The organism is Streptomyces sp. NPDC047108 (assembly GCF_040643575.1).
Lineage (GTDB): Bacteria > Actinomycetota > Actinomycetes > Streptomycetales > Streptomycetaceae > Streptomyces.
Map to the genome: position 1 here is coordinate 1 of NZ_JBEYUP010000031.1, position 54115 is coordinate 54115.

At 71.6% G+C, this 54115-nt stretch carries 43 protein-coding genes, 1 other RNA gene and 2 pseudogenes; 31 read left to right on the plus strand and 15 right to left on the minus strand.

The window, feature by feature from the left end; genetic code table 11:
* Positions 1 to 173: 173 nt before the first annotated feature.
* Positions 174 to 779, minus strand: coding sequence for a response regulator transcription factor (locus ABZ822_RS31370; protein ID WP_360861644.1), 606 nt, complete (start codon positions 777 to 779; stop codon positions 174 to 176).
* A gap of 506 nt (positions 780 to 1285) precedes the next feature.
* Positions 1286 to 1891 (minus strand): TetR family transcriptional regulator, encoded by a 606-nt coding sequence (locus ABZ822_RS31375; protein WP_360861646.1) that lies wholly within the window; start codon positions 1889 to 1891, stop codon positions 1286 to 1288.
* 279 nt (positions 1892 to 2170) lie between these two features.
* Between ABZ822_RS31375 and ABZ822_RS31380 the strand changes: the two genes are divergently transcribed.
* Genes ABZ822_RS31380 through ABZ822_RS31390 form a run of 3 tightly spaced genes read left to right on the plus strand, consistent with a single transcriptional unit; the run spans position 2171 to position 5326 of the window.
* A complete protein-coding gene (locus tag ABZ822_RS31380) occupies positions 2171 to 3454 on the plus strand; it encodes a glycosyltransferase family 4 protein (protein ID WP_360861724.1) in 1284 nt (427 codons plus the stop codon).
* Positions 3360 to 4262: a methyltransferase domain-containing protein gene (locus tag ABZ822_RS31385; RefSeq protein WP_360861648.1), complete on the plus strand. Its 903-nt coding sequence runs from the start codon at positions 3360 to 3362 to the stop codon at positions 4260 to 4262. The genes ABZ822_RS31380 and ABZ822_RS31385 overlap by 95 nt, the downstream gene beginning before the upstream one ends.
* A complete protein-coding gene (locus ABZ822_RS31390) occupies positions 4259 to 5326 on the plus strand; it encodes a prenyltransferase (protein WP_360861650.1) in 1068 nt (355 codons plus the stop codon). The genes ABZ822_RS31385 and ABZ822_RS31390 overlap by 4 nt, the downstream gene beginning before the upstream one ends.
* A gap of 178 nt (positions 5327 to 5504) precedes the next feature.
* Here ABZ822_RS31390 and ABZ822_RS31395 read toward each other — a convergent pair whose 3' ends face one another.
* A complete protein-coding gene (locus ABZ822_RS31395) occupies positions 5505 to 5792 on the minus strand; it encodes a hypothetical protein (protein WP_360861652.1) in 288 nt (95 codons plus the stop codon).
* A gap of 72 nt (positions 5793 to 5864) precedes the next feature.
* Between ABZ822_RS31395 and ABZ822_RS31400 the strand changes: the two genes are divergently transcribed.
* A complete protein-coding gene (locus tag ABZ822_RS31400) occupies positions 5865 to 6656 on the plus strand; it encodes a maleylpyruvate isomerase family mycothiol-dependent enzyme (RefSeq protein WP_360861654.1) in 792 nt (263 codons plus the stop codon).
* 45 nt (positions 6657 to 6701) lie between these two features.
* On the opposite strand, the gene ABZ822_RS31405 is transcribed toward ABZ822_RS31400, so the two are convergent.
* On the minus strand, positions 6702 to 7262 hold the full coding sequence (locus tag ABZ822_RS31405; protein ID WP_360861656.1) for a TetR/AcrR family transcriptional regulator: 561 nt from the start codon (positions 7260 to 7262) through the stop codon (positions 6702 to 6704).
* Positions 7263 to 7358: 96 nt separating this feature from the next.
* Here ABZ822_RS31405 and ABZ822_RS31410 point away from each other — a divergent pair, with 96 nt between their 5' ends.
* Complete coding sequence (locus ABZ822_RS31410; protein ID WP_360861658.1) at positions 7359 to 7994, plus strand: DUF2867 domain-containing protein; 636 nt, start codon at positions 7359 to 7361, stop codon at positions 7992 to 7994.
* An 89-nt stretch (positions 7995 to 8083) separates the two neighbouring features.
* On the opposite strand, the gene ABZ822_RS31415 is transcribed toward ABZ822_RS31410, so the two are convergent.
* The 5 genes from ABZ822_RS31415 to ABZ822_RS31435 form a co-directional block, all read right to left on the minus strand.
* Entirely contained in the window at positions 8084 to 9094 is a 1011-nt protein-coding gene (locus ABZ822_RS31415; RefSeq protein ID WP_360861660.1) for an LLM class F420-dependent oxidoreductase, read from the minus strand.
* 148 nt (positions 9095 to 9242) lie between these two features.
* Positions 9243 to 10070, minus strand: a complete 828-nt coding sequence (locus ABZ822_RS31420; RefSeq protein WP_360861662.1) for a hypothetical protein — start codon at positions 10068 to 10070, stop codon at positions 9243 to 9245.
* Positions 10071 to 10253: 183 nt separating this feature from the next.
* Positions 10254 to 11138 carry an N-acetylmuramoyl-L-alanine amidase gene (locus ABZ822_RS31425; protein WP_360861726.1) on the minus strand — a complete coding sequence of 295 codons (885 nt, stop codon included), beginning with the start codon at positions 11136 to 11138 and terminating at the stop codon, positions 10254 to 10256.
* A 19-nt stretch (positions 11139 to 11157) separates the two neighbouring features.
* A complete protein-coding gene (locus tag ABZ822_RS31430; protein ID WP_360861664.1) occupies positions 11158 to 11802 on the minus strand; it encodes a class I SAM-dependent methyltransferase in 645 nt (214 codons plus the stop codon).
* A gap of 281 nt (positions 11803 to 12083) precedes the next feature.
* On the minus strand, positions 12084 to 12689 hold the full coding sequence (locus ABZ822_RS31435) for a response regulator transcription factor (protein ID WP_360861667.1): 606 nt from the start codon (positions 12687 to 12689) through the stop codon (positions 12084 to 12086).
* A 442-nt stretch (positions 12690 to 13131) separates the two neighbouring features.
* Between ABZ822_RS31435 and ABZ822_RS31440 the strand changes: the two genes are divergently transcribed.
* The 3 genes from ABZ822_RS31440 to ABZ822_RS31450 all read left to right on the plus strand — a co-directional run bounded on the left by ABZ822_RS31440 (position 13132) and on the right by ABZ822_RS31450 (position 16306).
* Positions 13132 to 14004: a MaoC/PaaZ C-terminal domain-containing protein gene (locus ABZ822_RS31440; RefSeq protein WP_360861669.1), complete on the plus strand. Its 873-nt coding sequence runs from the start codon at positions 13132 to 13134 to the stop codon at positions 14002 to 14004.
* A 183-nt stretch (positions 14005 to 14187) separates the two neighbouring features.
* Positions 14188 to 15264, plus strand: coding sequence for a Zn-dependent alcohol dehydrogenase (locus ABZ822_RS31445; protein WP_360861671.1), 1077 nt, complete (start codon positions 14188 to 14190; stop codon positions 15262 to 15264).
* Positions 15265 to 15301: 37 nt separating this feature from the next.
* Complete coding sequence (locus ABZ822_RS31450; protein WP_360861673.1) at positions 15302 to 16306, plus strand: 3-oxoacyl-ACP reductase; 1005 nt, start codon at positions 15302 to 15304, stop codon at positions 16304 to 16306.
* Positions 16307 to 16372: 66 nt separating this feature from the next.
* Here the strand turns inward: ABZ822_RS31450 and ABZ822_RS31455 are convergent, their stop codons facing one another.
* Positions 16373 to 16537, minus strand: coding sequence for a hypothetical protein (locus ABZ822_RS31455; protein WP_360861675.1), 165 nt, complete (start codon positions 16535 to 16537; stop codon positions 16373 to 16375).
* Between the two features lie 194 nt (positions 16538 to 16731).
* The gene (locus ABZ822_RS31460) at positions 16732 to 17895 is read right to left on the minus strand and encodes a hypothetical protein (protein ID WP_360861677.1); all 1164 of its coding nucleotides are present in this window, start codon (positions 17893 to 17895) and stop codon (positions 16732 to 16734) included.
* 213 nt (positions 17896 to 18108) lie between these two features.
* Here ABZ822_RS31460 and ABZ822_RS31465 point away from each other — a divergent pair, with 213 nt between their 5' ends.
* The 9 genes from ABZ822_RS31465 (at position 18109) to ABZ822_RS31505 (ending at position 25232) form a co-directional block, all read left to right on the plus strand.
* The gene (locus tag ABZ822_RS31465) at positions 18109 to 18963 is read left to right on the plus strand and encodes a Nif3-like dinuclear metal center hexameric protein (RefSeq protein WP_360861679.1); all 855 of its coding nucleotides are present in this window, start codon (positions 18109 to 18111) and stop codon (positions 18961 to 18963) included.
* Entirely contained in the window at positions 18960 to 19703 is a 744-nt protein-coding gene (locus ABZ822_RS31470; protein WP_360861728.1) for a C4-type zinc ribbon domain-containing protein, read from the plus strand. Before ABZ822_RS31465 ends, ABZ822_RS31470 begins: the two co-directional genes overlap by 4 nt.
* A 5-nt stretch (positions 19704 to 19708) precedes the next feature.
* Positions 19709 to 20938 (plus strand): bifunctional RNase H/acid phosphatase, encoded by a 1230-nt coding sequence (locus tag ABZ822_RS31475; RefSeq protein WP_360861681.1) that lies wholly within the window; start codon positions 19709 to 19711, stop codon positions 20936 to 20938.
* Positions 20939 to 21460: 522 nt separating this feature from the next.
* The gene (locus ABZ822_RS31480; protein WP_360861683.1) at positions 21461 to 21769 is read left to right on the plus strand and encodes a LuxR C-terminal-related transcriptional regulator; all 309 of its coding nucleotides are present in this window, start codon (positions 21461 to 21463) and stop codon (positions 21767 to 21769) included.
* A gap of 62 nt (positions 21770 to 21831) precedes the next feature.
* Complete coding sequence (locus ABZ822_RS31485) at positions 21832 to 22164, plus strand: hypothetical protein (protein ID WP_360861685.1); 333 nt, start codon at positions 21832 to 21834, stop codon at positions 22162 to 22164.
* Positions 22165 to 22267: 103 nt separating this feature from the next.
* The gene (locus ABZ822_RS31490) at positions 22268 to 22984 is read left to right on the plus strand and encodes an ABC transporter ATP-binding protein (RefSeq protein WP_360861687.1); all 717 of its coding nucleotides are present in this window, start codon (positions 22268 to 22270) and stop codon (positions 22982 to 22984) included.
* A 113-nt stretch (positions 22985 to 23097) separates the two neighbouring features.
* The gene (locus tag ABZ822_RS31495) at positions 23098 to 24513 is read left to right on the plus strand and encodes a hypothetical protein (RefSeq protein ID WP_360861689.1); all 1416 of its coding nucleotides are present in this window, start codon (positions 23098 to 23100) and stop codon (positions 24511 to 24513) included.
* A complete protein-coding gene (locus ABZ822_RS31500) occupies positions 24494 to 24727 on the plus strand; it encodes a hypothetical protein (RefSeq protein ID WP_360861691.1) in 234 nt (77 codons plus the stop codon). The genes ABZ822_RS31495 and ABZ822_RS31500 overlap by 20 nt, the downstream gene beginning before the upstream one ends.
* Positions 24696 to 25232: a hypothetical protein gene (locus ABZ822_RS31505; protein ID WP_360861693.1), complete on the plus strand. Its 537-nt coding sequence runs from the start codon at positions 24696 to 24698 to the stop codon at positions 25230 to 25232. Before ABZ822_RS31500 ends, ABZ822_RS31505 begins: the two co-directional genes overlap by 32 nt.
* A gap of 88 nt (positions 25233 to 25320) precedes the next feature.
* On the opposite strand, the gene eda is transcribed toward ABZ822_RS31505, so the two are convergent.
* Both eda and ABZ822_RS31515 read right to left on the minus strand, forming a co-directional pair.
* Positions 25321 to 25980 carry a bifunctional 4-hydroxy-2-oxoglutarate aldolase/2-dehydro-3-deoxy-phosphogluconate aldolase gene (gene eda, locus ABZ822_RS31510; RefSeq protein ID WP_360861730.1) on the minus strand — a complete coding sequence of 220 codons (660 nt, stop codon included), beginning with the start codon at positions 25978 to 25980 and terminating at the stop codon, positions 25321 to 25323.
* A 94-nt stretch (positions 25981 to 26074) separates the two neighbouring features.
* Positions 26075 to 27112 carry a helix-turn-helix domain-containing protein gene (locus ABZ822_RS31515; RefSeq protein WP_360861695.1) on the minus strand — a complete coding sequence of 346 codons (1038 nt, stop codon included), beginning with the start codon at positions 27110 to 27112 and terminating at the stop codon, positions 26075 to 26077.
* Positions 27113 to 27182: 70 nt separating this feature from the next.
* Between ABZ822_RS31515 and ABZ822_RS31520 the strand changes: the two genes are divergently transcribed.
* Positions 27183 to 28514 (plus strand): hypothetical protein, encoded by a 1332-nt coding sequence (locus ABZ822_RS31520; protein ID WP_360861697.1) that lies wholly within the window; start codon positions 27183 to 27185, stop codon positions 28512 to 28514.
* A gap of 315 nt (positions 28515 to 28829) precedes the next feature.
* Here the strand turns inward: ABZ822_RS31520 and yaaA are convergent, their stop codons facing one another.
* Positions 28830 to 29630: a peroxide stress protein YaaA gene (gene yaaA, locus ABZ822_RS31525; protein ID WP_360861699.1), complete on the minus strand. Its 801-nt coding sequence runs from the start codon at positions 29628 to 29630 to the stop codon at positions 28830 to 28832.
* Between the two features lie 263 nt (positions 29631 to 29893).
* Here yaaA and rnpB point away from each other — a divergent pair.
* The 4 genes from rnpB (at position 29894) to ABZ822_RS31545 (ending at position 36202) form a co-directional block, all read left to right on the plus strand.
* Positions 29894 to 30294: RNase P RNA component class A (gene rnpB, locus ABZ822_RS31530), an RNA gene on the plus strand.
* Positions 30295 to 31292: 998 nt separating this feature from the next.
* Entirely contained in the window at positions 31293 to 31568 is a 276-nt protein-coding gene (locus tag ABZ822_RS31535) for a hypothetical protein (RefSeq protein WP_360861701.1), read from the plus strand.
* 78 nt (positions 31569 to 31646) lie between these two features.
* Positions 31647 to 34961, plus strand: coding sequence for a right-handed parallel beta-helix repeat-containing protein (locus ABZ822_RS31540; RefSeq protein ID WP_360861703.1), 3315 nt, complete (start codon positions 31647 to 31649; stop codon positions 34959 to 34961).
* Positions 34958 to 36202, plus strand: a complete 1245-nt coding sequence (locus tag ABZ822_RS31545) for a S8 family serine peptidase (RefSeq protein ID WP_360861705.1) — start codon at positions 34958 to 34960, stop codon at positions 36200 to 36202. The genes ABZ822_RS31540 and ABZ822_RS31545 overlap by 4 nt, the downstream gene beginning before the upstream one ends.
* A gap of 277 nt (positions 36203 to 36479) precedes the next feature.
* Here ABZ822_RS31545 and eccCa read toward each other — a convergent pair whose 3' ends face one another.
* A complete protein-coding gene (gene eccCa, locus ABZ822_RS31550) occupies positions 36480 to 40496 on the minus strand; it encodes a type VII secretion protein EccCa (RefSeq protein WP_360861707.1) in 4017 nt (1338 codons plus the stop codon).
* A 442-nt stretch (positions 40497 to 40938) separates the two neighbouring features.
* Between eccCa and eccD the strand changes: the two genes are divergently transcribed.
* The 9 genes and pseudogenes from eccD to ABZ822_RS31595 all read left to right on the plus strand — a co-directional run.
* Positions 40939 to 42339 carry a type VII secretion integral membrane protein EccD gene (gene eccD, locus ABZ822_RS31555; RefSeq protein ID WP_360861709.1) on the plus strand — a complete coding sequence of 467 codons (1401 nt, stop codon included), beginning with the start codon at positions 40939 to 40941 and terminating at the stop codon, positions 42337 to 42339.
* Positions 42340 to 42384: 45 nt separating this feature from the next.
* Positions 42385 to 43974, plus strand: a complete 1590-nt coding sequence (eccB, locus tag ABZ822_RS31560) for a type VII secretion protein EccB (protein WP_360861711.1) — start codon at positions 42385 to 42387, stop codon at positions 43972 to 43974.
* Positions 43975 to 44504: 530 nt separating this feature from the next.
* The gene (locus tag ABZ822_RS31565) at positions 44505 to 44840 is read left to right on the plus strand and encodes a hypothetical protein (protein ID WP_360861713.1); all 336 of its coding nucleotides are present in this window, start codon (positions 44505 to 44507) and stop codon (positions 44838 to 44840) included.
* 88 nt (positions 44841 to 44928) lie between these two features.
* Positions 44929 to 45237: a WXG100 family type VII secretion target gene (locus tag ABZ822_RS31570; protein ID WP_360861715.1), complete on the plus strand. Its 309-nt coding sequence runs from the start codon at positions 44929 to 44931 to the stop codon at positions 45235 to 45237.
* Between the two features lie 131 nt (positions 45238 to 45368).
* Positions 45369 to 45818: pseudogene (locus tag ABZ822_RS31575) on the plus strand (type VII secretion system-associated protein); the annotation flags it as partial.
* Positions 45819 to 46046: 228 nt separating this feature from the next.
* A complete protein-coding gene (locus ABZ822_RS31580; protein WP_360861717.1) occupies positions 46047 to 49361 on the plus strand; it encodes an AAWKG family protein in 3315 nt (1104 codons plus the stop codon).
* Between the two features lie 154 nt (positions 49362 to 49515).
* Complete coding sequence (locus tag ABZ822_RS31585; RefSeq protein ID WP_360861720.1) at positions 49516 to 49971, plus strand: YbaB/EbfC family nucleoid-associated protein; 456 nt, start codon at positions 49516 to 49518, stop codon at positions 49969 to 49971.
* Between the two features lie 2 nt (positions 49972 to 49973).
* Entirely contained in the window at positions 49974 to 50351 is a 378-nt protein-coding gene (locus ABZ822_RS31590) for a hypothetical protein (protein WP_360861722.1), read from the plus strand.
* 81 nt (positions 50352 to 50432) lie between these two features.
* Positions 50433 to 54115 (plus strand): annotated as a pseudogene (locus ABZ822_RS31595) (hypothetical protein); the annotation flags it as partial.

The following is a 54115-nucleotide window of genomic DNA, read 5'->3' on the forward strand; positions in this document are numbered from 1 at the left end:
GATCAACGTGCTGTTCGCAATGCTCCGCGACGGCACCTTCTACGAACCCAGAACCCCACGCCTCGCTTGACGAAAGACATAGAGGCACCCCCCCGTGCTCGCCCCCCCCGAGTCCCCTCGTGCTCGCCCCCCTGTTACCCCCGTGCTCGCCCCCCCGGGGGAGTCCCTGGTCCCTAGAGCCAGCCCGCGGAGCGCGAGATCCGGATCGCGTCCACGCGGTTGCGGGCGCCGGTCTTCCGGGTGATCGCCGACATGTAGTTGCGCACGGTCCCCTGCGACAGATGCAGCCCCCGGGCGATCTCGGCGATCGTCGCCCCCTCCGCCGCCAGTTCCAGAACGTTCAACTCTCTTGGTGTCAGAGGCATTTCGGCGACCCGGAGGAAGCTGAAGGCCAGGGACTCGTCCACGAACCTCCGGCCTCCGGCGACCTCCCGGATGCCCTCGAGTAATCGCTGCGGTCCTGCGTCCTTGTTGACGTAGCCGAGCGCGCGGGCGTCGAACGCCCGCCGCAGCATTCCCGGCCTGGCCGGAGAGGCCAGGACCAGCAGCGCGGAGCCCTTGTGCGCCACCGTGCGCGCGAACTCCGCGGCGTTCGCCAGCGTCGTCGAGCCCGGGCAGTCGACGTCCACCACACAGACGTCCGGCTGCAACGACCGTGCCTGCTGCCGTGCCGTCCCCCAGGAGGCCTGCACCACCTCGAGGTCGGGCTCCCGGCCCAAGAGCGCCCCCAGCGCGGATCTCAACAGGCTGGTGTCGTGCACGAGCAGTACCCGGATCACGTCGGTTTCCTCCCACCCCAACGGGCGCCGCGCGCACAACCCGCGCGTACGCCGTCAATTCATACGAGCGTGCCCATACTCCGGACAGCGGAATCCGTTGAAAGGTGGACATGGGGGCGCACAGGTGCATGGCGTGCGACCGGCGTGTGCGCACTGGTTCGCGCCCCCTGTGGACGCACGCGGGTACGTCCGTGCGCCCTCCGGATCGCGCCGATTCCCAGGGGCTGTCGGGAATCCGGCCGGGGCGTCGGCCGGGGTGGCGGAAGGCGGCGGGGCAGGTCGGGGGCGGCGCATCATGGTGGCGCCCCAAGGCGTCGTACGGGCTCCCGCGCGCGCCCGCACAACCTCCGCGCACCCGGGAGGCTCCCCGAGGCGCCGTACGCGGCGCCCGCACGCCCGCGCAACCGCCCTGCCCGGCACCCCCGTTGACGCCCGCTCGCCCTCGCCTGCGCGCGCCCGCGCACCCCCGCGGCTCGTACGGCCGTGCGAGGGTGCGGCGAACGCCTCTAGCGCGGCGCCGTGACGTCGATCAGCCGGCAGACCGTCTCGATGTCGATCTTGACCTGGGCGATGGAGGCCCGCCCGGAGAGCCAGGTGATCAGCGCGGAGTGCCAGGTGTGCTCGATGACCCGGACCGCGGAGAGCTGTTCGGGCGTCGGCTGCCCCTCCAGCCCCATCGCGTCCAGGATGATCGCCGTGGTGAGCCGGGAGACCGTGTCGACCTCCGGGCTCACGGAGCGGTCCGTGAACGTCAGCGCGCGCACCATCGCGTCCGCCAGGTGCGGTTCGCGCTGCATCGCGCGGAAGGCGCGCATCAGCGTCTGGGCCACCCGCGCCGCGGGCTCGTCCTCGGTCGGCGGGCGCTTGCGCAGGGTCTCGTGCAGATGCCCGAGCTGGTCCTGCATCGTGGCCACGAGCAGATGCACCTTGGACGGGAAGTAGCGGTAGAGCGTGCCGAGGGCGACGCTGGACAACTCGGCGACCTCGCGCATCTGCACGGCGTCGAAGCCGCCCCGGCTGGCGAGCTGCGCGCTGGCGTGCAGGATCCGACGGCGGCGCGCCTCCTGGCGTTCTGTCAGGGGCGGGGAGGACGGCTTGGGTTCCGTGGTCATTTGTCCCATTCCGTGACTTCCGTATGGTTCGTCGTCGGCTGCGGTCGGCGGGTTCCGGGCGCACAGCATGGCAGGGGGTGCGCCGTGGCGCGAATCACCTGCTCCGGACCTTCCGGGGCCGCTACCTGCGGGTAGATTCGAAGCTCCTCGGGCGAGCAAGTCTGAAACTTGTTCTACATTAACGCGAGCGGTTACGCTCCGGCGGAACTGGCAGGGAGAAGGGGGCCGAGAGTGACCGCTGAGGCCGTACGGGAAAGCGCGCCTCGCCCCCCGGCCGGGGTGCAGCCGGGCCCCGCCGACCGCCCGCTGCGCATCGCGCTGCTGACGTACAAAGGGAACCCGTTCTGCGGCGGTCAGGGCGTGTACGTCCGCCACCTCTCCCGCGAACTCGCCCGGCTCGGCCACTCCGTGGAGGTCATCGGCGCCCAGCCGTACCCGGTCGTGGACGCCGGTGTCGCCCTCACCGAGTTGCCCAGCCTCGACCTCTACCGCCAGCCCGACCCGTTCCGCACGCCGAAGCCCGGCGAGTACCGCGACTGGGTCGACGCCCTCGAGGTGGCCACCATGTGGACCGGCGGCTTCCCCGAGCCGCTGACCTTCAGCCTCCGCGCCCGCCGCCATCTGGCCGCCCACCGCGGCCGGTTCGACGTCGTGCACGACAACCAGACCCTCGGCTACGGGCTGCTGGGCCTGGAGCGGCTCGGCTTCCCTCTGGTCACCACGATCCACCACCCGATCACCGTCGACCGGCAACTCGACCTCGACGCGGCGCGCGGCTGGAAGCGCCGCGCCTCCGTCCGCCGCTGGTACGGCTTCACGCGCATGCAGAAGCGTGTGGCCCGCCGCCTGCCGTCGGTGCTCACTGTCTCCGGCTCCTCCCGCCAGGAGATCGTCGAGCATCTGGACGTCCGCCCGGACCGGGTCCACGTGGTGCACATCGGCGCCGACACCGATCTGTTCTCGCCGGATCCGTCCGTCGCCCGGATCCCCGGCCGCATCGTCACCACCTCCTCCGCGGACGTGCCGCTGAAGGGCCTCATCCATCTCGTCGAGGCGCTGGCCAAGGTGCGCACAGAGAACCCGGACGCCCACCTCGTCGTCGTCGGCAAGCGGGCCGACGACGGGCCCGTCGCCGCCGCGATCGAGCGCTACGGCCTCGCCGGCGCCGTCGAGTTCGTCAAGGGCATCAGCGACGCGGAACTCGTCGACCTGGTGCGCGGCGCCGAGATCGCCTGTGTCCCCTCGCTCTACGAAGGCTTCTCGCTGCCCGCCGCCGAGGCCATGGCGACCGGCACCCCGCTGGTCGCCACCACCGGCGGCGCCATCCCCGAAGTCGCGGGCCCCGACGGCGAGAGCTGTCTGGCCGTACCGCCCGGGGACGCCGGGGCGCTGGCCGCCGCGCTGAGCCGGCTGCTGGACGACGAGCCGCTGCGGCGCCGGCTCGGAGCCGCGGGCCGGGAGCGCGTCCTTGCCCGCTTCACCTGGCGGCAGGCCGCCATCGGGACGGCCGAGCGCTACCGCGAGGCCATCGCGAACCGAGCCACCCGCGCCACCGTCCCGTAGCCACCGCCCGTCACCTCCCCGCAGCCGCCAGAGAAAGCAGAAGGCATTGCTGACCGTAGACTTCACCCGCTTCCCGCTCGCCGCGGGCGACCGCGTGCTGGATCTGGGGTGCGGCGCAGGCCGTCACGCCTTCGAGTGCTACCGGCGCGGGGCACGGGTCGTCGCGCTCGACCGCAACGCCGAGGAGATCCGCGAGGTCGCGAAGTGGTTCGCGGCCATGGAGGAGGCCGGTGAGGCGCCGGCGGGGGCCACGGCCACGGCCATGGAGGGCGACGCGCTCGCCCTGCCCTTCCCTGACGACAGCTTCGACGTCGTGATCATCTCCGAGGTCATGGAGCACATCCATGACGACAAGGGCGTGCTCGCGGAGATGGTGCGCGTCCTCAAGCCCGGCGGGCGCATCGCGGTGACGGTCCCGCGCTACGGTCCGGAGAAGATCTGCTGGGCGCTCTCCGACGCCTACCACGAGGTCGAGGGCGGCCACATCCGCATCTACCGCGCCGACGAACTGCTGCGGAAGATGCGCGAGGCGGGCCTGCGCCCGTACGGCACGCACCACGCGCACGCCCTGCACTCGCCGTACTGGTGGCTCAAGTGCGCCTTCGGCGTCGACAACGACCAGGCGCTGCCGGTGAAGGCGTACCACCAGCTCCTCGTCTGGGACATCATGAAGAAGCCGCTCGCCACCCGGGTCGCCGAACGCGCGCTCAACCCGCTGATCGGCAAGAGCTTCGTGGCGTACGCGACCAAGCCCCACGCCCCCTCGCTCGGCGAGGAGTTCACCGAGGCCGCGGCGGCCGCCCAGTGACGTCACCGGGGCGCACGGAGCGGCTGGTCCTGCCCGGGGTGCTCACCGCGGAGCAGGCGGCGCAGACGGTCGCGGGGATCCGCGCGGGGCAGTGCGAGGACGGCGCCATACCGTGGTTCCGCGGGCACCACCTCGACCCGTGGGACCACGTCGAAGCGGCGATGGCGCTGGACGCAGCCGGGGAGCACGAGCGCGCCGAGGCCGCGTACCGGTGGCTGGCCCGCCACCAGAACGCGGACGGCTCCTGGTACGCCGCCTACGCCGACGGCGCCGCCGACCGGCCCACCGACCGCGGCCGCGAGACCAACTTCGTCGCGTACATCGCGGTCGGCGTCTGGCACCACTACCTCTCCACCGGCGACGACGCGTTCCTCGACCGCATGTGGCCCACCGTCCGCGCCGCTGTGGAGTTCGTCCTCGAACTGCAGCAGCCCGGCGGGCAGATCGGCTGGAAGCGCGAGGACGACGGGACACCCGTCACCGACGCGCTGCTCACGGGCTGCTCCTCCATCCACCAGGCGCTGCGCTGCGCCCTGGCCGTCGCCGAGCACCGCGAGACGCCGCAGCCCGACTGGGAGCTGGCGGCCGGCTGGCTCGGCCACGCGATACGCCGTCACCCCGAGCGGTTCCTGGACAAGGACCGCTTCTCGATGGACTGGTACTACCCGGTGCTCGGCGGAGCCGTCACCGGAGCGCAGGCCAAGGAGCGCATCGAGGGGGACTGGGACCGCTTCGTGGTTCCCGGCCTCGGCGTGCGCTGCGTCTCCGACCGGCCCTGGGTGACGGGCGGCGAAAGCGCCGAACTCGCCCTCGCGCTCTGGGCGATGGGCGAGTCGGACCGTGCGGTGGACATCCTCCGCTCGATCCAGCACCTGCGCGCGGAGAACGGCATGTACTGGACGGGCTACGTCTTCGAGGACGACGCCGTCTGGCCGGAGGAGCTCACCACCTGGACGGCGGGATCGCTGCTGCTGGCTGTGGCCGCGCTCGGTGGGGACGAGGCGACCACGGCGGTGTTCGGCGGCCGGCGGCTGCCGTCGGGACTGGACCCGGACTGCTGCTGAGCCGCTGGGACTGCTGTCGGGAGAACGGCGCCTCCCCGAAAACGGTGCTCGCCGGGCAGCGCCGTGCGAGCCGTACGGGACGGGGGAACCGGGGACGGGGGAACCGGGGACGGGGACGAAGGCCGGGTGCCGGCGCCCGGCATCGTCCGTACGCGGCGGCGCGTGGCCGCTGTCGCCGTCAGACGCGGCGGAAGCGGCCGGCCACGGCGTGACCGATGAGCAGGTAGACCACGGCGGGCAGCCCGTAGTTGAGCACCGTCCGCAGCCATTCGGTGTCCATGGTGAACAGGTCGTGCGACCAGCCGGCCAGCCAGCCGGCGGAGTCCTGCACGAAGCTCACCAGGTCGTTCGACTGGTTGGCGTCGAGTAGGGACATGAGGATCCACAGGCCGAGTATCACCGCGGCGATATCCGCGACGACCACGACGATCCTGGCAGCGGTGTTTCCTGAAGTGCGTCTGGACATACACCCCGCCTTGCCGCAACCGGAGCCCGGAAACCCGCTTGCCTTTCGAGCACGTGTGCATAAGGTGCCGTCATGACATTTTTGGGACATGACCGCTACTGCTCGGAAGTCACCGTTCAGACGGGCTTGTTGAGGGACGCCATCCGTGGCGCCGACCTGTCGGCAACCGTGCCGACCTGCCCCGACTGGACGCTGGGCGACCTGGCGCGTCATGTCGGAGGTTCCCACCGCTGGGCCGCGGAGATCGTCCGTACGCGGGCGGCCGATGAGATCCCGGAGGAAGAGGTTCCGGGCTATGCGGGGCCGGACGGCGACGACCCGTCCGCCCTGGACGCCTGGCTCGCCGAGGGTGCGGGGCTGCTGGAGTCCGTACTCAGGGAATCCGGACCGGACGCCGCGGTGTGGACCTGGGCGCCGGAGCGCACGGCGGGCTTCTGGGCCCGGCGGATGACGCACGAGACAGTGGTGCACCGGGCGGACGCGGAGCGGACGGTGGACCGCGCGTTCACCGTGGCGCCGGACGTCGCGGCCGACACGATCGACGAGTGGCTGGAGATCCTGAGCGACCTGAGCGCGACCGGCCAGGACCCCGAGCTGGCCGAACTCCGCGGCGCGGGGCGGAGCATCCACCTGCACGCCACGGACACGGCCCCCGCACTGGACGCCGAGTGGCTCATCGAATTCGGCGCCGAGCGCTTCACCTGGCGCCGCGCGCACGCGAAGGCGACGGTCGCGCTGCGCGGCCCCGTCGCCGACGTCCTCCAGGTGTTCTACCGGCGGCTGCCGGCGGACAGCGATCGTGTCGAGGTTCTCGGGGACGCGGAGCTGCTGCGCTTCTGGCTCCAGCGGGCGAACTGGAACTGACCCCTGCGTGTACCGACCGGCTCGGGCGCCGGTCGGCCACCTCCGTCACCGCAGAAGCCACGTCCGGGTCAGCTCCATGACCTCCTCGCGGCTGCGACCGCCGTGGTCGGCGGCGATGAAGTGGTGGCCGATACGCACCGAGAAGACGATCATGCACCGGACCTCGACGTCGTCCGCGTCCGTGCAGAAGTCCCCGAACAGCGAGCGCAGATACTCCATGCGCCGGTTGTCGACCCGCTTGAGCCGCCGCGCGACGGCCTCGTCTCGCCGCGCCCAGTCGCGGATCGCGAGGTCGACCGTGGTGCCCGTCGTCGGTCCGTCGCCCAGTGAGGCGACGAGCGAGAACAGCCGGTCCAGCTTGGCCCTCGCCTCCCCTCCGCCGCTCTCGACCTGTTCGATCACTCCCTCGGTGACCTCGCGCTCCCAGGTGTCGAGCATCTCGGCGAGCAGCGCGCCGCGGTTCGCGAAGTACCCGTAGAAACCGCCCTTGCTGACGCCGAGCACCTGCGCGAGAGGTTCGATCCGTACGGCGTCGGGCCCTCCGGCGGCCAGTGCGCGCAGCCCCTCCTCGATCCATCTGCCGCGAGGGGTGCGGATCGCGCCCATGGTGTGTCTCCCGTCCTGCCGTCCCTCATCTATACGGAGCCGTATAGATGGGCTAACCTCTGATCTATACGGCAGCGTATAGATTGGGGCTCGCAGATGAAACTCCCCGTAACAGCGCACACGTCCCGGCCTTGGCGGATCCATGGGATCGCCGGCGACTTCCGGGTCGAGGACGTGTGGGCCATGCCGACACCGGGCGGCCCCGACGACCTCGAGCGGCTCGTGCGCCAGATGGCGAACGGCGACGGGGCGCACGTCTCCTCGCCCGTGGCGCGCCTGCTCTTCGCGATCCGCTGGAAGCTCGGGAAGCTGCTCGGGTGGGACGATGCCTCCGCCGGTCTCGGCGTCCGCGTGCCGACGCTGCGGGACCGGTTGCCCGCCGACCTGCTGAGCGGGCCGCGCGGGCCCGACCTCCAGGAGGCGCCGCTCGTCTCGGTCTATCTGACGCACGACGAGTGGGCGGCCGAGATGGCGAACCGCACCGTGCACGCCGTCATGCACATCGGCTGGGTCCCGGACGGGGCCGGCGCCCACCGCGGTCAGATGGCCGTCCTGGTCAGGCCCAACGGCCGCATGGGCGCCCTCTACATGGCGGCGATCAAGCCCTTCCGGTACCTGGGGGTGTACCAGCAGATGCTGCGGGCGATCGGGCGGGCATGGGAGGCGGACGCCGGTGCGGAGCACGGACCGGCAGGGCGTGGCGGGGCGCCGTCCGGTCCGTCGGTGACCTGACCCTGGGCCGCGCCGGACCTCCACGTCCCGTACGGGGGGGGCGGGACGTGGGGGGCCTCGCCCGCGCTCCCGGCCGGCGCCCTTCCGGGTCAGCCGTTCAGCTCCGCCAGCGTCCGGAGCGTCAGCGGGTCGGGGGCCGTCACCAGCAGGTCGGTGACCGGGCCCTTGCGCCACAACTCCAGGCGTTCCGCGATGCGTTCCCGCGGTCCGACGAGCGAGATCTCGTCCGCGAACGCGTCCGGCACGGCCTCGATCGCCTCGGCCCGCCGGCCCTCCAGGAACAGCTGCTGAATGCGGCGCGCCTCCTCCTCGAACCCCATGCGCGCCATCAGATCCGCGTGGAAGTTGCGGGCCGCGTGCCCCATCCCGCCGATGTAGAAGCCCAGCATCGCTTTCACGGGCAGCAGGCCCTCGGCCACGTCGTCGCACACCTGGGCCCGCGCCATCGGCGCGACCGCGAACCCCTCCCGCGCCTCCGTCAGCGACGCCTCGTAGACGTCCGTGCGCATCGGCGACCAGTACAGAGGGAGCCAGCCGTCGGCGATCCGCGTGGTCTGGGCGATGTTCTTCGGGCCCTCCGCGCCGAGAAGCACCGGCAGGCCGGAGCGGAGCGGATGGGTGATGGGCTTCAGCGGTTTGCCCAGCCCCATGGCATCGGGGCCGGTGTACGGGTGGGAGTGGAAGCGTCCGTCCAGCTCCACCGGGCCCTCGCGGCGCAGGACTTGGCGGATGACCTCGACGTACTCGCGGGTCGCGGTGAGCGGGCTCCTGGGGAACGGCCGCCCGTACCAGCCCTCCACCACCTGCGGCCCGGACAGGCCAAGTCCCAGCATCATCCGCCCGCCGGAGAGATGGTCGAGTGTCAGCGCGTGCATGGCGGTGGCGGTCGGGGTGCGGGCAGCCATCTGCGCCACCGCGGTGCCGAGCCGGATCCGGGAGGTGCGGGCCGCGATCCAGGTCAGCGGCGTGAACGCGTCCGAGCCCCACGCCTCCGCCGTCCAGACCGAGGCGTAGCCCAACCGCTCGGCCTCGACGGCGAGTTCGACATGCACGGGGTCGGGGCCGCGCCCCCAGTAGCCGAGTGCCAGGCCGAGTCGCATGCCGTACCTCCCGGAGCCGGTCCCACATGTCCTGACGGACTGTCAGAAAGCGTGGGTCACCGGGGACTGTACGGGGCGTGCCCGGGCAAGGCAACGGCCCCCCGCCGCGAGGGCGAGGGGCCGCGGAACGCCGGTGCGAGCCGTACGGTCAGCCGCGCTGGATCCCCGTGGTGTCCTGCAGGACACCACGGCGGCCGTCCTGGGTCTGGGCGACGAGCGCCGACCCGCGCTGGTCGACCGCGAGGTACCAGGTGCCGGGGGCCAGTTCGGCGATCGCCGTCGGCGAGCCGTCCTCCGCGTAGAGCGGACGGGTCACGGGCACGGCGAACCAGAACGGTGCGAACTCACCGCCCTGCTGGGGCGCGCCGGGACCCGGCTGCTGCGCGGCGGCCTGCGGCTGCCCGCCGTACGGCTGCTGGCCGCCGGGCTGTCCCGGCTGGCCCGGCTGCGCGCCGTACGGGGACGGGGCGCCGTGCTGCGCCGGGTAGCCGTAGCCCTGGCCCTGACCCTGGCCCGCGCCGTACGGGGACGGGGCCTGCGGGCTCGGCGTGCCCATCAGCGGGGCCTTGAGTGCCGGCAGCGTCTGGCTGAGCACGGCACCCGCGGCCAGCGCGAGCGCGGCGATGAAGCCGAGGATCTGGCCGACGCCCTTGTCGACGTCGGGGCCCCCGATGAGCGTCCACAGCGAGCTCCAGGCCGCGAACACGGCCAGGGCGGTACCCCACTGGTCCAGGCCGAGCCCGGCCAACTTCTGCCCCGCGGGCTGGAATCGAGCGGCGACGATGAGCCCCGCAGCGATCAGGCCCGCCAGGAAGATCGAGGGCAGTACGGGGAAGAGGTCGCTGTCCCAGCCGTTGGGAACGTCCCTGCAGAAGTCGCCTTCGCAGGAGTAGAAATCGAGGAACGAGGCGATGAAGAGCAACACCGCTGCTCCGATCACCACGCCGTCGCCTCGAGTGAGGGAGCGGATATTCACGTCATGTCCTTAGTCGGTCTCGTCACGAGCTGTCGCTTCGCCGGAACGCGCGGGGCGTGGCGCGGGGGTGGCCCCCCATCGTACGGATGAATCTAGCGCTGGGTTCCCGGGGGTGTCCTGCGGGTTACCGTGCTCCCGAGTCGTCCGGAGTCATGACGAGAGGTCACAGGTGATCGTGAGAGATCACGGTTTGAGGTGGTCCCCGATGCCGTCCGCGATGCCCTGTGCCGCACGCTCGCGCCACTTCGCGCTCTTCAGCCGGGCGGCCTCCCGCGCGTCGCGCATGTTGCCGCACTCGATGAACACCTTGGGCACCTTGGAGAGGTTGAGCCCGCCGAGGTCGGAGCGCACGTCCAGGCCCCTGTCGCCGATGTAGTTGGAGGGGGCGCTGCCTGTCCTGCGCGTGAACGCGTCCGCGATCCGCTCGCCCAGGTCGCGTGAGGGCCCGGTGATCGCCCGGGTGTCGGCGGCCCCGTCCTTCACCTTCGCGGGAAGGATGACGTGGAAGCCGCGGTTGCCGGTCGCGGAGCCGTCGGCGTGGATCGAGACGGCCGCGTCGGCCTCGGCCTCGTTCCCGATCCGGGCGCGCTCGTCGACACAGGGGCCCCACGCGCGGGAGCCGTCCTGGGTGAGCTTCACCGTCGCGCCCTCCGCCTCGAGGACCTTGCGGATACGGCGCGCCACGTCGAGCGTGAACGCCGCTTCGGTGTAGCCGTCGTTCGTGGACGTGCCGGTGGTGTCGCACTCCTTGCGGCCCGTACCGATGTCCACGCTCCGGTTGATCGCGTCGGCGTGCTTGCCGTTGCCCGGGTTGTGGCCCGGGTCGATCACGACCACCTTCCCGGAGAGCGGGCCCCGGCCGGGCGTGTCCCCGGCCTCGCCGCCCGGCCCCTCGCCGTCCGGTGCGCCGCCGGGCGAGGACGCGGACTCGGCGGCCGACGGCTTCGCGTCGTCCTTCCGCGGTCCGGACGACTCCCCGCCGCAGGAGACGGCGAGTGCGGCCAGGGCGAGGAGCGCGGCACCGGTGAGGGCGCCGCGCGGAGCGGGGGGTGAGCCGTTCGACACGATCGCGATGCTAGTGGCCCGTTCAGATCCCCGGAGCCGTACGCCGCAGGACGTGCAGCGAGCGGGTCGCCGAGACCTCGGTGAACGCCCCGGACTCCAGCGCCCTGCGGTAGATCCGGTACGGCGCCTGGCCGCCGTCGGCGGGGTCGGCGAAGACGTCGTGGATGACCAGGAGGCCGTCGTCCGCGACGTGCGGGGCCCAGCCCTCGTAGTCGGCGGTGGCGTGCTCGTCGGTGTGGCCCCCGTCGACGAAGACCAGGCCGAGCGGTGTGCCCCAGAGTGCGGCGGCCTGCGGGGACCGGCCGACGACGGCGACCACGTGGTCCTCCAGGCCCGCCTTGTGCAGCGTGCGGCGGAAGACGGGGAGGGTGTCCATCCGGCCGACCTCGGCGTCGACCACGGTCGGGTCGTGGTACTCCCAGCCGGGCTGCTGCTCCTCGGAGCCGCGGTGGTGGTCCACCGTGACGGCGACGACACCGGCCTCGCGGGCCGCGTCGGCGAGGAGGAGCGTGGAGCGGCCGCAGTACGTACCGACCTCGAGCAGCGGGAGGCCGAGGCGGGCCGCGTCGGTCGCGGCCGCGTAGAGGGCGAGTCCCTCATCGACCGGCATGAAGCCCTTGGCCGACGCGAAGGCGGCCATCGTCTCCGGCTTGGGGCCCGGTGCCATGCGCTCTCTCCCGCTTCCGTCCCGCGATGTCCCGGTCGTGCACCGGCGATGATCCGGCCGGCCAGGTCCGGTGGTGTTCCGTGGTGCGGCGCGCAGCCCCCGACGTGCCGCAACGGCCCATGCTGCCTCATGGGGCGGGTGCGGGGACGCGCGGGGGTGCCGATCCCGGCGGCCGGCGGTGGCCGGGGACCGGCAGGAAGCGGTGGCGCCGGGCCGGAGGCCGTCGCCCGGCCGCGGCGCAGTGCCGGGCGGGGGGCCGCGGCTCTTCGGTGCGGCCGAGCTCAGAGCCAGCCGTTGCGGCGCGCCGTCCGGGCAGCCTCCTCGTGGTCGCGGGCCCCGGTCTTGGCGGTCGCGGAGGAGAGGTGGCGGCGCACGGAGTCCTCGGAGAGGCGCAGCGCCGCGCCGATGCCCGCGGTGTTCGCGCCGTCGGCCGCCGCGGTGAGCACCTCCCGCTCGCGCGCCGTCAACGGGTTCGGGCCCGAGCCGAGCGCGGCCGCGGCGAGCACCGGGTCGATGACCGACTCGCCCGCCAGCGCGCGGCGGATCGCCTCCGCCAGTTCGTCGACGGGACCGTCCTTCAGCAGGAAGCCGGCCGCGCCGGCGTCCTTCGCACGCTGGAGATAGCCGGGGCGGGCGAACGTCGTGAGGATGAGGACCCGGCAGCCGGGGACCTCGTCGCGCAGATCCGCGGCCGCCTCCAGCCCGCTGCCGCCCGGCAGCTCGATGTCGAGGAGGGCGACGTCGGGGCGGGTGGTCAGCGCGGTGGACACGATCGCGTCACCGCGCCCGACCTGGGCCACGACCTCGATGTCCCGTTCCATGCCCAGCAGATGGGCCAGCGCGCCGCGCGTCATGCCCGGGTCCTCGGCCAGCAGGACTCTGATCATGATGGGCTCCCTGGCGTCTCCGGCCGGCCTTGCGACCTGTTCCGCCCGTTGCGTGGCGGATCCGGCGGTATGTCCGATCCTACGCCGGGAGGGCCGGGCGTGATCACCGATCTCACCCGTTCCGCCGCACGGCTTTCGGTCCGCGCGTCCCGCGGCCATGAGATCTGACGAACCGTCAGTACTCTTCCCTTGGCGCAGGGGGTGCGTTATACATGGGACCCATCGGCTAGAACGCGTTCTATGTCGAGAGCACGGGCGCGTTCCCCGCCGACCGGATGCGACCCCGGTGCGGCCGACGGTGCGGACGGCTGCGCCGGGGTCTCCTGTTCCGCCCTCCGCCCTCCGCGCCGACCACGCCTCACCGTCTCCCGACCGGCTCCACCGGCCCTCCGCGGACCGCGGACCCTCCCGAAACCACCGTGGCGAAGGAGCAGCACCGAGCATGCCCATCGACGTCGGAAAAGCCCTCTCGGCCGAGCCCCGCAGGACCGACCTGGCCTGGAACCACAAGGACGTTCTGCTCTACCACCTCGGAGTCGGGGCGGGTTCGTCCCCGGACCGGGACGACCCGGCGACCGACCCGGACGAGCTGCGCTACACCCTGGAGAGCAGGCTCCAGGTGCTGCCGAGCTTCGCCACCGTCGCAGGCGGCGCCCTCGCGGCCGCCGGCGGACTCTCCTCGCCCGGCATCGACGTCGACCTGGCGGCCGTCCTGCACGGCGGCCAGCACATCGAGCTGCACCGCCCCCTCCCCGTCCACGGCAAGGCCGTCCAGTCCTCCCGGATCGCGGCGGTGTACGACAAGGGGAAGGCGGCCGTCCTCGTGCTGCGTTCCGAGGCCGAGGACGACGACGGGCCGCTGTGGACCAGCGACACCCGCATCTTCGTCCGGGGCGAGGGCGGGTTCGGCGGGGAGCGCGGCCCCTCCGAGCGCCTCGAAGTCCCCTCGCGCGCCCCGGACATCGCCGTCGAGCGCCCCATCCGCCAGGACCAGGCCCTGCTCTACCGGCTCTCCGGCGACTGGAACCCGCTGCACGCCGACCCCGACTTCGCCGAGCGGGCCGGGTTCGACCGGCCGATCCTGCACGGGCTGTGCAGCTACGGCGTCACGCTGAAGGCGGTCGTCGACACCGCGCTCGGGGGCGACGCCACGCGCGTCCGCTCGTACACCACGCGCTTCGCCGGTGTCGTCTTCCCGGGCGAGACCCTGCGGATCCGGATGTGGCGGGGCGAGGGGAGCGTGCAGGTCGAGGTCACCGCGGCCGACCGGGACGACGCGCCGGTCCTCGGCGACACCGTGGTCCACCACGCCTGACCCGCCGCCGGTAAACCCTTAGGACCCCAGGACCCCGCGACCCCAGGACCCCGCGACCCAGGAACCTCGGCCCCGGGTCCCGCACACGCGGAGCCGCACGAACCGGCCGCAGAGAACCGCCCGCCCAGAATTGCTCGCCGAGAACCGACCGCCGGAACGGAACCGCACGGAAGGGAGCGCCCCATGCGCGCAGCCGTACTGCACGAGACAGGGCAGGACAAGCTCGATGTCCTCGAGGACGTCGAGGCCGTCGGGTTCGGCCCGGGGAAGGTGAGGCTGCGCATCCGGGCCACCGGCCTGTGCCACTCCGACATCTCCGCCATGAACGGTGTGCTGCCGCAGCCCGCCCCGTTCGTCCCGGGTCATGAGGGCGCGGGCGACGTGATCGACGTGGGTGACGGCGTCACCGGCATCGGCGTGGGCGACCGCGTCCTGGTCTGCTGGCTGCCCGCCTGCGGCAACTGCCCGTCCTGCAAGCGCGGACAGAGCCATCTGTGCCTCACCGGCTTCCTCGGCGCCGGAACCCCCAACTTCAAGCGGCCGGGCGGTGACGTCTTCGGCTTCGCGGGGACCGGCACCTTCGCCGAGGAAGTCGTGATCGGCGCCGTGTCGGCCGTACCGATCCCGGACGACGTGCCGTACGACATCGCCGCCCTCATCGGCTGCGGCGTCACCACCGGGCTCGGCGCGGTCTTCAACACCGCGAAGGTGGAGGCGGGTTCGTCGGTGGCGGTCATCGGCTGCGGCGGCGTGGGCATCAGCGCCGTGCAGGCCGCGCGGGCGGCGGGCGCCGCGCAGATCGTCGCCGTCGACCCGGTCGAGGGGCGGCGGGAGGCGGCGGTCCGCTTCGGCGCGTCCGAAGCGGTGGCACCGGAGGCGCTGGAGGACGCCAAGGCGCGGATCACCTCGGGCGAGGGCTTCGACTACGTCTTCGAGGTCGTCGGCAAATCCGCGACGGCACGCAAGGCGTACGAGACGACCCGGCGCGGCGGCACGCTCTGCGTCGTCGGCGCAGGCGCGCTGGACGACTACCTGCAGTTCAACATGTTCGAGCTGTTCTTCGACGAGAAGCGGGTGCTGCCCTCGCTCTACGGCGGCGGCGACGTCCTCCGGTCGTACGAGCGCGCCATCGCCCTCTGGCGAGCCGGCCGCATCGACCTCGAAGGGCTCATCACGCACCGCGTCCGGCTGGCCGAGATCAACGACGCCCTCGACCAGATGCGGACGGGCGAAGCGCTGCGCACCTGCATCGAGATCTGAAACGGGCCGAGGACTTCAGGAACTGAGGGGAATCGGGATGAGTCTGGACGGGAAGACGGCCGTGGTCACCGGTGCGGGGCGCGGGCTCGGCCGGGCCGAGGCGCTCGAACTCGCCCGGCTGGGTGCCCGGGTGGTGGTCAACGACTTCGGGCAGCCGGGCCGTGACGGCTCGGGCGACGCATCGTCGGGACCGGCCGAGCAGGTGGTGGAGGAGATCAGGGCCCTGGGCGGGCAGGCCGTCGCCCACACCGGTGACGTGGCCGACTTCGACCAGGCACGCGGCCTGATCGAGCTCGCCCTCGGCACGTACGGCTCGCTCGACGTGCTCGTCAACAACGCGGGCATCCTGCGGGACCGGATGATCTTCTCGATGACCGAGGGCGAGTGGGACTCGGTGATCCGCGTGCACCTCAAAGGGCACTTCAACACCACGCACTTCGCCGCGGCGTACTGGCGCGAGCGGTCGAAGGCGGCAGGCGGGCCGGTCTACGGGCGGATCGTGAACACCTCGTCCGAGGCGTTCCTCGCCGGGTCGCCGGGGCAGCCCAACTACGCGGCCGCCAAAGGCGGGATCGTCGGCCTGACCACGTCGACGGCGGGGGCGCTCGCCAAGTACGGGGTGACCGCCAACGCCATCTGCCCGCGCGCCAGGACCCGTATGACGGAGGACGTGTTCGCGGGCGTACCGGGGGGTGCTGCCGGTACGGCGACGGGCTCCGGGCCGTCGGCCGGCGCGTCCGGCGGCGGGACCGGGGGAGACGGGCCGGAGGGCATCGACCCGCTCGCGCCCGAACACGTCTCACCGCTGGTGGGCTATCTCGCATCGCCCGCCGCCGGGCAGGTCAACGGCCAGGTGTTCGTCGTCCACGGCGGCATGGTGGCGCTGCTCGAACGGCCCCGGGTCGCGGCCCAGTTCGACACGGCCAAGGACGTCTTCAGCCATGACGAACTCGACGAACTGCTCACCCCGTACTTCGCCGGGCGCCCGGCGGGGCAGACCTTCGCGGCCGCCGAGGTACTGGGCCTGAGGAAGGCGCGCTGAACGCTCCTTCACGGGCCCGCCGCGACAACGAAGCGCCCGGGCCGGACCGGCCCGGGCGCGCACGTCTCAGCCGTTCCCCGTGCCCTCGGAGGACGGGCGGCGGTGCCGGCCCTGCGCCGGTGCCTGGCCGTCATCGGACGCGGCCTGGCCCCGGTGTTTGCCGTGCCCGGTGGAAGCCTGGGCGGCCTCCTGCGGCTGCGGCTGATGCGTGTCGGTCCGTGCTTCGGACATAGAGGAGAGTCACCCCGTGGGATCGCGTCGTGCCGTGCGCTCGGGGCCGTCCGCAGCGAGTGTCGTCAAGACGGCCGACCGGCCCTCCGCACACGACTGATGAGCAGCCGTCAGTCACCTCGCCGGATGCCGACGCGCCCACGGGAGAGCTGCGCGGCCCCCGCCCGAGTCTAACCAGTCGGATGATCGTGAAGCTACCGGGTTCTGGCCATGGGGGCCTGCTGAAGGGGAACGGGGCGCAGGGCCGCGGCACCGCGCGGCTCCGGCTCCGCCGACACCCGTACGGCAAGGGCCCCTTCGGCCGCGGGAGCTGCCGTCAGCGCCCTGACCGGCGGTGCCGCGTCGGCCGGCGCCATGGTCCGTGCCACCCCGCACGGCATCTGCGGCGTGGAGCAGGGCAGCCGCAGCTCGCCCCGCGCCGTCCACAGCCCCACACCCGCCAGCCACCCGACAGGCGCCGGGAGTTGATGCAGCCGCCGTCCCGCCGGCCGCCAGATGCCCACCCGGCTGCCCGCCGGTCCGTCGATGCGCAGCGCCACCGCCACGTTCTCCGGCATCAGCATCTGCCCCGGCTGTATGGCGAACGGGGTCACGGCCGCGTCCGCGAGCCGCAGGACCTCGGGGAAGCGCAGCGGTTGACGGCTGCCCAGCACACCCCAGCCAAGCCGGTCGTGCCCGGCCGCGTCGGACCGCACGAGCAGCAGCCCGCTGTCCGGATCGGCGAGCAGCACACGGTCGTTGCTGTCGTCGGTGATCTGCAGAAGAGGACTCGTCCCGCCCCGCGCCAGGTCCACGGCCACGGCCTTGACCGGCCCGCCCTCCGCCAACTCCCGGTCCAGCGCCAGCAGTCGGCCCGTCCGGTCCAGCCAGGCGCCGCCCGAGCAGCGGCCCGGCACCACGGCGACCCGCTCGGGGCCGGCCGGGCCGCCGTGCACCCGCCACACGGCGGTGGACCGCTCGCCGGGCGCCAGCGCGTACGCGTCCGTGCCGCCCGGCGGGGGCGGGAGCAGGGTCAGGTGCTCGCACGCGACGCTGCCGAGCGGCAGCTCGCCGGTGCTGGGCCCGGACGGGTAGAGCAGCGCCACGTCGTGGCGGTCGGCGACCCGGCGGCTGATCAGCACCCGTCCGTCGGGCAGCGGCAGCAGCTCGCTCTCCACATCCTCGGGCTGGCCGAGCGGCAGCTTCACCGCGTACGGCTCGGGGCCGCCCAGGGTCCAGCGCTCCGGGAGCCAGCTCCCCGGCTGCCCGCCGCTCACCAGCCGTGCCGCGTAACCGCCGTCCGCCGCGATCGTCATCGGCGCCGGCCGCACGCGTACGGTGCCGCTGTCCGTGATGCTCTCCAGGACACAAGCAGTCATCGCCTGGTCACCTCCAGCGACGACGGTAGTTTTCGGACGCGCAGCCGACCGGTGCAAGTTGTCCAGGCTTCACACATACGGGTGTTGCCGGGCGGGTTCGGCCCGGCAGCGCACGGGAGTTGTGCTCCTCCGGTCCGCGCCGTGCCGGGGGAGGTCACCGGCGGGCTCCCGGCGCCGTTCGCGCGGCGGCGGGTGCGAGGTAACCTCTCACCCGTGCCCGCACTGTCTGATGTCATCGCCGCGCTCGACGCCCTGTGGCCCGCCGAGCGGGCGGAGGAGTGGGACGCCGTCGGTACGGTCTGCGGTGATCCGGACGCCGCCGTACAGCGCGTTCTCTTCGCCGTCGACCCCGTGCAGGAGGTCGCCGAGGAGGCCGTGAAGCTCGGCGCGGACCTGCTCGTCACCCATCACCCGCTCTATCTGCGCGGTACGACGACGGTCGCGGCCTCCACCTTCAAGGGCCGTGTCGTGCACACCCTGATCAAGAACGACGTCGCCCTGCACGTCGCCCACACCAACGCCGACCGGGCCGACCCCGGTGTCTCCGACGCCCTCGCCGGCGCCCTCGGACTGCGGACCACCGGCCCGCTCGTACCGGACCCGGACGATCCGGCGGGCCGCCGGGGCCTCGGCCGGGTCTGCGAACTCGAGACGCCCATGACGCTGCGGGACTTCGCCGAGCTGGCCGCCGCCCGGCTTCCCGCCACCGCGCAGGGCATCCGCGTCGCCGGGGACCCCGGCATCACCGTCTCCCGGGTCGCGGTGTGCGGCGGTTCGGGCGACAGCCTCTTCGACCGGGTCCGCGCGGCCGGTGCCGACGTCTACGTCACCGCCGACCTGCGCCACCACCCCGCGTCCGAGGCCCAGCAGCAGAGCCCGCTGGGCCTGGTGGACGCCGCGCACTGGGCCACCGAGTGGCCATGGGTCGAGCAGGCGGCCGCCCAGCTCGACGAGATCTCCGACCGCCACGGCTGGAATCTGCGCACGCACATCTCCCGTACGGTCACCGACCCGTGGAGCGCCCACGCCGCGTCCCACACCACCGTCACCCCAGGAGCCCCGAACTGAACGCCGCCCCCGCCGACCAGATCCGCCTGCTCGACGTCCAGGCGCTCGACCTCCGTCTGTCGCAGCTCGCGCACAAGCGCCGAAGCCTGCCGGAGCACGGTGAGATCGAGACCCTGAACGCCGACCTCGCCCAGCTGCGCGACCTGCTGGTCGCCGCCCAGACCGAGGAGAGCGACACCGCCCGCGAGCAGACCAAGGCGGAACAGGACGTGGAGCAGGTGCGCCAGCGCGCCGCCCGCGACCAGCAGCGGCTGGACTCCGGGACCATCACCTCCCCGAAGGACCTGGAGAACCTCCAGCACGAGATCGCCTCGCTCGCCAAGCGCCAGGGCGACCTGGAGGACGTCGTCCTGGAGGTCATGGAGCGTCGCGAGTCCGCCCAGGAGCGCGTCACCGAACTGACCGGACGCGTCGAGTCCGTCGAGGCCAGGACCACCGACGCCACGGGCCGCAGGGACACCGCCGAGCAGGAGCTCGACGGCGAGTCCGCCTCCGTGGCCAAGGAGCGCGAGGCGGTCGCCGCGGCCGTCCCCGGCGACCTGCTGGGGCTGTACGAGAAGCTGCGCGGGCAGCAGGGCGGCGTCGGCGCCGCGCGGCTGTTCCAGCGCCGCTGCGAGGGCTGCCGCCAGGAGCTGGCCATCACCGAGCTGAACGAGGTGCGGGCCGCGGCCCCGGACACCGTCGTGCGCTGCGAGAACTGCCGCCGCATCCTGGTCCGTACGCCCGAATCCGGTCTGTAGTCCCGATGAGTGCGGGAAGCACACGGAAGCGGCGCTTCATCGTCGAGGCGGACGGCGGCTCCCGGGGCAACCCGGGGCCCGCCGGGTACGGCGCGGTCGTCCTCGACGCCGCATCGGGCGAACCGATCGCCGAGGCCGCCGAATACATCGGCACCGCGACCAACAACGTCGCAGAGTACCGAGGGCTGATCGCGGGCCTGCGGGCCGCGCACGCCCTCGACCCGGAGGCCGAGATCCAGGTCCGGATGGACTCCAAGCTCGTCGTCGAGCAGATGACGGGCCGCTGGAAGATCAAGCACCCGGACATGCGTCCGCTCGCCGCCGAGGCGAAGACGGTCCACCCGGCCGACCGGGTCTCGTACGAGTGGATCCCGCGGGCGAAGAACAAGCACGCGGACCGGCTGGCCAACGAGGCCATGGACGCGGGGAAGCGCGGCGAGCGGTGGGAGCCGTCGCGCTCCACCGCGGCGCTCGACAGCGGCGCGGGCGGTTCCGGCGCGGGCCGTTCCGTCGCGGGGGCGCCGCGTGCGGACGCCGCCGACGAGGAGGACGACCCACTCGCCGAGCCTTCGCGGGCCACGCCGGTCGGCTGGGCGGCGCCCGCCGACCTCGGCAAGCCCACGACGTTCGTCCTGCTGCGGCACGGCGAGACCGCCCTCACCCCCGAGAAGCGCTTCTCGGGCAGCGGCGGCACGGACCCGGAGCTGACGGACGCGGGCCGGCGCCAGGCCGAGCACGCGGCCGCCGTTCTGGCGGCGCGCGGCACGATCGAGGCCGTCGTCACCTCACCGCTGCGCCGCTGCCGTGAGACGGCGGAGGTCGTCGCCCGGAAGCTCGGCCTGGACGTCCGTACGGACGAAGGGCTGCGGGAGACGGACTTCGGCGCCTGGGAGGGGCTGACGTTCGCGGAGGTCCAGGAGCGGTACGGGCCCGATCTCGATGCCTGGCTCGGCTCCGTCAAGGCGGCACCGACGGGTGGCGGCGAGAGCTTCGCGCAGGTCGCGCGCCGCGTCGCGCTCTCCCGCGACAAGCTGCTGGCGCGCTACGCGGGGCGCACGGTTCTGCTCGTCACGCATGTGACGCCGGTGAAGACGCTCGTACGGCTGGCGCTCGGCGCCCCGCCGGAGTCGCTGTTCCGGATGGAACTGTCGGCGGCGTCGCTGTCGGCGGTGGCGTACTACGGGGACGGCAACGCGTCGGTGCGGCTGCTCAACGACACCAGCCATCTGCGCTGACCGGCCGGCGGAGGGGCCGTTCGCGGCCACGCACTTCGAGGTTCTCGGGCTCCATCGGCGTACGAAAGGCTCGGTGACCGGGGCGACGGGGGTAAATCCCGCGCTCTGCACAGGGGTTGGTGCTCGGGCCGAGGGGTGGTCCGCCCGGGCCCCCGAGTCCGCATCCAGCCCCCGCCTCGAGCCCCGCCTCGAGTCCGCGTCGAGCCCAACTCCAGCCCGCTTCGAGGGACGAAAGAAGCCGGGAACCTGGTGTGTATCGGCCACCTGCGGCCACGCGCAACGCCGTCCCCGGCCATTCCGCTTCACGGGAACGCCGCACGAGAACGCGTGTGTTGGCAGAGCTCCCATGATTCCGCCCGGGGAGCCTGAGTAGTCGAATTGGCGCCAGCTCACCACCATCGCCTTGTCCGCTGTTCACGCCAGGCCTACGGTAACCGCTGCGAACAGCGGTTCTGACCAAGCCGACCAGGTCATGTACAGCCGAACGAACAGGCGAGTGACCGTCGTTACGGGGGATGGGAAATGAGCCTGCCCACAGCCAGAAACACTGATCCCGAAGAGATCCTCGTCTGCTGCGGAGGAGTCAGCGTGCCGGCATGGGTGCGTGACGCAGACCTGTCTCTTCTGACCGCGCGGGAGCGCGAAATCCTCGTCGCGCTGGGCGACTGTCTGTCGAACACCGTCATAGCGAACCGCTGGAACATCGCAGAGCGAACGGTCAAGAAGCATGTCACCAGCGTTTTCATCAAGCTGGCGATCTCTTCGCGGGCGGAAGCCGCCGTCATTGCGACCTTCACGAAGTGCGCTGCGCGGTGCCCCTCAGGACACTAGCCTTGCTTGCCAGGCACATGACATTTTCACCGGGTCACCATCAACCGCAGGGGAGAACATCTGTGTCTGCGTCAACTCTTGTACGGGAGCGCGAGGCCGCCGTCGAGCCGGTTCAGGCGAAGGCGGTCAGCGCGTACACGTCCGCCTCGATCAGCGCGTACGTGGCCGCGACCACGGCGCCCGAGCGGGTCGTCGCGTCGATGAGAGCGAAGATCGACAAGGGACTCGTCCGCTACGACGCCTGGTTCCTGATCTTCACCGCTGTCGTCCTCGGCCTCGGTGCCACGATCTTCGCCGGACTGGTGGTCTGGTGTGTGGTGAAGCAGAACAAGCGTTTCACCGGCGAGTGGTCCTTCAAGAACTTCGGCCTGAAGGTCAGCGCCGAATGCGTGTAGCCGTCTGACGGCTAGGTTTGCAGGTGCCCAGGAAGCCTCTGGTGGTACCGGGGATTCCTGGGCACCTTCCTGTGGACGGACTCGGCAAAGGATCAACGCGATAGTGTCTCTCCTGAATGTCAACGGCGTCAGCTACTCGTACGACGGCATTGTCAACGTTCTCCTGGACGTGTCCTTCACGGTCGAGGAAGGCACGATCGTCGGTCTCGTCGGCCCGAACGGCTCCGGAAAGTCCACGATGATCAAGAACATCTTCGACCTCGTACGCCTTCAGTCCGGGTCCATCCGGATCGGCGCGCATGAACACGCCCGGCCCGAGGCGAAGAAAATGGGCATGTATCTGTCCAGCAACGACTACCTTCCCGAGTTCCTCACCGCCCGCGAATACATCTCCATGATGGGAAAACTGTTCGACGTCGACGTCGACCACGGTGAAGCCCTGGGCTACTTCCGCAAGTTCTCGATGGAGGGCCGCTACGACGACCTGATCGAGGACTACTCGCACGGCATGCGCAAGAAGACGCAACTGGTGTCCGCGCTCGTCGTCCGCGCCCCGCTGACCGTCATCGACGAGACCCTCAACGGCATCGACCTCGAAGCGCTGCACCTCGCCGAGAAGGAGTTCAGGCGCGTCCGCGACGAGGGCCGCTCGATCCTGCTGTGCACGCATGACTTCGCCGTGCTGGAGCGACTGGCCGACAGGACCATCTTTCTCGACCTGGGCCACGTGGTGTACGACGAGCCGACGAAGGATCTGGTCGAAGAACACGGATCGGTGGCAGCCATGGTGTTCGACTACCTCGAGACGTCCCAGCGGTGACGGCGGTACGGCTGAGGCATTCCGCGGTCCTGGCCCGGATGCTCCTCGTCTTCTTCCGCCGCCGGGTCCTGCGAGTCGGGGTCCTCAAGTCCGCCCCGGTCAGAGTGTTCGTCATGGGGGCGGCCCTTCTGCTGCTGGGCGTCATGTGCACCGCGTCCTACTTCTTCCTGCGCCCCCTGGCCGACGAAGCGGCGGTGTGGCGGCTGCTGTTCGACATCTCGACCGTGTCCATCCTGCTGTGGGTGCAGATCGCGTTCCTGCTCGTGAAGGTGTTGTTCCTCAACGCCGAGGGACTGCTCCGGCTCAGCTACCAGTTACCGGTCACCAACCGGGAACGCTCGACGGCGTTCCTCATGTACGAAGCGGCGATGACAGCCGTCGTGGCCGCCGCCGGCCTCGTCTCCCTCGCCGTCAGCGCACTGATCCTTCTGGGCCCCTCCGCGACCGGTTACATCACAGCCTCGATCGTCCTCCCGGTCGCGCTGACCTACCTGGCCCTCTCCGCCCTCCACCAGCTGCTCACGCGGCTGTGGATGCTGATCGGGCTCAGCCGGATGGCGGGCCTCCTCAACGTGCTCGTCCTGTTCGCGCTGCTCGCGTCCTACTCCACGCAGATGACACCGATGATCCAGGACATCTCCGGCGCGTACCTGAGCAAGCGGACCGAGTACACCTGGGTGACGTCGGCGACCTGGGCCTGGAACCAGTACGGGCCCTGGCCGACCCTGGCCGCCGCGGTGGCGTCGTCGGCCGTGCTCATCGGTCTGACCTTCGCGCTCGCCCCGAACCAGCACGTACGCCAGTCCCGTTACCTGAAACTCCCGGGAAGTGTGCGGCTGCGACGCGTTCTCGGTCCGTACGACTGGTGTCTGCTGCGCAGCGCGCAGACCGTGGCCGCCGCCGCCATGGCGCTGGCCGTGTTCGTCTACCTGCTGCTGGCCAAGCCCTCCGTGAACCCCCTGTGGGGCCTGGCCGCGCTGTCCTTCGGCGGCCTGTACCAGTTCACCGCGACCCAGCAGTTGCGGGTGCTGCCCGGTGCGCAGGAACCGGCCTGGCGGACCTACGGCCGGCTCATCAGGGCGCAGCTCGTCCTGCTCACCCTGTTCGCCGTGCCCACCCTCGCGATCACGCTCGCGATCCACCCGGACCGGTTCCTCTCCAGCGTGGTGGCGCTTGCGTCCTGCGTGGGCGGAGCGGTCATGACCACGTGCATCAGCATCGTGTTCCCGGCGGAGAAGGACAACCCGTTCTCCGTGTTCCTGGGGCTGTCCGTGGTCCTCGTCGTCATGGGGCTGTCGGTGATCGGGCTGGGGCTGCTCAGTCTCCCGCCCTGGGCGGTGGTGGCCTGCCTCGCAGGGGCGGCCGCAGCGTTCGTCTGGTACGCGGTGCAGGGAATTCATACACACGAGGCGAGGAGAAGGAATGTTCACGGCACGGTCGGTAGTGAAGTCCGTCGTAGGGGCCGCGCTGCTGACGCTGGTCACCGTAGCGGTGACCCTGCTCACCCTCATGTTCTCAACGGGCTCTGACGAGATCGTCGAACGGAAGGCGTTCTTCGGGTCGATGGTCTTCGAGACGGAGAAGAAGGACAACGGGGCGCTGGGCATGACCACGGGCGTCGACAACCCGGTCCCGCTCATCGTCCTGTTCCTCGTGCTCACCATCGTCCTGACGGTGATCCAGACCATCTACCGGGGGTTGAAGCAGCGCCGTGAGCAGCTCCTCGACGAGTCCGGCCGCTGACCTGAAGGTCCGCACCGTCGCCTGGGCGGTGGCCGCGCAGGTGTGGCCACTGCTGGCGTTCGCCGGTGTCCTGCTGGCCGCGGCTCTGGTCTGGATGGCGCGCTCCGGTGACCCGGTCCCCGTTTCGCTGGCGTGGGTGCTGCTGGTCAAACCGGCCGCGTTGGGCCTGGTGGCCTCGTTCGCCCTGCACGAGTCGGCGCACGTCCTCGTCCTCAAACGGATCCGCACGGTCACGCACATCGCGATCGAGCGGACCGCCTGGCGTACGTCGGTGATCCCGGAAGGGGCGATGACCGCGGGGCAGGCGGCGGTGGTGGCTCTGGCCGGGCCGTCCGCATGCGTCGCGGTGGGCGCCGTTCTGTGGCTCGCCGGCCTCGACCGGTCCTTGGCCTGGTGGTACCTCGTGCACATCGCGTTCCTCCTGCCGCTCTTCGGCGACGGCCGGGCTCTGTGGCACGGCGTCCATGCGATGCGGAGGCATCCGGCCGGGGAGAAGGGGAGCTGACGTCCGCCGCCCCGCGACGATCGGGGCGGCATCCGCAGCAAGCGTCCGGCTTCGCGCGCGCCGCTCACCAGGCCGGAACTCGCTTGGCTCAGTGCGCGGGTGTTCCGGCCGGTGGCGCCGGTGCCGCCATCGGGTCGCGCAGGGCCGCGGCGGCGCGGGACAGCTCCTCGACGCGTGCCCAGTCCCGGTTCCGCAGGACGTCCTGCGGAACCATCCAACTCCCGCCCACGCAGCCGACGTTCGGCAGCGCCAGATACGCGGCGGCCGTGTCCGGTCCGATCCCGCCCGTCGGGCAGAACCGGGCCCGGGGGAGCGGTGAGGCCAGCGAGGTCAGGTACGCGGTCCCGCCCGCCGCCTCAGCGGGGAAGAACTTCATCTCGCTCACCCCGCGTTCGAGCAGGGCCACGACCTCCGAGGCGGTCGAGACGCCGGGCAGGAACGGCAGCCCCGACGCCCGCGCCGCGTCCAGCAGTCGTTCCGTCCAGCCAGGGCTGACCAGGAAGCGGGCTCCGGCGGAAGCGGCGGTCGTCACGTCCTCCGGTGAGAGCACGGTGCCCGCGCCGACCACCGCGTCCGGTACGGCGTCGGCGACGGCCCGGATCGCCGCGGGGGCGGCTGGGGTTCGCAGGGTGACCTCGATCGCCGGCAGGCCCCCGGCCACCAGTGCCCGGGCGAGCGGCACGGCATCGGCGGCGTCGTCCAGGACCACGACGGGGACGACGGGAGCGAGGTCGAGGACGGACATCATGCGCGCCATCCTGCCCTGCGCTCCACGCATGGTGCAACGCGCATTGCGCATGATGCAACGGGCAGTGTCGCCTGGCCCTCGCTGCCGTCGCTTCTCACGCCTCGGAAGGCGGCAGGTCCGGCGTACGGAAGACGCGGCGGTACGCGGTGGGGGAGACGCCGAGTGCGGATCTCATGTGCTTGCGCAGAGAACTGCCGGTCCCGAAACCGGCCGCGTCGGCGACCTCGTCCACGGAAAGACTGCTGGTCTCCAGGAGGTGCCGGGCGCGCTCGATGCGCTGGTGCAGCAGCCACTCCGTCGGGCTCGCCCCCGTCTCCGCCCGGAAGCGTCGGGTGAACGTCCGTACGCTCATGGACGCTTGCTGCGCCAGCTCCCGCAGCGTCAGCGGCCGGCCGAGGTGCTCGAGGGCCCATGCGCGAGCGGGCAGCGTGGATGTGAACTGGGGTTCCGGTACGGGGCGCTTGATGAACTGCGCCTGGCCGCCGTCCCGGTGGGGAGGTACGACAGCGCCGCGCGCCACCGCGGTGGCCACGGACGCACCGTGATCCCTGCGCAGCAGATGGAGGCAGAGGTCTATCCCCGCCGCTTTGCCTGCGGACGTCAGCACATCCCCGTCGTCCGTGTAGAGGACGTCCGGCTGGACATCGACCTGCGGGAAGAGCTGCTCGAAGTGGTCGATCTGGCTCCAGTGGGTGGTGGCCGGGCGGCCGTCGAGCAGTCCGGCGGCCGCCAGCAGAAAGGCCCCCGTGCAGATGGAGACCACGCGGGCGTCCGGGGCGATCCGGTCGAACGCGGCGGTCAGGGACGGCGTGAGCCGGCCCTCCGTGTACGCCGTGCCCAGCTCCTCCGTGGCGGGCACGATGACGGTGTCCGCGGTGGCCAGCGTCTCGGGTCCGTGCTGGACGAGGATCGGGTGGTCCGAGTCCGTGCCTACCGCGCCCGGTTCCACCGTGCACGTGATGACCTCGTAGAGCGGCTCGCGGTCGGTGTCACGAGCGGCCCCCAGAAGGCAGTTGGGGATGGCGAGCTCGAAGAGGATCACTCCCGGCAGGGCCAGCACGGCGACCCGGTGCCTGTCCTTCTCCGCTGACGGCTCCGGTGGGCCGCTCCGAACGTTCGGCGTAGGCGACATGGCCCGATCTTCCCACATAGTGTCTCTCGGGCCACTATGCAGTGTTTTCTGCAACTGTGAGGCTGCGTTCATGCCTCAACTCTCAATTGCAAGCAAGGAGATGAAACACCTCGCGCTTCCACGGCCGGTGGCGCAACCGCGACTCTTTTTCACGAGCCCGGGAATGCGGCCCTACAACCGCCTGGCCGCATCGGTGATCGCCGTCAATGCGGCGACGGGGTTCGCTTTGTGGGACGACATCTCGGGCTCCCCGCCGGCGCTGTCACTGGCCGCGACGATCAACTTCACACTGGCTGTTCTGATCCGCCGGCAGCATGTGGTGAACGGTGCATTCCGGCTGGCTACGCGGGCCCGTCACGGGTGGCCGATCAACGTCAGACGGGCATTGGCCAAGGTCTATCAGATCGGAGGTCTGCACGTCGGGGCGGCGATATCCGGTGCCTGCTGGCATGTTCTGCTGACGGCGTTCCTGACCGATCGCGCCGTGAACGGCGGTGCCGACACTCCGCCGCTCATAGTGGCTTACGCGCTGACCGTGCTCCTGGCGGCGATGGTCGCCACCGCCATGCCGCGTTTCCGTAAGAGGTTTCACGACACCTTCGAAGGATTCCACCGATTCGGAGGCTGGGCGGCGACCGTCCTGTTCTGGTTCCAGGGACTGATTCCCGCCTACCGCGCATCGGCTCCGCACGGCACCCTTTCCGCGCTGCTGAACCACCCCGCGGTCTGGCTCCTGGCTCTCACCACCGTGAGCAGCGCGCTCCCGTGGCTGCGCCTGCGCAAGGTGGCCATCGACATCGAGCGGCCGTCCGCCCACGCGGCACTGGTGCGCTTCGACTACGGAGTGACCCCGTTCTGCGGTTCGGGCATGTCCATCAGCCGTAATCCATGGATGGGTTGGCATGCCTTCGCGAGCATTCCGACACCCGGCAGGACCGGATATCGCATGGTCATCTCGAGGGCCGGCGACTGGACGGCTTCCTTCATCGACGACGCGCCCAGCCATGTATGGGTGAAGGGAATCCCCACCTGCGGGGTCGGTCATATTGCGAAACTCTTCGACCGGGTGGTGTTCGTCGCCACCGGAAGCGGTATCGCTCCGATACTGGCGCATCTGCTCGCCGATTACGTCCCGTCACATCTCGTGTGGGTGACGCGGAATCCCCGGGAGACCTACGGCGATCACCTCGTGGACGAAATCCTTGCGATGCAGCCGGGCGCGCGCATATGGGACACCGACCATGACGGCCGCCCCGACCTTCTCTCGATGGCCTATGCCGCCTATGTGTCCTTCGGGGCGGAAGCCGTCATCTGCATATCCAATGAGACCTTGACGTGGCGTGTGGTGCACGGTCTCGAAAGCCGCAACATTCCGGCGTTCGGCGCCATATGGGATTCCTGACACCACAGGTGCGCGCGGTCCCGCCCCACAACAGCAAGCTGCGCCCGCCGACGCCCTTCCTCACCCCGGAGGTTCCATCGCCATGGATTTCTGCCACTACGACTGTGTGCGGTACGCGGACATGCGGCGCAGGGAGAAGATGGCGGAAGCCGGCCGGCGGGCCCTCGCGCTGGAAGCGGCCCGGAAGGAACGGCCCCCCCGGACATGGCGCCTGTGGTTCTCGCGGTCGGCGCGAGCCCGCCGGTGATGTCCCGATGGGGGCAGCCTGCGGTCGACCGACACCCCTCGTGCGTCGCGCCCGCATGGCCGATCCGGTCAGTGGATCTCCGTCACCACCACGTCCAGCTGCCAGGCGGTGCCGCGCCTGGCCGGCGCCTCGGCCTCTACCACGTATCCGAGGTCACGCAGCGCCTCGACGAGCCGGGCCGGGTCCTTCGGCGACGCGCCCGCCGTGAGCAGATCCCGTACGAGCCGTCCCTTGGTCGCCTTGTTGAAGTGGCTGACCACGGACCGCTTCTCGACGCCGCCGACCATCTGCGCGTGCAGCACGCGCACAGCGGCCGTTCGCTCCGCGATCTCGCCCTTCGGCTTCCACGCGGCGGCGTACGCGGCCGACCGCAGGTCCAGGACGAGCCCGTCGCCCGCTTCCTCCGGCATCACCTCGGCCATCGGCTTCCGCCAGTACGCCCCCAAGGCGCCGAGGCCGGGCAGCTTGACCCCCATCGAGCACCGGTACGACGGAATACGGTCGTTGACGCGCACGGCCCCCCACAGCCCCGAGAACACCAGCAGGGACCGGGTGGCGCGCCTGCGGGCGGACGGGTCGAGGGTGGAGAGGCCGAGGGCGTCGTAGAGGACGCCGGTGTAGATCTCGCCTGCGGGCCGGGCGTGTGCGGTGCGCAGCCCGGCGTTCTTGGCGACCTCACCGCGCAGCCCCTCGCTCAGCCCGAGCACGTCGCGCGCCTTCTCCTCGTCGGCCGAGCAGAGCGAGACCAGTTCCTCCAGCACCGTCTCCCGCGCCGTACCGAGCCCCTGGAGGGACAGCCGCTCGGCCTTGAGCGGGGCTCCGGACCCGCCGACGGCCTTACCTTCGGACGGCGGCAACAGCACGAGCACGGTGGATCTCCTTCGCACGGTCGGTCGGGGGCGCGGTCGCGGACGGCGTACGGCTCACGGTGTACAGCTCACGGCGTACGGCTGACGCGCCGGACGAGGCCCCGGTCTCGCAGCCTAACCGGCGCGGGCCGGACGGCTCTCCGCCGGCGGGCCGAAGGAGTCCCAGGCGGGGTGGGGGACGGCTCCCCGGTGGCGGGCCGGCGGGCTCTCCGCCGGCGGGCGGGGAGGCGCTCCGACGCGGGTACCATGGTCAACACGGCAGACGAGCCGAGCGGGCGGTCGCGTGAAGTCCCTCAGGGGCTTCCCGAGGAACGTCCGGACTCCACAGGGCAGGGTGGTGGCTAACGGCCACCCGGGGCGACCCGCGGGACAGTGCCACAGAAAACAGACCGCCGGGGGCCTCGGTCCTCGGTAAGGGTGAAACGGTGGTGTAAGAGACCACCAGTGCCCAGGGTGACCTGGGCAGCTAGGTAAACCCCACCCGGAGCAAGGTCAAAAGGGAGCGCCTCGGTGCTCCTGCGCGGACGTTCGAGGGCTGCCCGCCCGAGTCCGCGGGTGGACCGCACGAGACCGGTGGCAACGCCGGTCCTAGATGGATGACCGCCTCCCGGCCGGCCGCGAGGCCGACCGGAGACAAAATCCGGCGTACAGCTCGACTCGTCTGCCCCTCAGGGCCCCTGAGCAGCGAATGTGCTGGTCAGGGGTCTTCTTGTCGAACGGGGAGCTCGGCCGGACCGTCCGCACCGGTTCTCACGGGGCCGCGCGGCGCCGAAGGAAGCCATGCCTCGGGAAAGAGCGGGGTGGATGGCGTCGGCAGCGGTCGTCCACTCGGCCCCTCGACCCCTCGACCCCTCGACCCCTTGCCCCGGAAGCGGCCGGACGTGCCCGACCCGGAAGGTGCCGTGGCTGTGAGCTCGTGCGCGACGGCGACGAGGGCGCCCTGCCCGCGCGAGGCGATGTCGCCGCGCGGGCGTTCCGGGCGACCTCGCCGGGGGCGCCTTGCCCCGCTCATGGCCGATGGCCCGCTCATGGCCGATGGCCGACTCCGGGACCTGGATCACCGCATCGCGGCGCTTCCGCGTACCGCAGGGGGCAGACGGCGTACGCGACTTGGGGAATGCGCCGCTCCAACACCCCGGCCGTTCCGTCGATTTGTCCCTCGCGCCTCACTGCTCCCGGAACGTTCCCCATTCGGGCAGCAAACGGGCACGCATGCGCCTGATACGGACCTTCTGTGCACCCCAACGGACAGGGCTCGTATGGGACCCTGGTGACGTCCCCGACTGAGCAGTGTCGGCGCGCGCGCATGCCGTTCGGCACCCAAGAGTTCGTACGGACCCAAGAGTTCAGGTGGAGATGCGGCCCGGAGAACGGCAAGAGGCCAGGCATGGCGCTCCGTCCGTGCTGCCCGCTGCCCCCGCCCCGTGCCATCCGCCTCCGGAGGCCCCCGAAGCCGCCATCACCCCTGGGACATCTGACGCCGCGCGGGCCGCGGCCCGGGGAACGGACCGCAGCGGACAACGGCCCGGGGGCCGGGACCAGGGGTGGGGCCGTTCCCGCTTCGGGCACCCCGCCCGAGCCGGGGACCGACCGCGGTACCGCCGAGTCCGGTACCGACCCCGGTGCCGCCGTGGCGACCACGATCCGACCCTGTTCGCGGCGATGCCGTTCCTCGTGCCCGGCGGGGACCACGACCAGCACGGCAAGAAGCCGGAGTCGGCAGGAACCGTGCCCGGCGGGAGTTCGGAGGAGACTCCGGGAGAGTTCCAGGCGACCCCGCCCGGCACCGGTGTCACGGACCACAACCGGGACAACGGGGCCTGGCCGCACCTGTGGAGCCGCGCCGGCACCGACCGCCAGAAGTGGAGCGTCCGACGGATGCTCCGGACCGAGAGCGCCGCTCTCGACACCCCCGCCCGCCCGATGGGCGCGGCATGACGGCACGTCGGCTCGCCGGCATGCGCCCCGGTGAGCGGGCGTCCGCCGAAGACGCCGCCGAAGCAAGGAGGTTGGTGCGTGTCGCGCCAGGTACTGACGGTCGGTCCCGGGGACCGGGACCGCTACCGGACGATCGGTGAGGCACTCGCGGCTGCCCGTACCGGCGCGCTCATCAGCGTCCGGCCCGGGACGTACGCGGAGAACCTGGTGATCCAGACCAGGGTCACCCTCACCGCCGCCGAGGGGCGGGGCACGGTGGAGATCCGGCCGCGCTCGGGCAGCGTGCTCGCGCTGCGCGCCGACGCCGTGATGCTCTCCGAGCTGACCCTGCGCGGCGACGACGCCGAGCAGCCCGCCGTGGACGTACGGCGCGGGCAGGCCGCGCTCGACGGCTGCGAGGTCGTCGGCGCTGCCTGGACCGCGATGCTCGCCGGGGGCACCGGTTCGCTCGCGCTGCGGGACTGCCGGGTGAGCAATCCGCAGGGCGCGGGCGTCGTGGTCACCTCGACCACGCCCACCACCGTGGAGTCCTGCACCCTGGAGCATCTGGGCACCAGCGGCCTGGTCCTCTCCGAGCAGGGAGACGCGCGCATCCGCGGCTGCACGGTGCGCGACGCGCGCGGCAACGGCCTGCTCGCCAACGGCGAGGCCCGCGGCACCGTCGAGGACTGCGACATCTCCTCCACCGACAAGCCCTCCATCGCCCTGGAGCAGAACTGCACCACCTCGGTCGTGCGCACCGTGGTGCACGACACCAGCACCGGCGTGCACGTGAGCAGCGAAGGGCGTACGACGCTGGAGGACGTCCGGGTCACCGGGGCGTCCGCGAACGGGATCACGCTGGCCGCGGGTACCGACCCGGTGCTGCGCCGCTGCCGTGTCTCGCGCACCCGCGGCCACGGCCTGCTGGTCACCGACCGGGCGCGCGGCACCTTCGAGGACTGCTGGGTGGACGGCGCGCAGGGTGTGGCGCTGCGGGTCGCCGGGGCCGCCTCCCCGGCGCTGACCGGCCTGACGGTTCGTGACTGCGGCGAGACCGGGCTGCTCCTGGAGGAGGACTCGGCGCCGGAGCTGGACCGCCTGGAGGTGATCGGCGGATCGCCCGCGGTCGCGATGCGCGGCGGCGCCAACCCCCTGCTGCGCCGGGCCCGATTGGTGGAGCCCTCCGGCGACGGCATCGCGGCCACCAAGGACGCGCGGGGGCGCGCCGAGGACTGCGAGATCGTGCGGCCGAAAGGCGCGGGGGTCCGCGCGTCCTCCGGCAGCACCCTCTACCTGGCCGGAGGCGGGGTCTCCGACGCCGGCGCCGGTGGTCTGGTCGTGGAGGACGGCGGCAACGTCACCGTCCGCGACTTCCGCGTCGAGGTGTCCGGCGAGGAGGGCGTGATGGTCGCCACGGGCGGTGAACTGACCGCCAACCGCACCGTGGTGCACGCCCCCCAGGGCCACGGTTTCCTGCTCCGTGAAGGCGCGCTCGCCTCGCTGAGCGGCTGTGAGGTCACGGGCGGAGCCCAGGACGGTTTCCGGGTGGAATCCACCGCGCCGGTCTCGCTGGTGAACTGCCTCGCCCGGGAGAACGCGGGCGGCGGCCTGGTGCAGACCGTGCCCGGCGAACGGCTCGCCGTGGAGGGCCTGAACAGCACCGGCAACGGCAAGCGGGACGCCTGGGGCACCGGCAGCGCCGAGGACACCGACCCGGCCGGTTCGGGTGCCGCGGACGCCCCTCCGGCCGACCGTGCGGACGGCCCGCTCGGCACCCTCAACGCGCTGATCGGCCTGGAGAACGTCAAGCAGCAGGTGCGCACCCTGGTCAATCTGACCCAGCTCGCCCAGCGCCGTGAACAACTCGGCATGCCCGCCCCGCCGATGAGCCGTCACCTGGTCTTCGCCGGGCCGCCCGGCACCGGCAAGACCACCGTCGCCCGCCTCTACGGGGCGATCCTGGCCGAGCTCGGCTCGCTGCGCAGCGGGCACCTGGTGGAGGTCTCCCGCGCCGACCTGGTCGCGCAGATCATCGGCGGCACCGCGATCAAGACCACCGAGACCTTCCAACGGGCGCTCGGCGGCGTGCTGTTCGTCGACGAGGCCTACACGCTCACAGCCGACAGCGGCAACGGCGGTGCCGACTTCGGCCGTGAGTCGGTGGACACCCTGCTGAAGCTGATGGAGGACCACCGCGACGACGTGGTGGTGGTCGTGGCCGGCTACTCCGGCGAGATGGAGTCCTTCCTCGGCTCCAACCCGGGCCTGGCCTCCCGCTTCTCGCGGACCATCGAGTTCGAGAACTACTCGGTGCCCGAACTGGTCGAGATCATGGAGAGCATGTGTGCCCAGCACCAGTACGAGCTGGGCGAGGGCACCGCGGCAGCGCTGGCCGCCCACTTCGAGGCGATGCCGCGGGACGCCGGATTCGGTAACGGCCGTGCCGCGCGCGGGGTGTTCGAGGAGATGGTGGACCGGCAGGCGGTCCGGCTCGCCACCCAGCAGCAGGTCGGAGAGCAGGACCTGCAGTTGCTGCTGCCGGAGGACGTCTCCGCCACTGCCGCGGCGAAGGCCACCGAGGCGGCGGTCCCGGAGAACGACCCGCTGACCCGCCTCGGCGACATGGTCGGCCTGGCCGAGGTGAAGCGCGACGTCACGGATCTGGTCAACCTCATCACCACGGCACGCCACCGTGCCGCCGCCGGACTGCCGGTGCCCTCGCTCAGCCATCACCTGGTCTTCACCGGACCGCCCGGCACCGGCAAGACCACGGTCGCCCGCCTCTACGGGGAGATCCTGACCCAGCTCGGGATCCTGCAGCGGGGACAGCTGATCGAGGCGGCCCGCGCCGACCTGGTCGGCCGCTACATCGGCCACACCGCTCAGCTGACCCGGGAGGTCTTCGAACGGGCCCGCGGCGGCGTGCTGTTCATCGACGAGGCCTACACGCTCACCCCGCGCGGTGGTGGCGCCGACTTCGGTCAGGAGGCGGTGGACACGCTGCTGAAGCTGATGGAGGACCACCGCGACGAAGTGGTCGTCATCGTCGCCGGCTACACCGACGAGATGGAGCGTTTCCTCGCCTCCAACCCGGGGCTGTCGTCCCGCTTCCCGCGCCGGGTCGCCTTCGCCGACTACTCCTCCGACGAACTGGTCACCATCGTGCGCGGCCAGGCCGCGAGCATGGGGTACGAGTGCGGCGCCGGCACGGGCCCGCTGCTGAAGGAGTACTTCGACTCCCTGCCCCGGGACCGCTCCTTCGGCAACGCCCGCCTGGCCCGCCAGGTGGTCGAGTCGATGGTCACCCGCCAGGCAGGACGGCTCAGTCTGCTCGCCGCTCCCACCCTGGACGACCTGCGCGTCCTCCTCCCCGATGACGTCACGGCCGCGGCCCCGAAGGCCGCCCGGTGAAGCCGCCCGCCCGCAGGGTCGCCCGTCTTCTGGCCGGCTCCGGACTCGCAGCCGCCCTGCTGCTGCCCGCGGCGGCTCCGGTCCACGCGGCGCCCTTTCCGGGCATGCCAAGGGCCGACGGGGAGAAGGGCCAGGGACTGCCCAGCATGCCCTCCGCGCTCGATCCGGAGGACGGGGAAGCAGCCTGCACCCCCGCCTCCGACGAGAACGCGAAGAAGCAGGACTGGTCGCGCCAGCGCCTCGATCTGGACCGGCTGCACCGGCACGGCACCGGCGAGGGTGTGACCGTCGCGCTGATCGACACCGGTGTGGCTCCCCGTGCCGCCGGGCTGGGCGGCCGGGTCACAGCCGAGGGCGCGGCCGCTGACGACTGCGTCGGGCACGGCACCTTCCTGGCCGGGCTGATCGCCGGGAACGGCGGGGAGGGCTCACGCCTCGTGGGGGTCGCCCCCGACGCGAAGATCCTGGCCCTGCGCGGCACCGACGAACACGGCAAGGCCCGGGCCGACCTGGTGGCGCAGGCACTGCGCCAGGCGGCCTCCGCCAGGGCCGATGTGATCGCGGTGACGGCGGCTCTGCCCCGGCGCGACCCGGCGGTGACCCGCGCGGTGGCGGGTGCCCGCCGCTCGGGCGCGGTGGTGGTCGCCGCCGCCGCCCCGGACCCGCGGACCGGAGGCGGCACCGACAAGATCCCGTCCCGCACCTACTGGCCCGCCGGCGAGCCCGGAGTCCTCTCGGTCGCCGACATGCTCCCCAGCGGTGCCCGCCCGGACGGCTCCCCGCCCGCCGACGGCATCGACCTGGCCGCGCCCGGAGCCGGAGTGGTCTCCGGCGGCCCGCGCGGCGGCCATTACCTCGGCGGCGGCGCCTCGGTGGCCACCGCGTACGCCGCCGGGGCCGCGGCGGTGGTCCGCGCCGCCCGTCCGGACGACTCCCCGGCCGCCGTGACCCGTCGCCTGACCGGCTCCGCGTACCCCGCCGACATCCCCCAACTCGATCCCTACGCCGCCGCCACAGGCGTCCACGGCGACTCCGGTCCGGTCGCCGGCGCCGACCGCGCCGACGATCCCGTGACCCTCCGCGACACGTCCGCCGTGGATCGTGTCACGGACCGCGCCACCCTCTTCGTCCTCCTCGGCACCGCCGCCGTCCTCGCCGTCCTCTGGGCCGCCTTCACCCTTCCGCGGGCCCGTGCGCGGGGGTGGCGTCCGGCAGGCGCGGGCGGGGCCGGGAAGGAATGAGCCGGGCGGACCGAGGAACGAGGATGTCCGATAGGCCGTACGGGACGGTGCGGCCGGGCACTCGTTCCACCTGATGCCGGGACGAGCCCGCGCAGTTGCGGGCCCCGTGGCGTCGGGCCTTCGTACCGGCGTCTGACGGCGAGTTGAGCCGCGCCGCGTCGTGGAACGGGAAGCCGGCCGGGCGCCGTACGCGGGCCGTCCCCGAACCCCGGCGGGGGCCACCTGAGGCGGCCCCCGCTGTCCCGTACGGATGCGTGCTCCTCGTTCCCGCGTTCTCTCAGTCCGCTTGGCCGCGGCCCTCCTCCACCAGCGCCGTCTGCATCAACCGCTCCCGGCGACGGGCGATGTGAAGGGCCCGGCCCGGAGGGAGGTTGCGGGGCTTGGCGTTGCCGAAGAGGCGGCCTTCGGTGGGCGGGCAGGAGAGGAGGACGGCGGGGTTGTTGGCCTCGTCGAGGCGGCGGAGGAGGGCGTCGCTGAGGCCGCGTCCCGCCCCCATCGCGCTGCGGGCCACGATCAGGTGCAGACCCATCTCGAAGCCCAGGGTCAGGTGCTCGAAGAGGGGCTCGAAGGGGCTCTGGAAGGAGTTGCCGGAGACCATGTCGTAGTCGTCGACCAGGAGGAACAGGCGGGGTCCTGTCCACCAGTCGCACTGGCGCATGCGCCCGGGGGCGAGGTCCGCGCCGGGGATGCGGGTCTTCAGCGCGCGGGCCGCGCCCTCGATGGTCTCCTTGAGGTTGTCCAGGGAGATCACGTGCCCGATGCGGTACTCCTCGGGGACGGTGTCCACCAGGGTGCGGCGGTAGTCCACCACGATGATCTTCGCCTCGTCGGGGGCGTAGCGGGCGGTGATGCCCGCGGTGACGCGGCGCAGCAGGTTGGTCTTGCCGCTCTCGGTGTCGCCGACCACGATGAGGTGCGGGGTGCGGCTGAAGTCGTGCCAGACCGGTTCCAGTGCGTCCTGGTCGATGCCCAGCGGGAGGCGCATGCCGCCGCCCTCGGTGGGCTCGGGCGCGGGGAGTTCGGCCAGCGGGAGCCGGTGCGGCAGCATCCTGACCTGCGGGGCGGGCGCGCCGGACCAGTGCCGGGAGACTTCCGCGACCAGGTGCGCGACGCCGTCGCCGAGATTGTCGAGGGAGCCGCTGCCGTCGAGGCGGGGCAGGCCGGCGAGGAAGTGCATCTTGCTGTCCGCGGTGATGCCGCGGCCGCCGCTGCGCGGCACCGAGCGGGCCTTGCGGGTGTCGACCTCGGAGTCCATCGGGTCGCCCAGCCGCAGTTCGAGGCGGGTGGCCGCCTGGTCGCGGACCTGTGCGGACAGCTCCACCCAGCGGGTGGTGGTGATCAGCAGGTGAATGCCGTAGTTGAGGCCGCGGGCGGCGAGTTCGTTGAACTTCGGGATCAGGTCGTCGTAGTCCTGGCGGACCGTGGACCAGCCGTCGACCACCATGAAGACGTCGCCGAACGGCTCGTCGGGGAACTCTCCTGCGGCCCGCCGGCGGCGGTAGGACTGCATGGAGTCGAGGGTGTGGTCCACGAAGAACTGCTCGCGGCGGGCGAGCAGCGTCATCACCTCGGCGACGGCCCGGTGCACGCGCTCCGGGTTGAGCCGCGCCGCGACGCCTCCGACGTGCGGGAGCGCGGCGAGTTGCGAGAGACCGCCGCCGCCGAAGTCGAGGCAGTAGAACTGGACCTCGGCGGGGGTGTGGGTGAGCGCGAGGGCACCGATCAGCGTGCGGGCGAGGGTGGACTTGCCGCTCTGCGAACCGCCGGCGACGGCGATGTGGCCGCCGGCTCCGGAGAGGTCCACGACCAGCGGGTCCCGGCGCTGCTCGAAGGGCTTGTCCACCAGGCCGACCGGGACCCGTAGCCTGCCGGTGCCCGACCAGCCGGCCGCGGTGAGGCCGCGCTCGGGGTCCGGGGCGATGCCGGGCAGCAGGGCGTCCAGCGGGGAGGGCTCGTTCAGCGGCGGCAGCCACACCTGGTGGGAGGCGGGACCGGAGTCACGGAGCCGGTCGAGGGCCACCTCGAGCAGGGTCTCCTCGTCGCCGGTCTCCTCGGTCTGCGGCTCCGGTTCGGGCGGGGCCTCCAGGGTGCGCGGGACCACCCAGCCGCTGGTCCACGGCACCACCTGGCTCGCCACCCGGGCCTGGACCACCGCACCGGTGCGGCGCCGGTAGCTGCCGGAGGAGTAGGCGGCGCGGAACCGGGTCAGGGACTCCACACCGGACTTCAGGTAGCCGCTGCCCGGCTGGGCCGGGAGCTGGTAGGCGTCCGGCACGCCCAGCACGCCGCGGCTCTCCATGGCGGAGAAGGTGCGCAGGCCGATGCGGTACGAGAGGTGGCTCTCGAGCTGATGCATGCGGCCCTCGTCCAGGCGCTGCGAGGCGAGCAGCAGGTGCACCCCGAGGGAGCGGCCGAGGCGGCCGATCATCACGAACAGGTCCATGAACTCCCGGTGCGCGGAGAGCAGTTCGCTGAACTCGTCGACCACCACGAACAGGCTCGGCAGGGGTTTCAGATCCGCCCCGCCGGCGCGGGCCCGCTCGTACTCCAGGGCGGAGGTGTAGTTGCCCGCGGCGCGCAACAGCTCCTGGCGGCGGGTGAGTTCGCCGTGCAGAGCGTCCTGCATGCGTTCCACCAGGGCGACTTCGTCAGCGAGGTTGGTGATGACGGCGGAGGTGTGGGGGAGTTCCTCCAGACCGAGGAACGTGGCGCCACCCTTGAAGTCGACCAGGACGAAGTTGAGGGTCTCCGAGGAGTTGGTCAGGGCGAGGCCGAGGACGAGGGTGCGCAGGAGTTCGCTCTTGCCGGAGCCGGTGGCGCCGATGAGCATGCCGTGCGGGCCCATGCCTCCTTGCGCGGACTCCTTGATGTCGAGTTCCACCGGGCGGCCGTCCACGCCGACCGCGACCGGCACCCGCAGCCGGGCGGAGCCGGTGTGCCGGTCGAAGAGGGTGTGCGGGTCGTGCCGGTGCAGGTCGGGGATGCCGAGCAGGGTGGTCAACTCGACATCGGTGTCCATCGGTTGCGCGATGTCCGTGCCCAGGCTGATCCGGCGGGAGGTGAGCATCCGGGCCAGCGACTCCGCGCCGACCGGGCCGAGCCGGTCCGGGCGCCCGAGCGGCACGGAGCGCTCCTTGCGGCTGCGGTCGGTGCGTACCAGGCTCACCCGGTCCGGCCCGACGGTCAGGCGCAGCGTGTTGCGGCCGGGCCGCCAGCGCAGTGCGCCGGAGACGTCGAGGACCATGGCGTTGCGATAGCCGTGGCCCTCCCAGCGGTGGTCCTCGGGCACGGTGACGCCGTCCAGGACGACGACCGTGTAGGGCTCGTCGCGGCCGGGGCGGGCATCCGGGTCGAAGCCGGGGCGTTCGGCGAACTCGGCACCGAGCAGGTCGTCCAGCTCGGTGAGTTCGGCGGTGATCCGGCGGACCTGGCCGGCCCCGTCCTCCTCGTGCGGATGCAGCGCGTGCGGCAGCCACTTGACCCACTCCCAGTCGGGCCGCCGCTCGTCACTGACGCAGATCGCGATACACAGTTCCTCGGGCGCGTGGAACACCGCGAGCTGGCCGAGTGCGGCACGTACGAGGGCGCGTACGGCGTCGGTGCCGTCCTCCGCCCGGGCGTCGCCGCTCTCCCCGTACGGCGGGACGGCCGGCTCGGCACCTTCCTCGCCGGAAGTCTCCTCCGGGCGCAGCAGGATCCGGGCGGACGAGCGCAGGTAGAGGCCGAGGGGCTGTTCGGGGATGGTGGAGTAGGCGCGGATGAAGCGGCGCAGGGCGTGTGCGCAGAGCGGTTCGAGGTCCTCGACCGGGCGGGTGGAGACCGGGTTCAGGGCGAGCGCGAGTTGCTGTTCGCCGACCGCGAGCCGGACCTCGCCGAAGTCCTCGTCGGCCGGGCGGCGTTCCCACAGTCGCGAGGTGCGGGCCAGTGAGCGGAGCGACGCGGGCTCCGGGTGGCGCCAGGCGAGTGCCCGCTGCTGCTCCACGATGGTGGCCCTGACCCGCTTGCGGGTCTGCGCCAGGTAGCGGAGGTAGTCGCGGCGTTCGCCCTTGAGGCGCTGTTTGCGCTCGCTGGAGCGGCGCATCAGCTGCCCCAGCAGCATGGCACCGGCGGAGAGCGCCATGACGCCCATCGCCAGATACATGAAGACGCCGTTCCCGCCACCGGGGCGCAGGAACATCAGCATCATCGACACCGACATCAGTGCCATCGGCAGATAGGTCCATATCGCCGAGGTGTCCGGCACGGTCTCTGCCAGGACCGGCGGCTCCTGGAGGGTCAATTGCCCCTCGGGCATCTCCGGACCGCGCCTCCGGGCCGGCCGGCGAAACAGCACCACACTCAAGGAACAGAACCTCCGGGTCCACTGGGCTTTCCGGCGCGCGTCGAATCCCGGCACGGGAAAGTGCCGCACCGTACTGATTCCTGTGGTTCCCGGGCGATGGTGAGATCTGAGTGAAAGTTCCGGCCGGGAACCACGGAAGCGGGCAACTCCCGTACCGGTCCACTCCGTACCGGGTTGGAGTCCGGTCCGCAGCACAATCCGCCGGGCGTCGGCAGTAGTCTGCATTCACGGAACGCGACCTGTCCACGCGGGAAAGGCAGTTGCCGGGCAAGCGGGTCAATTCTCCTGCCCTGCCGCCCCCGTTCCGGCCGCTCGTCCGTACTCTTCGCACGTTCCCCCTTTCCCGGGGGCCATCCCCCTGCCAAAGCCCCTACGGAAGTCGAGGGTTGAGCTGATGACCGACAGCGCGGTGGCCGAACTGTGCCGCCTGACCGTACGCGCGCCGAGTGTCTCCGTCGATCTGGCCGTGCCCGCCGACGTGCCGGTCGCCGACCTGTTGCCCACGCTGCTCCGCTATGTCGGCGAGGAGGCCGAGGAGTCCGGACTCGACCACGCCGGCTGGGTGCTCCAGCGGCTCGGCGACGCCCCGTTCGACGAGGAGGCCACCCTCGCCCGCGCCGGGCTCGCCGATGGCGACGTGCTCTACCTGCGCCCGCACACCGAGGCGCTGCCCGAGGCCCGGCTCGACGACCTGGTGGACGGGATAGCCGACACCGCCGGCCGGCGGCTGCACACCTGGCACCCCGGCGCGGCCCGCGGCCTGCTGGTGGGTGCCGCGGTGGCGACCGTGGCGGCCGCCCTGGTGCTGGTGTTCTGGCCCGGGGTCACCGGCTCCTCACGGGTGGCCTGCGCCGGCGTGGCCGGGCTGCTGCTGCTCGCGGGTGCGGGTTCGGCCAGCCGCGCGGTCGGCGACCGGCTCTCCGCGACCGCGCTCGGTCTGCTCGTCGCGCCCTGCCTTGCGCTGGCCGGCTGGGTGCTGCCCGGCGGCGACGTGACCGGCCCCGACGCGGCGCAGGTCGTGGGCGCGCGGCTGCTCGCGGGGGGCGCGGCGGGCGCGGGCGGCGCGGTCCTCGCGCTCGCCGCAACCGCCGTCGGCGCACCGGCCCTCCTGGCCACCGCGGTTGTCGCGGCGGCCACCGCGATCGCCGGGGCCCTGATGGGATACACCGGCCTGGACGTCCCGGCAGCGGTGGCGCTGGTGGTGGCGGCCCTCGCCCTCGGCGCCGGGGCCGTGGCGCCGTTCGCCTTCAAGCTGGCCGGGATGCGGATGCCCGCGCTGCCCTCCTCCGCCAGCCAGCTCCAGGAGGGCATCGAGCCCTACGCGGGCGATGAGGTCGCCGAGCGCACCGAGCTGGCCGGGCGGTGGGTCACCGCGCTCTTCGCCGCCACCGGGACCGTCGCCGCAGCGGCCCTGGTCGTACTCGCCGAACACCCCGACCTGCCCGAGGTGCTGACCTCCGTCACGCTGAGCCTGCTGCTGCTTCTCCACGCCCGCGGCCTGGTGCAGATCGGGCAGCGGCTCACCCTGGTGGTGCCCGGAATCTGGGGGCTGCTGCTCCTCGCCCGCGCCTGGTTCGCGGACAGCGCCACCGACGGGCGCGTGGTGGTCTTCGCCGCGCTGTTCGCCGCCGCGGCCGGACTCGTGATCGCCGCCTGGACGGTGCCGGGCCGCCGGGTGCTGCCGTACTGGGGCCGCGCGGCGGAGGTGGCGCACACCGGCTTCGCGGTCGCGCTGCTGCCGCTGAGCCTGTGGGTGGCGGGCCTCTTCGGCTGGCTGCGCGGCCTGTTCGGCTGAGTCCGCCCGTACACCCGGTCATCGAGAACGAGTTGAGGAGAGGCCGTGCAGTCCAAACGCGACCAGGTGCATGCCCACACTTTCATGATGGGCAGGCTCAGTTCGGGCCTGCTGATGGCCGACCCGGACGCCCCGGAGAGCCCGCTCGGGCGCACCACCCGCGGCGTTGTCTTCGGCGTGCTGGTCACGGTCCTGATCGGCGCGGGTGCCACCGTCTACGGGCTGCTGCGCCCCGGTGGGAACGACAGCTGGCGCAGCGGTCAGCACCTGGTGGTCAACAGCGACACCGGCGCCCGCTACCTGTGGACCGGCACCGACGGCAGGCTGCACCCGGTGCGCAACTACGCCTCGGCGCGGCTGATCGGCGGCTCCGGACTCAAGGTCAAGGACGTGGGCACCGCCTCGCTGCGCGACACCCCGGTGGGAGCCCCGGTCGGCATCTCCGGCGCCCCGGACTCCGTACCCGAGCCCGCCCGGCTCGACGACGGCGCCTGGCACATGTGCGTCACCGGGCCGGGCGGGGCGCTGCCCAGTACCTCGGGTGGCGCGGCGAGCACCGGCGTGAACAAGCCGGGCGCCACCACCGTGGTCGCCGGGGCCCCGCTGGACTCCAGCGGCATCGCCGCCGACCGCGGGGTGCTGGTGCGCGGCCCGGACGACACCGAGTACCTGGTGTGGCGGGGCAGCAGGCTGCCGCTGGACCGCAAGTCCGACGCCCGCAACGCCCTCGGTTACGGCTCCGAGCAGCCGATGCCGGTCTCCGCGGCGTTCCTGGACGCACTGGCGCCCGGCCCCGACCTGAGCCCGCCCGCGGTGCCGGGGCGCGGTGAGGAAGGCCCCCGGCTCGGCGGCGAGTCCAGCCGGATCGGCCAGCTGTTCAAGGTCAGCGTGCCCGGCGGCGGCAGCACGTACCACCTGCTGCGCGAGGACGGGCTGGTGCCGCTGACCCGGCTCGGTGCCGCCCTCGTACTGGGCGACCCCGCCACGCAGAAGGACGCCTACCAGGGGCGGTCGCCGCACGTGCGCACGGTCGGCGCGGACGCCCTGCGCGAGCACCGGGCGAAGGACGCGCGCCCGGCCGGATCCGCGGAACTGCCGGACGCTCCGCCGGTTCCGCAGGCCGCGCCGCGCGGCAGTGCTCTGTGCGCGAAGGTGGACGGGAGCGACGGCGGCACCCGGATCGGCTCGGTGCTGGCCCCGTTGACCGGGCTCGCCCCGGTCGCGGTGCCGGAGGGCACCGACCAGCCGCTGGAGCCGGCGTGCGCCCCGCCGGACGCCGCGGTCGTACGGCCCGGGTACGGCGCTCTGGTCCGGGCCCTGCACGCGAGCGGGGCCGCGCACGCGGGCACCACCTATCTGGTGGCGGACAACGGCGTGAAGTACCGGGTCTCCTCCAAGGAGGCGCTCGCTGCGCTCGGTTACGAGGCCGGGGACATCGGCTCGGTCCCGGCGCCGCTGCTCGCGGCCTTCCCGACAGGCGCGAATCTGGACAAGGCAGCCGCCCTGGGCGCCGCGCCGGCCGAGGTCACGGCCCCGAAGTGTGCAGCCGAGCGAACGGAGAAGCGCGGGGCGGACGGCGGAGCCGGCGGCAACCGCGGCGCCGGTACCGCTCGTACGGCAGGCACCGCGCGCTGACCACGACAAGGAATAGGCAAGAATAAAGCAAAAGGAAAAGGGAGCGAGGGCCGGAAACCACCTGACGAACTCGGTGCCGATGGCGCGGAGTCACAGGATTGCCATAGGGCCGGGCGCGGGGAATCCCCGCGCCCGGCCCTCGCCGTGGCGGAGGGTGACCGGAGCAAGGGCTGAGACGGCAGGAAACCTCAGAAGAACCTCAAAGTTCGGTCGACAGGACCTGCTGAATCACGGCCGTCGGCCCGGACATTTCGGAAACGGTCAACTCCGCTGACCGATTGCCTTTTCTGCATGACCGAGTCCCGCCCGGATCGTATGGCCCGGAAAACACTGCACACCCCCCGCCCTCGGCTGCTGAAGCAGGCAAATTCATCCAGGGCGAAACCTCGCGACAACTGCGTTGGGCACACTGGGTCCTTGGCGGGCTGACCGTTAGTCAAATCTGCACTGCACGCGTTGCGCGAAAAGCGGGATTCTCTTTAGCCTCGGCACCGTTGTGACGAGACTCGCTCGAACGAAGGGAGCGCGACATGGCGGACAGCGCCGCAAGGAAAGCGGACTATGCCAAGGGCTTGGGGGGCGTCTCGTCCCTGGAGTCGGCCCGGGGCCAGGTCGAGAAGATCCAGAACAACGTCGGCGAGATCGCCGCGCGTTCGGGCGTCGGGGGTGACGAGGGCCAGGCCCTGCTGAAGCTCTTCCGGAGCTGGAACGCCGAGGCGCAGAAGGTCGTCGTCCAGATCAGCAAGATGACCGACGCGCTCCAGGAGAACGTCACCTCCGCCAACCGCCTGGCGAAGGAGAACCAGGACCTGACCGAGGTCCTCAACAGCAAGACCTCCCAGGGCGTCTTCGAAGCACTGCGCTGACCCGCCCCGTCCGGCGCCGGCCTTTCGGCAGGTCCGGACCCCGTGAGCTTCCCGGGCCCCGGAGCCCGGCCACCCGAGAGGAGACGTCATGGCTGACGGCGTCATCGACGTGCAGTACTCCCTGGTCCAGAGGACCATCGAGGAGCTGAAGGACCAGACCCAGCAGATCATCACGACCCTCAACAACCTGGAGGACGAGCTGAAGCCGCTCGTCAGCACCTGGGAGGGGTCGGACCAGCAGATGTACATCCAGGTCCAGACGGAGTGGGACCAGGCCACCAAGAACATGGCCCTCCTGCTCGGCGACAGCGGCGAGTTGGTCCAGAGCATCCACGACAACCACTCCCGCGACGAGCGCAAGAGCGCCGACAACTGGGGCAGCGTCCGAGCCCGCTAGGACCGGCCGGGCGCACACCCCCCGCGCCCGGCCCACCGGTCCGGCCGGCCGCTCGTGGTGCGTCGGCCGGCCGGACCGGCCCGCCCCGCCCACCTATCTCCGTCCCGTACGAAGCGGCAGGAGGACGCCCGATGGCCGATATGAAGGCCGATGTCAAACACTTCGACCTCAAGCAGTTGGAGACCTTTCGGGACTCCGACGTGGAGGGGGCGTACACCGCCGCGAAGAAGCACCGCGAGGAGGAGCCCCCTGGGGGCGGGGTCCGTCCGCTCGGGCACCTCATCGACGGGCACACCACCCCGGAGAACCCGGACAAGGGCGACAGCCAGGTCCTGCGCATCGGCAAGATGATCAAAGACCCGCTGGTCTCCGGACCGACGCTGGTCGAGGGTGTCCGTGAAGCGGCCATGGCGATCGACAAGCTGCTCGGTGACCAGATGCAGCTCTTCAAGGAGTTGAAGGAAGCGCTCACCGAGACCATCGACGAGGCCAACAAGACCAAGGACAAGAACCTCGACGCGATCGACGCGCAGACGCTCCTCCAGACCTTCGGCGAGGTCGACACCCTCACCGCAGGCAGCATCGGCGAGGAGTCGGGCGACGACAGGGACGAGAAGGACGACAGGGACGACAAGGACGACAAGGACGACAAGGACGGCAAGGACGAGAAGGGGAAGGGCGACGAGGGCGAGAAGGGCGACAAGGCCTGAGCCCGTTCCGCGCGTGCCGTCCGGGGCCACGACCCCCGGCGCGTCCGCGTGGGAACCCCCCGGCTGCACACCCGCGTGGGACCCCGTGCACCGGCACGGATGACAGGCATCGACCAGAAAGGGCGCCCGGTGGCCGAGCGGTACGACCCCAACTCCAAGGGCTACGTCGAAGATTTCAAGGACGCCAGCAAGCCGACGGACGACGTCTGGGCCACCCTGGTCGCGCACATCACCGGCTTCCCCGTGCCGGACCGCACCACCGTCTTCGACAGCCTCCGCTCCGAGCAGGGCGGCAAGCTCTTCCGGATGGAGATCACGGACCACTTGATCGGCTCGCTCGTCAAGGACCGCTCCGGCTTCCTGGTGGACAAAGGCCAGGACTACGACATCTGGTTCTTCAACCGGGGCAAGTCCAACCACATCAAGCAGGCCCGGATCGTCTTCGAGGGCCGCGTGAAGCAGGGCGACGAGATCGTCTTCGCCAACTCCGGCCTCGACATCGACAAGGACCACACCGTCCGTCAGGGCAACACGTTCACGGACTACAACGGCGACAAGATGGACAGCAGGCCGCTCGCCCAGTACATGAACGGGCCGCGGACGGCGCTCAGGGAACTGCTGGGCGGCGGCACCGGAGGCGGTGCCCGGTTCAGCGGACTGGAGGTGCCCGGTCCGGACATGGTGGACCTGAAGTCCTTCAAGGAGACCGGGGAGTCGTTCGACTACGCGGCCAAGTTCTTCAGGGACCACGCGGAGAAGCTGAAGAAGTGGGAGGACGACTTCGGCCGGGACGACGCGAGCTGGAAGGGCGAGGCGGCGGAGGTCTTCCGCGGCCTGCTGAAGAAGATCCGCGAGAACTACGACAGCTACGTCGAGACCTTCGCCGCGCAGGCCGGAGCCGGTGGCGACACCGGCACCGGCGAAGGCAACACGGTCTACTCCCGCGCCCTGTCGCTGGGCAGCCAGTATCTCCAGCGCGCCGCCGCAGACCTGCTGCAGGCCTGGCGGGACTGGACGAGCTCCGGGTACTACGACCCGCACCAGGTGCTGCGCTACGTCCTCGACGAACTCGCCAGGTGGGTGGACGAGCACAACATCGCGGAAACGGACATCAAGGCCGAGCACCGCCCTTTCCGTTCCCTCGGCTCCAAGTACGAACACGTGCCCAAGGCCGGCTTCCTCGTCGACCACCCGGAGTACGGCGACCTCGCGGACATCGCGAGCTGGACGAAGGTCGGCGACAAGGCGGTCGAGCTCTGGAGCCAGGGGATCGACAAGTACCTGGGCGAGCCTGCCAAGCGGGTGCAGTCGGAGCTGAACAACCACTTCCTCGACCTGTCCAAGGACTTCACGGAGAACGTGCCCGAGCCGAAGTCGACCGGCACGGCAGCCGGTGAGTACAACAACAAGGAGGTGAAGAACCAGAACGACGAGATCAACAAGCAGAACGAGGAGAACCGCGCGTTCCAGAAGCAGCTGCAGAAGGAGCAGGACGAGCAGCGGGCGAAGGACCGCGAGTACCAGAAGCAGCTGCAGAACGAGCAGGACAAGCAGCGCGAGGAGGACCGCGAGTACGCGGAGGAGGTGCGCAACGAGCAGAAGAAGCAGCGGGAAGAGGACCGCGGGATCCAGGACGAGCTGCGCGCCGAACAGGAGAAGCAGCGCGAGGAGGACCGCGCCTACCAGGAAAAGGTGCGCGAGGAGCAGCGGCGTGAGCAGGAGGAGGCCAAGCGCGAGGCCGAGGAGCAGGCCAAGGCCCTCGAAAAGGACCTCGGCGGCCTCAACGGCCCCGGCGGCGCGAGCGAACTGAACCTCGGCAGCCTCGACGACGCGCTGAACAACCCGGTCACCGAAAGCTCCGGCACCACCGAGGACCTGAACCGGCTCACCGCCAGTCCGGCGCTGGCCACCCAGAACCTGGGGAACCTCGGCTCTCTCAACGGCGGTCCCGGCGGGAAGAACAACGCCGCGGTCAACGACGCGATCACCCAGAACCTCGGCAGCCTCGGCGACGTGAACGGCGGCGCCGGCAGCTCGCTCGAAACCCCCACCGGCGGCACCACTCAGCTCGACGGCTCCCAGATCACCTCCGATTTCCCGGACGGCAGCAGCACCTCGTTCGACCCGGACACCGGGACGCTGACCACGACCCATCCGGACGGCACCACCACCACGCAGAACCTCGGCGACGGGGCCAGGGTGACCAACCCGGACGGCTCGGTCACCTCCCTCGGTGACGACGGCAAGCTGACCACCACCTTCCCCGACGGCACCACCCAGACCGTCGACCCTACGACGGGCCAGGCGACGACCACCGACCCGGACGGCAGGACGACCACAGAGAACCTCGGCAACCTGGGCAACCTCAACGGCGGGAACGGCCCGGGAGACCTCGGTGATCTCGGCGACCTGGGCGACATCAACTCCGACCTGCCCACCGAATCGGTCGGCGATCTGGGCAATCTCGGGAACCTCAATGGCGACCAGCCCGGCCTGGAGACCCCGACCGGCGGGCACACCGCGTTCGACGGCGGGGACTTCACCACCACGTTCCCGGACGGCAGCAAGGCCACCTTCGACCCGGACAATGGTCAGCTCACCACCACCGACCCTGACGGCTCGACCAAGACCACCGACCTCACCCACGGGGCGAAGGTCACCAACCCGGACGGTTCCGTCACCGAGCTCGACAACGGGCAGCTGACCACCACGTTCCCGGACGGCAGCACCCAGGTCATCGACCCGGACACGGGCGTCGCCACCGTCACCGACCCGCAGGGAAAGACGGAGACGATCGACCTGAAGGACCTCAACTCGGCCGGGGGACCGGGCGGTTCGGACCTGCTCGACGACCTCGGCACCGGTGGCGGCGGCGACCGCACCACGTCCCGGGACGTGCCGTTGTCCGAACTGGGCCTCGGCGGCGGCAACGGGAGCTCCGCGGCCTCCGACGGTGGCCTCTCCGGGGCGAGCACGGAAGCGTTCGGCGCGGCCGCCGCCCCGCTCTCGGACGGTGCCGCGGGCAGCGCGGGCACCCCGCTCGGTCCCGCGGCCGGCACCCCCGGTGCGCCCGGCATGCCCGGCAGCCCCGGCATGCCGATGGGCGGCGGCATGGGCGGTATGGGCGCGGGGGGCGGCGACAAGGGCAACAGCGAGCGGGTGCGCGCCGTCCTCGTCGACGCGGCGGAGGAGAGCGAGCGCCGCAACCGCCGTCGGCGCAGCCCGTGGAACCGGCAGGAGGACAGCGACACCTTCCTGGCCCCGGCCTCCCGGGTGGCGACCACCGGCGGCGACAGCCCCGAGGAGGAGGCGGAGCCGGGCCGCAGGCCCACCAGTTCCGCCGACTACCTGGAGGAGGACGCGGACGTGTGGGGCACCGAGGAGGGCGGCACCCCTGCCGTCATCGGGCGGTGACCACCGCGGGGACACGTTCCCGACGGGCCCCCGGCTCCCGGGCGGCGGGACCCGCTCCAGGCAGGAACAGCAGGACAGTTGACTGTCCCGAGGCCCAGGTCCGGCACACGGGTCATCCGGACGACCGTGACCGGCGGAGAAGGGAGAGGCAGGCGTGAGTGAACCGCTGGAGAAGCGCCTGGAGCAGGCGATGGCCGAACTCGAGGCGGCCCAGGAGGCGGTCGCGCGCACCGAGCAGGAGCTGCGGCAGGCGTCGTTCTCGGTGCTCTCCTCGGACCGCGCGGTACGGGCGACCACGGGCCCGCAGGGTGAGCTGACCGGGATCGAGTTCCTGGAGAACAAGTACCGCGACATGTCCCCCCAGGAGCTGGCCGCCAGCGTCCTGGAAGCGGCGAGCGCCGCGCGCCTGAAGATGAACCGGCACGTGATGAAGGCGATGGCGCCCTTCACCGAGCCCAGCAGCAGCGTGCCGGAGCTGAAGGGCTTCGAGCTGGACTGGGAACGGATCTTCGGGCCCGAGGTGCTGCGCGAGGACGACGAGGACACGGCACGCGGCGGCCAGGCGACCCCTGCCTGGCGGGACGCGCTCGGTGAGGACGGGGAGGACTGACGGTGGGACAGCGGTACTACGTGGACCCGCGCCGAATCGAGGCACTGGCGGGACAGCTGGAGGAGATCGGCTCCCTGGCCAAGAGCACCACCGAGGAGTTCCTCGACGGGCTGGTCCCCACGATGGGCTGGCCGGGCACGGAGGGCGACTTCGCCGAGAAGGCCAAGCCGCGGGAGCAGAAGGAGCGGCAGACCACCAAGGACACCCTGATGTCCATCCGCGACGCGGTGGTGGGCATCACCGACGCCACGGTCAGCCAGGTCCGGATGATGGAGAGCACCCGCGATCGCAACATCGAGGAGATCGAGAAGGGCAACAGCCGCATCGACGCCGACGGGCTGAACGGCGACACCGGCTCGGGCGGGCATGGCCGCCGCTGACCTCAGCACCGACCGCCGCTCCCACGACCCGCCGGGGGCGGCGGCTCCGAACTGCCCGCGCTGCCTCCAGGACGGCTTCCGATGAGTCTCAACCCATCGCCCACGGTCAACGGGATGATCTTCGTCCTCACCGGGGAACGGCTCATCGACGCCGACGAGGACAAGGCCTTCGAAAGCCGTGAGCCCTTCACCGGCGCGGGCGGAAACGTCCGCCGCATCGCCGCGCTGATCGCGAAGTCGATCCACGACATCGGCGAGGTCATGCCGGACGACCTGGGCGAGTCGTACAAGAAGGCGATGAGCGTGCTCATCGACGACGGCGGCAAGAGCTTTCTGCACGAGTTCGCCGATCAGCTCGACAAGATCGCCGAGGGACGGCGCAAGATCTCCATGGACATCATGGAGTCCAAGTGGCAGGTCATCGCCGAGGTCGTCCGGCTGCTCCTCGAGATCGCCATCTACATGGCGATGTCCTTCTTCACCGGTGGCGCCACGGCCAGCCAGATCATGATGGCCAAGCTGCGCAGCCGGTTCATGATCCTCGCCACGATGGCCCACCTTGCCCAGCGGCTTCACATCGCGCCGACCTTGAGCGAGGCGATCCAGGAGGCGTTCACCACCTTCGCGGTGCGGCTGGCGATGATGAACTTCGCCCCCGAAGGCCGCCGCCCCGACGGCATCGACTGGAAGGAGATCGGCAAAGCCGCCGCGTTCGGCGCCGCCGCGGGCTTGTTCACCAGCATCTTCAACGACTTCGCGAAGAACATCGTCAAGAGCTACGACAGCAAGTTCCTCAAGAACGGCCCGGACCGCGACTTCAAGAACAACCCCGACCTGCGGAACGGCCCGAACCCCGGCAGCGGCCGCAACAGCCCGAACTCCACGCCGGGTTCCGGCCCCGGCCCGAACCCCGGCCGCAACGGCGACAACCCCCCGAACGACCGCTCCGGCTCCGGCCCGAACGGAAGCGGCCCCAACTCCACGAACAACCCGCTGTCCTTCCGGAACAACCCCGACCTGTGGCGTAACAACCAGATCCTGCGCAACAACGCGGACCGGCCCGGCGCGCTGGCCGGGCACTACGGGCTCAAGGGGACGGCCGACTTCCTCGCCGCCGGCTCCGGCGAGGCGCTCGCGGAGATTTTGATCAAGGGCGCTTTCGAGGGCGACTGGTCCACCAGCTGGTCCACCTTCGTCGGCGCCGGCGTCAGCAGTCAGGTCGAGGCCTCCCTCCAGGACACCGCCCTGAACACCGGTGCCGAACTGCGCAACGCCATCGACAAGTTGCGCAACCAGCCGCCCACCGTCTCCGGCGGCACCAGCGACACCGGTGGCAACGGCGACTCCGACACGCGGGACTCGGCCGACTCATCGCGTTCCCGGGACGGCGACACCGCCGACAGCACCGACGGCCCTGTGCGTACGGAGACCACGGGCGGCGACGGCTCCGCGCTCGCCTCGCCTCCGCCCGTCACCCGGCAGAGCGCCGGGCAGGGCGACTTCACCGGCACCCAGCCGCCCCCGCCCCGATCTGCGGAGACCCTGCCGCCGTACGCGCCCCAGAACCAGCCGTCGTACCCCCCGGGCTCGTCGCCCGTGTCCGCCGCCGAGAACGAGCTGTGGCAGCAGGTTCACAACGGCCCCGCAGAGGTCCGCGAGCAGGCCCTGCGCGATATCGCCGACCTGCGCGGCTCCCAGCCGCCCGGCAGCACCGACACCGGCGTCCGCGAGAGCCTGAACAGCAACCTGTCGCAGCCTCCCGAGGTGCCGGTCGGGCCGGGCGGGGACAGCGTCGCCGCCCAGGGCGACGCCGACCAGGCTCGGCGCACATTCGACGACTCCGGCACGCCGACCACGGTGGACGACCCGCTCACGACCAACCAGGGGAACATCGGCAACAGCCCCACGACCACGGGCGGTCCCGCCGCCGGTCCCACCGGTCAGGCCGTCGACTCGGTGGCGGACGACGGCTCGGGCGCCCACGTCGGAAGCACCGCGGATCGGGAGGGAGCCGCGTCCGGGGCATCTCCGGATGGGGCCCACGACAACGCGGTCGTGGACTCTGCCGGGAACGCGGTCGTGGACTCTGCGGGCCACGCCGTTGTGGACACCTCGGGAAATGCGGTCGTGGAGGCTGCGGAGAACCCCGTCGTGGACTCTCCGGAGAACGGGGTCGTGCCGTCCCCGGAGGGCAACGAGCGGAACTCTCCGAACGAGGAGGCCGAGCAGGGCACCCGTACGGAAACGGCGCCGGGCCAAGTGGCCGGCAGCCCCGTCGCATCCAACAGCCCCAACGCTGCCGCCACGCCAGGCACGGGCACCGGCGCCAGGCCAGGAGGCGTACCCACTGCCGGAGGCACTCCGGCTTCCTCCTCCGCGCAACCCCAGGGCAGCCCCCGCCCCTCGGACAGCACGGCGCCGGTGGACGGCTCACCGGCCACGACGGACGGTTCCCCGCAGACCTCGCAGTCGCCGGAGACCCCGCAGACCCCGCAGTCGCCGGAGAACGCCGCCTCGCCGGACACCGTCAACTCCCCGGAGACCACGGGCACGTCCGACTCGACGGACAGCGCCCCCACCCCGGCCGACGACACCACAGCCACCGCGGCCGACGACACCACAGCCATCCCGGCCGACGACACCACAGCTGCCCCGTCGAAGGTGAGCACCACCAGCTCGTACGACGGCACCGGCGGCGTACGCGACACCAGCGGCACGATCGAACCGTCGTCGTCTGTCGATGAGGCTGCGCAGGGTGTTCGTCTTGCGCCGCCTACGAATCCTGCTCCGGAGTTGGTGGCGGCGTTCGATGCGTTGAAGGGTTTGCTGGTGTCGTCGGGTCCGGCTCGTACGGTGCCGGTTCCTTCTCCGTCGTCTGAGCCGGGCTCGTCTTCGGCTGTGCGGGGTGGGGTGTCGCCGGAGCCGGAGCCGGAGCCGGGGGCGGATCTGCGGCGTTCGGTGCGTGATGGGCTGGCTGCGTTGCCTGGTGTGACGGTGGTTGTGGATGACGCCGCGAACTACGGTCATCAGGCGGCGGCCACGATGTTGATGGATTCGTTGTCCGAGCTGGGTTATCCGGGTCGTATCACGGTGGTTGCTCCGGGGAGTGTGCAGGAGCGGTTGCGGTTGCTGGTGCCGGAGTCGATGCGTGAGCGGGTTGATTGGCACACGGGTGAGTTCGGGTCGGGGTCGTCGGGTCCGGGTGTTCAGGTGGCCGAGGGTTCTTTGGTTCTGGTGGCGGCGAGTGACCGTCTTGACGGTGGCCCTGGGACGGCGCGGGAGTTCCTGGATTTTGTAGGTGCGGATCAGGCGGTTGTGCTGAAGCCGTATGCGTGGGGTGCTTCGTCGCGGATGGTCTACAGCCGGGCGGGTGCGGGTGCCCCGGTCACGGTGCATGCCTTGGAGGGGGAGGCGGGTTCGGGGCTGATTCCGAAAGGCACCGCGCTGTATCGCTTCGATGTGCCGAAGTTGAGTGGGCCGGAGTTGGATGCTCTGATCGCCGAGCAGGTCGGTGGTGTTCGGGGTGAGGGTCTGCGGGCTGTGGCGGACGCGGTGCGGGATGGCCGGGTCGATGTGATGCCGGTTTATGGTCTGCACAATGTGGATGCGCCTGGTCGTGCTTCGGCTGTGGGCACGTTGGCTTCGGGGTTGCATGCGGCTGGGCGTGATAAGCCGTCGGTGGTGATCACTTTCGGTGATGCGATGGTGCCGTTCGCTCCGCGTCACCGTGCGGAGTGGCTGGGGTATGCGGGGCTGGGGGATGC

What these genes read in the sequence shown, in the direction of transcription:
- ABZ822_RS31395 (WP_360861652.1), bottom strand. Translation starts at nt 5,792, where the DNA reads ATGTCCAGACGCACTTCAGGAAACACCGCTGCCAGGATCGTCGTGGTC.
- ABZ822_RS31565 (WP_360861713.1), top strand. Translation starts at nt 44,505, where the DNA reads ATGGCGGACAGCGCCGCAAGGAAAGCGGACTATGCCAAGGGCTTGGGG.
- ABZ822_RS31580 (WP_360861717.1), top strand. Translation starts at nt 46,047, where the DNA reads ATGACAGGCATCGACCAGAAAGGGCGCCCGGTGGCCGAGCGGTACGAC.
- ABZ822_RS31570 (WP_360861715.1), top strand. Translation starts at nt 44,929, where the DNA reads ATGGCTGACGGCGTCATCGACGTGCAGTACTCCCTGGTCCAGAGGACC.
- ABZ822_RS31460 (WP_360861677.1), bottom strand. Translation starts at nt 17,895, where the DNA reads ATGACTGCTTGTGTCCTGGAGAGCATCACGGACAGCGGCACCGTACGC.
- eccD (WP_360861709.1), top strand. Translation starts at nt 40,939, where the DNA reads ATGACCGACAGCGCGGTGGCCGAACTGTGCCGCCTGACCGTACGCGCG.
- ABZ822_RS31410 (WP_360861658.1), top strand. Translation starts at nt 7,359, where the DNA reads ATGAAACTCCCCGTAACAGCGCACACGTCCCGGCCTTGGCGGATCCAT.
- ABZ822_RS31400 (WP_360861654.1), top strand. Translation starts at nt 5,865, where the DNA reads ATGACATTTTTGGGACATGACCGCTACTGCTCGGAAGTCACCGTTCAG.
- ABZ822_RS31515 (WP_360861695.1), bottom strand. Translation starts at nt 27,112, where the DNA reads ATGTCGCCTACGCCGAACGTTCGGAGCGGCCCACCGGAGCCGTCAGCG.
- ABZ822_RS31405 (WP_360861656.1), bottom strand. Translation starts at nt 7,262, where the DNA reads ATGGGCGCGATCCGCACCCCTCGCGGCAGATGGATCGAGGAGGGGCTG.
- ABZ822_RS31455 (WP_360861675.1), bottom strand. Translation starts at nt 16,537, where the DNA reads ATGTCCGAAGCACGGACCGACACGCATCAGCCGCAGCCGCAGGAGGCC.
- ABZ822_RS31450 (WP_360861673.1), top strand. Translation starts at nt 15,302, where the DNA reads ATGAGTCTGGACGGGAAGACGGCCGTGGTCACCGGTGCGGGGCGCGGG.
- eccCa (WP_360861707.1), bottom strand. Translation starts at nt 40,496, where the DNA reads ATGCCCGAGGGGCAATTGACCCTCCAGGAGCCGCCGGTCCTGGCAGAG.
- ABZ822_RS31480 (WP_360861683.1), top strand. Translation starts at nt 21,461, where the DNA reads ATGAGCCTGCCCACAGCCAGAAACACTGATCCCGAAGAGATCCTCGTC.
- ABZ822_RS31520 (WP_360861697.1), top strand. Translation starts at nt 27,183, where the DNA reads ATGCCTCAACTCTCAATTGCAAGCAAGGAGATGAAACACCTCGCGCTT.
- ABZ822_RS31475 (WP_360861681.1), top strand. Translation starts at nt 19,709, where the DNA reads ATGAGTGCGGGAAGCACACGGAAGCGGCGCTTCATCGTCGAGGCGGAC.
- ABZ822_RS31500 (WP_360861691.1), top strand. Translation starts at nt 24,494, where the DNA reads ATGTTCTCAACGGGCTCTGACGAGATCGTCGAACGGAAGGCGTTCTTC.
- ABZ822_RS31435 (WP_360861667.1), bottom strand. Translation starts at nt 12,689, where the DNA reads ATGATCAGAGTCCTGCTGGCCGAGGACCCGGGCATGACGCGCGGCGCG.
- ABZ822_RS31430 (WP_360861664.1), bottom strand. Translation starts at nt 11,802, where the DNA reads ATGGCACCGGGCCCCAAGCCGGAGACGATGGCCGCCTTCGCGTCGGCC.
- ABZ822_RS31535 (WP_360861701.1), top strand. Translation starts at nt 31,293, where the DNA reads ATGCCGTTCCTCGTGCCCGGCGGGGACCACGACCAGCACGGCAAGAAG.
- ABZ822_RS31415 (WP_360861660.1), bottom strand. Translation starts at nt 9,094, where the DNA reads ATGCGACTCGGCCTGGCACTCGGCTACTGGGGGCGCGGCCCCGACCCC.
- ABZ822_RS31440 (WP_360861669.1), top strand. Translation starts at nt 13,132, where the DNA reads ATGCCCATCGACGTCGGAAAAGCCCTCTCGGCCGAGCCCCGCAGGACC.
- ABZ822_RS31375 (WP_360861646.1), bottom strand. Translation starts at nt 1,891, where the DNA reads ATGACCACGGAACCCAAGCCGTCCTCCCCGCCCCTGACAGAACGCCAG.
- ABZ822_RS31445 (WP_360861671.1), top strand. Translation starts at nt 14,188, where the DNA reads ATGCGCGCAGCCGTACTGCACGAGACAGGGCAGGACAAGCTCGATGTC.
- ABZ822_RS31495 (WP_360861689.1), top strand. Translation starts at nt 23,098, where the DNA reads ATGGGGGCGGCCCTTCTGCTGCTGGGCGTCATGTGCACCGCGTCCTAC.
- eda (WP_360861730.1), bottom strand. Translation starts at nt 25,980, where the DNA reads ATGATGTCCGTCCTCGACCTCGCTCCCGTCGTCCCCGTCGTGGTCCTG.